Raw genomic sequence first — 57,671 nt, forward strand, 5'->3', positions numbered from 1 at the left:
ACTAATCTAGGGTTATTTGTAAATTTAATTTTCAAAAGTGATACAGTTTGAAACCTTTCAAAACATGTTAGTACCTTTTGTTTAGCGCTGAATACGTTAAGCTTAATATACACTCTACTTATGATATTGTTTTAAAATGAAAATTAAATACTTAGCATTAGCGCTCATTCCATTTGCTTTGGCAGCTTGCCAAAGCACAACTACCCAACAAATAAAGGATGTAGTAACTAACGTGGTATCACAACAAAATGCATCACAAATTTTGCCTAATTACACATGGAGTTATCAACCAGCTGGCACGAACCATCCTGTTAGCTTATCATTCGACAAACAAAATCAACGTCTAAGCATTGATACCGGCTGTAATATGCAAGGTACGACTTGGAGTATTGCAAACAATCAACTCATTACTGGTAATCTTGCTTCTACAATGAAAGCGTGTGAACCAGCATTAATGCAACAAGAACAAAATACTGGCAAAATTTTCAATCAAGCGAAAATTCCATTTACAATCACTTGGAATAACGAAGAACAACCTGTACTCAATATTGTGACTGCAACAGGTGAGAAAATTAGTCTCAAAGGTGAACTCACTGATGAAGCTAAATATCAATCTGCAGGTGAAATTATTTTCCTTGAAATTGCTCCAGAAACACGCTCTTGTGTTGGTGTAGGGCCTCAAACATGTTTACAAGTACGTGAAATAAAATACGACAATAGCGGCGTTAAAACCTATGTAAATAAAGAATGGCATAATTTCTATGACAGTATCAAAGGTTTTGAACACACAGCTAAGCAACGTAATATTCTTCGTGTTAAGCGTTTTGAAATTAAGAACCCAGCAGCCGATCAATCTAAGTACGCTTATGTACTAGACATGGTCGTTGAAAGCGAACAAGTCAAATAATTGCCCCCCAATATAAAGAAAGCCGATGCAAATGCATCGGCTTTCTTTATTCGCGTACTAAAATTTAGAATACGCCTTGAGCAAGCATTGCATCGGCAACTTTAACAAAACCAGCAATGTTTGCACCATCAACATAGTTAATTGTACCGTCTTCTTGAGTACCAAACTTAACACAGTTACGATGAATTTCTTTCATAATTGCATGTAAACGCTCGTCTACTTCCTCAAAAGTCCAACCTAAACGGATCGCATTTTGAGACATTTCTAGACCAGATGTTGCTACACCACCAGCATTTGATGCCTTACCTGGTGCATACAAAATTTTCGCTTCAATGAATTTTTCAACAGCATCTAGTGTAGAAGGCATGTTCGCGCCTTCTGCTACACAGATTGCACCGTTGGCAAGAAGCTGTTGAGCATCATCACCATTTAATTCATTTTGTGTTGCACATGGTAAAGCGATATCACACTTGATTCCCCAAGGACGTTGGCCATCAAGGTATTCAAAACCATGTTTTGCAGCAAACTCAGAAATACGACCACGTTTTACATTTTTAAGTTCCATAACTTCAAGCAATAGCTCATCTGTTAGGCCATCTTTAATGTAAACAGTACCATTTGAATCAGATAGTGATACAACTTTTGCACCAAGGAACATTGCTTTTTCAGCAGCGTATTGAGCAACGTTACCTGAACCCGAAATTGCAACAACTTTATCTTTAAAGCTATCACCACGAGTCTTCAACATTTCTTCAGCAAAATATACTGTTCCGAAACCTGTAGCTTCAGGACGCGCTAAAGAGCCACCAAATGACATACCCTTACCAGTGAATACACATGCAGTGTCATTGCTGAGTTTTTTCATCATCCCAGCCATATAACCTACTTCACGACCACCCACACCAATATCACCTGCAGGGATATCTGTATTTGAGCCAAGATGACGATAAAGCTCTACCATTAAAGCTTGGCAGAAACGCATAATTTCGCCTTCTGATTTGCCTTTAGGGTCGAAGTCAGAACCACCTTTACCACCACCCATAGGTAATGTCGTTAAAGCATTTTTAAACGTTTGTTCAAAACCTAAGAACTTTAAAATAGACAAGTTCACAGAAGGATGGAAACGCATTCCGCCCTTAAATGGTCCAATTGCTGAGTTGTATTGAATACGAAATGCACGGTTAACTTGAGTATTTCCTTGATCATCTAACCAAGAAACGCGAAATTGAATCGCACGCTCTGGTTCTACCAAGCGTTCGAGCAAACCATATTTTGCATATTGCGGGTTTTTTTCAATGAACGGCCAGATGCTCGTCATTACTTCTTCAACCGCTTGCAAAAATTCAGGTTGGTTTGGATCTCTTGCTTTTACGTAGTTTAAGAAATCATTCAAGCTTGTATATTTCAACGCTTTGTCCTCAGCAGAATGTGACAAAATATTGCCACGTATTACAATAATGTTTCGTTTTAGCGAAAATCATTAAATATGTTTTACAATTAATCTACAATAGTTTTCCCAATTAATTTTTAAATAACTATGTATTTCAACATGCTAAATAACAATAAAATTTGTTTAATGAGTCAATTTTCCGATTTCAGCATCGATTTATAAGATACAAAAAATCAACATAGCATAAATTTTATACAAAACCAAAGCAATCCCCTGCTGTTAGCATCTCACCTAAACTTTCTGTTTCATGTTAGACTTACGAGGTTTTAATGCGCTGTTATTTCAATTACTTGTCCTTCGTTCTGATCTGTTTTACATGAATTTAAATATTACCCTCACTCAACAAATTGATGCCGTCTTACCACAAACACAATGTGGTTTATGTGGTCATCGAGATGGCTGTTTACCTTATGCCCAAGCAATCGTTGATGGCGAAGAGGCCAATAAATGTATTCCTGGGGGGCAACCCGTTGCAGATCAACTTGCACAATTACTCAATCGGCCAAAATTGACCGCAGAACAAAGTGTTTGGCCTATACAATCAGATGGTCGACCACAACGTATGAAAGCTGTAATACGTGAAGACGAATGTATTGGCTGTACAAAGTGCATTAGTGCTTGCCCAGTAGATGCAATCATTGGCAGCGGCAAACTCATGCATAGTATTTTGACCGATCTTTGCACAGGCTGTGAGTTATGCATTCCACCCTGCCCAGTAGATTGCATTGATTTAGTTGAAGATCAATCACCACTCATCACAGAACAGCAGCGTACAATTGAGCAGGATGAGCTTCGTAGTCGCTATTATGCCCATATCCAACGCCAAGAGAGCAGACGTAATACACATAAAGGACCTACTGTACGCGCTGCAATTGAAAGCGAAGTATTTAGCCAGTTTACAACTGAGATAGGCATTGATCATGATCAAGTGGTTACACCGCCTCAAACAGCACCCGAGCAAGATGCTAAGCGCGTGATTGAATTAGCAAAAATACGAACACAAATGAAAAAACTAGATAAGCAGCTAACAGTACGTCCCGATCCTGCAAAGCAACAGCTTTTGGCACAACTCAAAGAAAAACTTGCAATGATTGAAGGAGCATAAATATGGCTGTTAAAAATATGACAAAAAAGCAGATTCAAATTTTTTTTGAACGTTTACGTGAGCAACGACCAAATCCACAAACAGAATTAAATTATTCGAGTCCATTTGAATTACTCATTGCCGTTATGCTCTCTGCGCAAGCAACTGATGTCAGTGTCAATAAAGCCACCGATCGCCTATTTCCTATTGCTAATACGCCTGAATCTATCTATGCACTTGGTGTGGAAAACCTTAAATATTATATTAAAACCATTGGCCTATATAATAGTAAGGCAGAAAATGTCATCAAAACTTGTCAGATCTTGATTTCTAAACATCAATCAAAAGTACCTGATAATCGGACAGATCTTGAAGCTTTACCTGGGGTTGGGCGTAAAACGGCTAACGTCATTCTAAATACCGCTTTCGGTCAGGCTGCCATGGCGGTAGACACGCATATTTTTCGCTTGGGTAATCGTACAGGCTTAGCTGTAGGTAAAAATGTACTTGAAGTTGAACAACGTCTAATTAAAGTCATCCCTAAAGAATTTATATTAGATGCTCATCATTGGTTAATTTTACACGGTCGTTATTGTTGTATTGCCCGTAAACCCAAATGTGCGGAGTGTGTTGTATCTGACCAATGTAACTGGCCAGAACGTTTCGAGTTTGGTGCCGCCAGACCAGTAACGCTTCTCAGCAAAACTCAAGCAAGCTAATCAAATCTATTTTTTCTGATTTTTTTTATCTTTTTGGCTCATTGCTTGTTGTTTTTCCAGTTTAAGTTGTTTCTGTGCTTTGCCTAGCAACTTAATACTGAGAAAACTTAAATACAGCACCACAGCTACGCCTACACACAGCGCGACGACAATTAGCATCTTAGACATAGATCGTTTCCATCTGTTAAAAACACAAAACATTTATATGAAAAGAGCCCTAAATTATAAGGGCTCTTTAATGATTGAAAATTTAAAAATCAATCACAGCAATATTATTTATGATCTAGAATCGCAAATAATTCAGCTTGCACAACATCGATCGGGCGTAAACCATCTAGTTTGTTGTACTGTGCAGACGCTTCAGATACACCAACTCGGCCTTGATAAAAACCAACTAGTTTAGCCGTATCGTTATGATAAGCCACTAAACGCTTGCGAATTGTTTCTTCTTGATCGTCTGGACGTTGTACAAGATCTTCGCCAGTTTCATCGTCTTTACCTTCCACTTTAGGTGGGTTATACACGATATGATATACACGACCAGAAGCTGGGTGTTGGCGGCGACCAGATAGACGTTTTACGATTTCTTCGTCAGGTACTGCAATCTCGATTACATTATTAATATGGATGCCTTCGCCTTCCAAAGCCTCAGCTTGAGGAATAGTGCGTGGGAAACCATCAAGAATAAAACCGTTGACACAATCCGCTTGTGCAATACGCTCTTTAACTAAGCCAATAATTAACTCATCAGAAACTAAACCACCTGATTCCATTACAGCTTTAGCCTTCAACCCCAATTCAGTACCTTCACGAATTGCAGCACGGAGCATATCACCGGTTGAAATTTGTGGGATATTGTAGCGCTTACAGATCAACTGGGCTTGCGTCCCCTTACCTGCTCCAGGTGGTCCAAGTAATATAATGCGCATAAAAAAACATCCTCTTCTATAACATAGTGTTTATGATACCTTTTATCCTAAGTTGGCAATAAGTACAACCTACTTTAAAGATACCTCATTATAAGAAAGCCACAAACAAATGAATGAGACCCGCAAAAAAGCCAGTAATCCCACCGAGCAAAATCAAAATCCATTCATCCTCACGAAATGCAGGACGAAGTAAGTTTTGAAACTCATCAGGTGTTAGCTCGCGAATTCGATCTTTAAACATTTGAAATATTTTCTGTGCACGGCTCGCATTAAACTCCGGGTCGCATACAGGCACCATCGTAATTTCAATTGATCGATCAATCAAGTCTGTCTTCAGTCTCGCATATTCACGAGGCCCCAATGAAAGCTGTAAAGAAGTGCGTACTAAAGGCATTTCCATAATCTGATTGACATGTCTTTTAATGATACGGCGAGTTTTATCCTTTTGTGGGCCATACATCATTTCACTCATGATGGTATTTATCGTAATTAAGTCTTCAGTAACAACACTTGCGAATACATCTGAAACTTCTTCTTGACGTTTCATAAATGCACCTTGGATGTTATATGTACCCAAGCAAGGTATGACAGGTTTAATCCATGGAAACTTATGGTCTTTGGTGAATTCGAACAATTTTGGATAACGAATATAATGTGGTTCTATTGGATTAAAAACCATCCAAATCGCAATCCAGTTTGTGAGGAAGCCCCATACCGCAGCCCAAAAAGGCACTGTCCAATGCCATGGCACTAAAAACCAAACGATCATTTGGAAAATACCAAAGCCCATTCCAATGATCGCACTTACATGCCAAATAAAATTAATTTCTTTTTGGCCAACTTTAAGAAACATGCGAACCATTAAACGACGATCACCTTCCATTTGGCTCACGACCATACTACGCATGTTAACGAGTGACTCAACGTTCATGGTCAGCTCAGTCACTAATTCACGTAACACTCGAGGCAATTGTTTATGCGCTTGAGCATATATTCGACGTTTAATTGAGTAGGGCAAATTTTCCCAAAGCACTGCATTTCGATCAATCATGACTTCATCAATAAGGTGTTCAAGCTCAAAGCCCACTTGCTCACCAATAATGCGTGCCATGTCTTCTGGATCCATTGCATCAAGAAATTCACGCAAAGAACCAAGTTTGGACAAGGTATTATCTGTAATAATCCCCGAAATACGACCCGCTTTTCGCGGTACAATCCCCTGCCAGCCAACTGGCAAAGACCCAAGATGAAATCCCCAAAAATTGATTGGGTAAAACACCATTTTTAATGCCATCCAAACATGTGCCCAAGTGACCACAGCAGTGACAGGAATAATACTTAGAACTGCGATATGGTCGGGTCGGTTTAAAAAGGCTTGCCACAAATCGCTGAGGTATTCAAACATGCATGACTCTCGTATTTAATTCTATTCGTGGTCGAATGAAGTAATAAACAGCTTTATTTACAAACCCAAACTAAAGGTATAGGCAAACTGAATCACAGGTTCTGATTCAAAAACAGTTGCATTCTCTTTAGTTAGTTTTTGCCCTGCACCTAATCCAACACTAACTGTACTGATTCGTTCTTTATTTAAAATTACATAAGAAAAATCAACACCCGCCCCCAATTGGGTTTCGGTCTTTTGTGCATAGGTTTTACTTTTGAGATGTCCCATATAGGCCCCCAAATAATAACCATTTTGTTCAGTGCCTGTAAGTACTAAAGGATATCTAAATCCCACTTGTGCGCCAAATGCATGATCATCGTTTAGAAAAGCACCAGTTTTAATATAAGCGATCCCATAAGGATTTACCCACTCCATATTTGCATGTGCTAGCCTCATTGTTAAACCCGCACCTGCATTCAGTGCTGACGCAGCTTCCCCAGTTTTAAGTTTTGCTTGAAAAAACTCGGACTGTGGTGCCGCATGAGATTGATTTATAAATATTCCTACAAGTATAAAGGGAAGGATTATTTTCATTCTACCATCCATGTTGATCGTTCTACTTCATTGAAGTTATATTTTCCCTGCCGAGGACTTTAACAGAATAAAAGCTCGTCTTTATATACAATATGCTAGAAATTTGATGTCTAAAATGTCAAAACTCCTTTTAATTTATCCTCCTATTTTATTTTTTATTCTTTCTTGTAAATCTAAGGTAAAATACACTGTTTTGCGACTTTCCACTGTCTAGACCTAGCCGAATCAATCTATGAAGCAACAGTTTCCTTTAAAAAATGTTCAACAAGAAAAACGTATTTTTCGTAGTCGCATATTCTTTGCTATTGGTTTAGTGCTGTTTTGTTTACTCCTCCTTATCGCTCGTTATGCTTATCTTCAAATTGTGCACTATGAAGAACTCAGTACAGCTTCAGATAAAAATCGTATTCGACTGCAGCCAATAGCACCGGCACGTGGGTATATTTACGATCGTAATGGTATTTTACTTGCAGATAACTTTCCTGTTTTTACAGCAACACTCAGCAAATCAGATATTCTTGAATCAGATAATATTGATGAAATGCTGACACGACTCACTCCTATATTGCATTTAACTGAAGATGATATTCAGCGTTTTAAAAGTCGTATTAAAACAGCAAAAAAAACAGAAAGAGTCACACTTAAACTCAATTTAAATGAAGTTGATATTGCCAAATTTAGTGAGGTTAAATTCCAATTTCCTGGGGTAAATATTGAAACACAAATGACGCGATATTATCCTCATGGTGAATTATTTGCCCATGTTATCGGATATGTTGGGCGTATTAATGACAAAGAATTAAAAAGTATTGATAAAGAAGCTTACGCAGGAACAAATTTAATCGGCAAAATTGGGGTAGAAAAATCATATGAAGATTTACTCCATGGCGTGCCAGGTTATGAATCCATAGAAGCCGATGCTCATGGTAATGTTTTACGGCACTTAGGTCGCAAAGAATCTACACGTGGTAATGATCTATATCTATCTCTAGATTATGGTTTACAACAGGTTGCTGCTGAGCAACTGGCAGATAAACGTGGAGCAATTGTAGCCATTGACCCTCGTACAGGAGAGCTTCTAGCGCTTGTCTCCAGCCCAAGTTTTAATCCTAATTTATTTGTAACCGGTATTGGCCATGAAGATTATAGTGCGCTACGTGACAACTTAGACCAACCGCTTTATAACCGTGCTTTACAAGGGTCATATCCTCCAGGTTCGACAATCAAACCAATGGCTGCTTTAGCCGGAATTCATTATGGTACTACGGATTGGAATGCCTCAATTTCTGACCCTGGCTATTTCCACTTACCTGGCGATTCACATAAATTCCGTGACTGGAAAAAAACCGGTCATGGCGTAGTTAATATGCATAAGGCCATTATGGTTTCTTGTGATACTTATTTCTATGTTCAAGCTTATCAATTGGGTATCGAACGTTTAAATACTTGGATGCGTCAATTTGGATTTGGTGAAAAGACTGGGGTTGACCTTCCGAATGAAAGTTCAGGGCTCTATCCGAACCCAGAATGGAAAATGCGTACCCGTAAAGCTAAATGGCTAAAAGGTGAAACAATTTCTGTAAGTATTGGCCAAGGGGCCTTTATTGCCACACCATTACAACTTGCTATGGCAACAGCAATCACGGCCAATCATGGTGCACATGTTACTCCCCATGTACTTCGTGCAACTCGCGGTGCCAAACCCCATGAAATTATTAATGCTCCTACTGGTCGTATACAGTTCAACGGTACAGAAGATGATTGGGTAAAAATGCGTAATGCGATGGTGGACGTTATTGAATCAGGGACTGGACGAGGCATTAAAACCCTTAACTACCTCATTGCGGGTAAAACGGGTACTGCCCAAGTAAAAAGTATTGCGCAAGGTAAACGTTATAATGAAGCATTGCTCACTAACCGCCAGCTAGATCACGGCCTATTTGTTGGTTTTGCCCCTGCAGAAAACCCTGAAATTGCGATTGCTGTGATTTGGGAAAATGGTCGTCATGGTGGTTCAGCCGCTCGCTTAGCTCGTCCAGTACTTGACTATTGGCTCATTCAACGTAAGAAAAAGCCACTGTTACCAGCCAACCATCAAATTACGGGTGGGTTGATGACTGCTGGAATAAAACCTGAAGACATTGAGGCCAATTTTGCCAGTGGCGCGGCAGCAACATCAACTGCCAAAAAACCTAAACCAACTGCAACACCCGTTCAACCTATAAGTGATGAGACAATCAGTGAGTAAGAATACCAATCAACTTAGAATCATAGGTGGTGAATGGAAACGCCGCCTACTTCCTTTTGCGAGCATTGATGGTTTACGCCCTACTCCTGATCGAGTCCGTGAAACTTTATTTAACTGGTTAATGTGGGATATACAACAAACCACTGTGCTTGACCTTTGTGCTGGCTCTGGAGCTTTGGGTTTTGAGGCACTCTCACGTGGTGCCGCACATGTGACGATGATTGAACCTCATCATGAACAATGCAATTTTTTAAGACAAAATATTAAGTTGCTTAATATCGAACACTGTAAAGTGCTACAAAGTACGGCTGAACAGGCACTCCCAAAACTACCAAATGAACAGTTTGACCTCGTCTTTTTAGATCCACCTTATAGCCTAGATTTATGGCAAACGCTTGCTGCTGCTGTAGATGCTAAACTCAAACAACAAGCTTTGATTTATGTTGAAGCAGATCGAGACTTATCACTATTACAGCTCCCTGCTCAGTGGAACTTGCTGAAACAAACCAAAGCAGGTGTGGTACGTGCAGGACTTTATCAAAAAATAGTCTAGCACTACCAAATATGCACCCAAAATACTCGAATTAACTGTCCCCGATCATAGGGAAAAGTTGAAAGATATTCATATCCAATTTTATTCAGTTTATTTACCCGATATTCAAGTCCATAACCAAATGAAATATAGAGGCTATTAAGTGACTCTAAATCTAGATTGCCTGATTTTAGCCTGGTATTCATTTGGTTCATATCATAAGCAGTATAACTAAATATATGAATACGATCGTTACGGTACACTGAATTGTTTAATACTGAATAATCTTTTTCGTGTGTGTCATAAACCACATCTAATATATCTTCTACAGGCTGTGCATTAAAATCAAAAGTAACTGAATCATCTACAGGATCAATATTTGCATGCGCAGCGCTATAGCCCAGAAGTATAAATAATAGAGTTAATAGTAAAATGTTTTTTCTACAATACACAAAGTTTCTCAATGTTAATCAAGATATAAGGATAGATTGGACTGAATGTATTTTTAAATCTATATTTTTTCAAGCTGTTATTTTAAATATTTAAAAGATGCCTTGAATGCTAATTGAAACTCAAATAAAAAGAAGCGCAATTGATGCGCTTCCTTATTGTATTTAACTTAAAACTTAAGCTAAACCTTTCTCTTTTAGCACTTGTAGCATAGTTGAACCGAGTTCTGCTGGGCTACGAGTGTATGCCATTCCAGCACGTTCAAATGCAGCAAATTTTTCTTCAGCAGTACCTTGACCACCAGAAATAATTGCACCAGCATGCCCCATGCGTTTACCTTTAGGTGCTGTTACGCCAGCAATATAACCCACGACAGGTTTAGTCACATCAGATTTAATAAATTCTGCTGCTTCTTCCTCTGCTGTACCACCAATTTCACCAATCATAATGATTGCATCAGTTTCTGGGTCTTCTTGGAATAACTTTAATGCATCAATTTGATTCATACCTGGAATTGGGTCACCCCCAATACCAATACAAGTAGACTGGCCTAAACCAAGCTTAGTGGTTTGAGCCACAGCTTCATAGGTTAAAGTACCTGAACGTGAGATAATACCAATACGCCCTGGTTGGTGAATATGACCTGGCATAATACCGATCTTACATTCATTTGGTGTAATCACACCTGGACAGTTTGGACCAACTAAACGTACATTGTTGCCATAAGTTTCAAGGTAGCGCTTAGCCTTAAGCATGTCAATTGTTGGTACACCTTCAGTAATCACAACAATCAAACCAACGCCCGAATCTACTGCTTCCACAATTGAATCTAAAACAAATGGAGCTGGAACATAAATCACAGAAGCATCAGCTTGTGTTTCACGCACTGCTTCTTTCATGGTGTTAAATACAGGCAAACCAATGTGAGTTTGACCACCTTTACCTGGTGTTACTCCACCAACGACTTTAGTGCCATAAGCTAGTGCTTGCTCAGAGTGAAAAGTACCATTTTTACCGGTAAAGCCTTGAACCAAAACTTTAGTGTTTTTATTAATTAATACGCTCATGTGATACTCCTTACGCTTTTACTGCAGCAACAATTTTCTCTGCAGCATCAGCTAAGCCATTTGCAGAGAGTAATTTAAGGCCCGATTCATCAAGTAACTTAGCCCCAAGTTCAGCATTGTTCCCTTCTAAACGAACAACAACTGGTACAGTGACATGTACTTCTTGAACCGCTGCAATAATAGCTTCAGCGATCATATCGCAACGAACGATCCCACCAAAAATATTGATGAGTACACCTTGTACCGAAGTATCGGCCAAAATGATTTTAAATGCTTCAATCACACGCTCTTTAGTCGCACCGCCCCCAACATCGAGGAAGTTTGCTGGTTGTCCACCATAGAGTTTAATAATATCCATGGTCGCCATCGCCAAGCCTGCGCCATTGACCATACAACCAATGTTACCCTCAAGCGCTACATAGTTAAGATCAAATTCAGAAGCTTTGAGTTCACGCTCATTTTCTTGAGATTTATCACGTAATGCCGCAACTTCAGGCAAACGATAAAGTGCATTTGAATCGATACCCACTTTGGCATCTACACAAAGGATATCGCCATTTTCACGAACTGAAAGTGGATTAATTTCAAAAAGAGCAAAGTCATTTTCAACAAATGCTTGATAAGCTGCTGACATGATTTTCACGAATTGGCTTACTTGCTTGTCTTTTAGACCTAGAGCAAAAGCAACTTCACGTGCTTGGAATGGTTGTAGACCCACTAACGGATCCACTTCAACCTTAATAATTTTTTCTGGTGTTTCTTCTGCTACTTTTTCAATTTCCACACCACCTTCAGTAGATGCCATGAAAGTAATACGACGGCTTGAACGATCTACAACTGCACCAAGGTACAACTCACGTTCAACAGGATAAACATCTTCAGCCACAATAATGCTATTTACAGGTTGACCTGCTGCATCAGTTTGATAAGTGACTAAACGAGTCTCAATAATGTTATTTGCAAATTCAATAACGTCTTCTTTAGATTTAGCAACTTTTACGCCACCAGCTTTACCACGACCACCAGCATGGACTTGAGCTTTCATGACTGCAAATTTGCCGCCTAATTGTTCAAAAGCTGCAACCGCTTCATCAGCATTTGTTGCAAGAATACCTTCTTGAACTGGCATCCCATACTTTTTTAACAGCGCTTTAGCTTGATATTCGTGTAAATTCATTTAATTACCTTCAACTACTTGTTACTTTGTTATGACCTACTCAATACTTAAACGTCCTTCGCAATAAGCATGAGCATTTATTTAATATGATGATTTATGTATGTGACAAAATCGTGGCCACATAAAACTTGAGCGGCCTAGACCGCTCAATACATTTCAATTACTTACGTTTACGTTGAATGGCGTGAATCGCACGGCCATCAACGGCGAGTGCAGCTTCATGTACCACTTCAGAATATGTTGGGTGACCAAATGTCATCAACTGCAGATCTTCAACTGAAGATACAAACTCAAGTGCAATCATACCTTGGTGTACGATATCAGACGCACCTGGTCCGATTACGTGCATGCCTAATAGACGATCAGTTTTTGCGTCAGCAACAAACTTCACAAAACCAGCAGCTTCACCAGCAGCTAAAGCACGACCGTTCACAGCGAATGGGAATTGACCCGTTTTCACTTCATGACCTTTTGCTTTTGCTTCTTCTTCGTTTAGACCTACCCAAGCAGCTTCAGGATGTGTATAAATGACAGAAATGATTGTGTCGTAGTTCACTTGTGCAGCATGACCGTGAATACGCTCAACAGCCATTACGCCTTCTTCCATTGCTTTATGTGCGAGCATTGGACCACGAACCAAGTCACCAATCGCATATACGCCATCAATTGAAGTAGCGCATTGATCGTTCACTTCAACGAAACCACGTTCAGTCAATTTAATACCAGAATCTTCTGCTAATAGACCTGCAGCATAAGGCTTACGACCCACACAAACGATTAGTTTATCAAACGCTTGTTGTTTGTCTTCACCAGCTTGGTTATAAGAAACGATAACTTCTGAACCTTGAACTTCAGCTTTTGCAACCTTAGCACCAATACGGATGTCTAAACCTTGCTTAGTCAAAATCTTTTGGTATTCTTTTGCCAAAGCTTTATCAGCCATTGGCAAGAAGCTGTCTGTTGCTTCAAAAATAACAACTTCTGAACCTAGACGACGCCAAACAGAACCAAGTTCTAAACCGATTACGCCAGCACCAATCACACCTAAACGTTTAGGTACTTCAGGGAACTCAAGCGCACCAGTTGAATCAACGATGTAGTTTTCGTCTACAGGTGCAACTGGAATGTTTACAGGAACAGAACCAGAAGCCAAGATTACATATTTAGGTTCAAGAACTTGAACTTCACCTTCAAAAGGAGTGAATTCAACTTTTTTACCTGCAAGTAATTTACCAGACCCTTGTAACCACTCGATGCCATTACCTTTAAGTAATTGAGCAACACCACCTGTCAATTGGTCAACAACTTTATCTTTACGTGCAAGTAATTTTTGCAAATCTAAAGATACGTTATCAACTGCAATACCATGATCCTCTAGACCATGTTGAGTGTCTTCATAACGATGAGAAGAATCAAGTAATGCTTTAGAAGGGATACAACCTACGTTTAAGCACGTACCACCTAAAGATGGTTTACCTTTGTGAATACGTTTTTCGATACAAGCAACTTTAAAACCAAGTTGCGCAGCACGAATAGCAGCTTCATAACCGCCTGGACCACCGCCAATAACAACAAGATCGAACTGTTGTGACATTTTTATCTCCATGCATTCAGATGAAGGATCACTTCACCTGAATGTAGAATCAATTGGAAAGTATTAAAGATCTAGAATCAGTTTAGCTGGCTCTTCTAACAATTCTTTGATTGTTACAAGGAAACCTACTGCTTCTTTACCATCGATCAAACGGTGATCATAAGAAAGAGCCAAATACATCATTGGCAAGATTTCAACTTGACCATTTACAGCCATAGGACGTTCTTGGATTTTGTGCATACCCAAGATAGCAGTTTGAGGCGGGTTCAAGATTGGTGTAGAAAGCAATGAACCGAAAGTACCACCATTAGTAATAGTGAATGTACCACCAGTCATTTCTTCAATAGAAAGTTTTCCTTCACGCGCTTTAGCCGCATAAGCACCAATACCGTTTTCTACTTCAGCGTAGTTCATACGATCAGTATCACGTAATACAGGAACAACTAGACCACGATCAGAAGATACAGCAACACCGATGTCATAGAAACCGTGATACACGATATCATCGCCATCAATAGACGCGTTTACAGCTGGGTAGCGTTTAAGCGCTTCTGTACATGCTTTAACGAAGAAAGACATGAAACCAAGACGTGCGCCATGGCGTTTTTCGAACATGTCTTTATATTGCTTACGCATTTCCATAACAGGCTTCATGTTAACTTCGTTAAACGTAGTCAACATTGCTGTGCTTTGTGAAGCAGAAAGTAGACGTTCAGCAACACGTTTACGTAAACGAGTCATTGGAACACGTTTTTCAATACGCTCACCTACAGCAACACTCAATGGAGTTGCAGCTGGTTTCGCTTGATGATTTGAAACGTCTTCTTTAGTGATACGGCCACCACGACCAGTACCAGCAACATCAGCAGCACTAATACCAGTTTCAGACAATGCTTTACGCACAGCTGGAGATTGATCTTGTACTGGTTGAGCACGTTCAACAACAGGTGCAGCACCTGCTTGAGCTTGTGCAGCAGATTGTTCTACTTGGGCTTGTGCAGGAGTAGCAGCGCTAACAGCACCTTCTTCAAATTGAGCAATTACTTCAGCAGACAATACAGTGTCACCTTCGTTTTTCACGATTGCAACAAGGCTACCATCAGCAGGAGCAACAACTTCTAAAACAACTTTATCGGTTTCAATATCACAAATGACTTCGTCACGAGCGACAGCTTCACCTACTTGTTTATGCCAAGTTGCGATTGTTCCATCAGCAACTGATTCTGGGAACACCGGTGCTTTGATTTCGGTTGCCATTACTTTGTTTCTCCTGATTGATCAGCTACGATCGCTAATGCGTCATTCACGAGCTGAGCTTGTTGTTTTGCATGCAAATATGCTGAGCCACATGCAGGTGCAGCTGATGCTTCACGTCCTGCATAACTAATGCGAATTTGTTTACCAGATTTGATGATGTCATCATATAAACGAGGAGCGATGAATAACCAAGCACCTTGGTTTTTCGGTTCTTCTTGCGCCCACACCAATTCTGACACATTTGGATAAGTTGCTAGAACTTCTGCCAAACGTTTTTCTGGGTAAGGATACAATTGTTCTACACGAACAATAGCAATATTGTTCAAACCTTGTTCACGACGTTTTTCAACTAAGTCGTAATACACTTTACCGCCACAAAGAACGAGACGAGTAACGTCTGATTTATTGATTTGATCAACTTCATCAAGCACAGTTTGGAATGTACCAGTTGCAAGTTCGTCTAAAGTAGATACTGCTAATTTATGACGTAACAATGACTTCGGTGAAGTTACAATCATCGGCTTACGTAAAGGACGAATTGCCTGACGACGTAATGCATGGAAGATTTGAGCAGGTGTAGTTGGTGTAATCACTTGCATGTTGTCTTCTGCACAAAGCTGTAAGAAACGCTCTAGACGTGCAGATGAATGCTCAGGACCTTGACCTTCAAAACCGTGTGGTAACAACATTGTTAAACCACAAACACGTTCCCACTTAGTCTCACCAGATGCAATAAACTGATCAATTACTACTTGCGCACAGTTTGCAAAGTCACCGAATTGAGCTTCCCAAATAACTAAGCTCTTTGGCAATGTAGTTGCATAACCATATTCAAAAGCCAATACTGCCATTTCAGACAACAATGAGTCATAGATTGCAACACGTGGTTGATTTTCTTTGACATGGCAAAGTGGAATATATACAGAACCATCAACTTGGTTGTGTAGTTTTGCATGACGGTGTGAGAAAGTACCACGACCAACGTCTTCACCAGTCAAACGAACTAAGTAACCATCATCTAATAAAGATGCATAAGCTAATGTTTCAGCTGCGCCCCAGTTAAGTGGCATTTCACCTGTTTGCATCTTCAAGCGATCATCAATCACTTTCGATACTTGGCGTTGCATCACAAAGCCTTCAGGCAACTTACGCATGCCTTCACCAAGCTCTTTCAAACGCTCAATTGGGAAAGTTGTGTCCCAATCATCTGTATAGTCGAGACCTAAGTAAGGGCTCCAATCGACATACATTTTTTTGTTTGGTTCAAGTACTAAAGCATTAGCAACATGATTACCCGCTTCAAGATCTGAGCGGTAGTCTTCAATCATTTGATCTGCTGTTGAGCGATCAAGTACTTTTTCTTGTACCAACTGATCAGCATACAAAGTACGTGTAGTTGGTTTTTTATTGATGATTTGATACATCATTGGTTGAGTTGCAGCTGGCTCATCCGCTTCGTTATGACCACGACGACGGTAGCAGAACAAATCAATCACGACATCTTTACGGAAAGTATGACGGAAGTCATGTGCTAATTGAGCAACATAAACTACAGCTTCAGGATCATCACCATTAACATGGAAGATTGGTGCCTGAATCATTTTTGCAATGTCAGTACAGTATTCTGTCGAACGTGCATCACGAGGATCTGAAGTTGTGAAGCCAACTTGGTTGTTCACAACAATATGTACTGTACCACCAACGGTATAACCGCGAGTTTGTGACATTTGGAAGGTTTCTTGGTTAACACCTTGACCAGCAAATGCCGCATCACCATGAACAATTACAGGTAATACATCATCACCGCCAATATCTTTACGACGTACTTGACGTGCACGTACAGAACCTTCAACCACTGGCCCAACAATCTCTAAGTGAGATGGGTTAAATGCAAGTGCTAAATGAACTTCCCCACCTGGAGTCATTACATTCGATGAGAAACCTTGGTGGTATTTAACATCACCAGAACCTTTCTTATGAAGTGCTTTCCCTTCAAACTCACCAAAGAGGTCAGCAGGGTTTTTACCCATAATGTTGACTAAAAGGTTGAGACGGCCACGGTGTGGCATACCAATCACAACTTCTTTACAGCCGACTTTACCTGCACGTTGAATGATTTCATTCACCATTGGAATAAAAGACTCACCGCCTTCTACACCAAAGCGCTTCGCACCAACATATTTATTGCCAAGATATTTTTCTAGGCCTTCAGCAGCAGTTAAGCGCTCTAAGAAATGTTTTTTCTGATCTGCATTAAAACCATAAACACCACGATCATTTTCAAGGCGTTGTTGAATCCAACGTTTTTCTTTGGTATCAACGATGTGCATATATTCCACACCAATTGATTCACAATACGTTGACTCCATAGCATTGATCATTTCAGAAAGTGTTGCTTCTGACTTACCAATTGCTAAGTTACCCGTGTTAAACACAGTGTCTAGATCAGATTTGGTTAAACCGTGTGTAGCAAGATCAAGATCAGGTACATCTTCACGCTTTGCCAAACCTAAAGGATCGAGTTTTGCTTTTTGATGACCGCGATTACGATACGCTGCAATCAATTGCAAAACTGCAATTTGACGACGCTCATGCTCAGTGCTGACTTCGCTTTGCACCACTGGTTGAACGCGATTTGAATTACGACCTAATAATAAAAATTGTTCACGGATATTACCGTGTGGCTGGTCACCTTTAGGAAATTTATCAAAATATTGACGCCAATCCTCGCCCACCGAGGTTGGTGAAGACAGGTATTGCTCGTAAAGCTCTTCTATATACGCTGCACTATCAGCGGAAAGTTCAGTGTCAAGACGCAATGCGTCAGCAACTTCTTGCATTTGTGGACCCATTTCCTTTTGCAAAAATATTACAGGTTGCTTGTTAAGCAATCCCATGATTGACAATGCCAAATTGATAATATGACATTCACCCTTTTGGTAAAAAACACCAAGGGCGATAGTGCACATCTAAATATTAGACGTGCGCAATGAATCATAACGCCTCCATTGGCATCATCACTCACTTTATACTCGACAGTGTCGAGCAATTTTTTTTGCAAATTGGCTTAGAAAAAACAATAAAATGATTATTTTTTCTAAAACAGCTCACGTAATTGTTTATCCATTTGATCAAATAGTGTTGTATCAAACGACAAAAAAACGCATTAAATCTATTGCCCTTTTCACCTCATGCAGACTTGTTAAATGCTAACATGAACTCAACAGCCTATTGATTTTATTGACACATACCACCTATAAATTTACTAAATATAGACATTGCATTGCCAAGTTACATATGAAGGTCCAATCCAAAATTTCAACCCCTGTAACAATAGTTTATGTTTTTTTGCATAAAAAAAAGGCGCACATTACATGAATGTGCGCCTTTTGCTGTCAAATTAACCTACTTGGTCAAGTAACATGCTACGAATGTGTCCAATCGCCTTCGTTGGGTTTAAGCCCTTAGGACATACTGATACACAGTTCATAATACCTTTACAACGGAACAACGAGAATGGATCGTCCATACGATTCAAACGGTCTTGAGTTGCTGTATCACGAGAGTCAATGATAAAACGATAAGCATTCAATAATGCTGAAGGACCCAAGAATTTATCTGGGTTCCACCAGAACGATGGGCATGAAGTTGAACAACATGCACAAAGAATACACTCATATAAACCATTTAAGTGTTCACGCTCTTCTGGAGATTGTAAACGCTCTTTCGCTGGTGCTGGTTGGTTGTTAATTAAGAAAGGTTGAATCTTGTCATACTGATCGTAGAACTGATTCATATCAACAACCAAATCCTTAATTACTGGTAAACCAGGTAAAGGACGAATCACGATTTTCTCAGGCAAGTCGTTTAAGTTCATTAAACATGCCAAACCGTTTTTACCGTTGATGTTTACACCATCAGAACCACAGATCCCTTCACGGCAAGAACGACGGAAAGTTAATGATTCATCTTGAACTTTAAGCGCAAGCAAAGCATCAAGCAACATACGGTGCTTATCAGTGAGCTCTAGCTTAAAAGTTTGCATGTACGGTGCTTTATCCTTGTCAGGATCATAGCGGTAGATTTCGAATGTACGAGTACCTCTACTCATCTTATTTCTCCCGATTAGAATGTACGTGGTGCAGGTGGAATTGGATCAACAGTCAATGGGTTGAAACGTACTGGCTTATACTCTAGACGGTTGTCTACTGAATACCACAATGTATGTTTCATCCATTCATCATCACGACGACCATAAGAGTATGTCGGATGATCAGCTGGCAATTCATAATCCACAACTGTATGTGCACCACGGCACTCTTTACGTGCAGCAGCAGAAATCAAGGTCGCTTTAGCAACTTCATACAAGTTTTCAACTTCTAATGCTTCAACACGAGCTGTGTTAAATACTTTAGATTTGTCTTTCAAATGAATGTTACGTACACGTGGCTCGATTGCAAGAATTTGCTTAACACCTTCGTCCAATAATGCTTGTGTACGGAATACACCTGCGTGATCTTGAACGATATCACGAATTGCATCTGCAACTTCTTGAGCATTTTCACCTGATGAAGACTCATCTAAATGGCGAATACGTTTCAAAGTAGCTTCAAGTACATTCGTAGGAAGTGGTTGATATTCATCACCATGGTGTTTAGTAACATAATCAATGATATGTTCACCAGCAGCTTTACCAAATACAACCAAGTCAAGCAATGAGTTTGTACCTAAACGGTTTGCGCCATGTACAGATACACATGAACACTCACCAATTGCATAGAAACCTTTAACAGGTTGTGTATAGTTCTCTGTACCAGGTACAGGAAGTACGACTTGACCATGCATATTTGTTGGAATACCACCCATTTGATAATGGATCGTTGGTACAACAGGAATAGCTTCTTTTGTAATATCTACGTTGGCAAATTTCTTACCAATTTCAAATACTGAAGGTAGACGTTTCATAATTGTGTCTGCACCCAAGTGTGTCATATCTAACAAGATATGATCGCCTTTAGGGCCACAACCACGACCTTCTTTAATTTCTTGGTCCATTGAACGTGATACGAAGTCACGAGGTGCCAAATCTTTCAAAGTTGGTGCATAACGTTCCATGAACGGTTCACCATCTTTATTACGCAAGATCGCGCCTTCACCACGACAACCTTCTGTCAACAATACACCAGCACCAGCTACACCAGTAGGGTGGAACTGCCAGAATTCCATATCTTGTAATGGAATACCAGCACGTGCAGCCATACCAAGACCATCACCAGTATTGATATAAGCATTTGTTGATGCGCGGTACACACGACCAGCACCACCAGTAGCAAACAATGTCGCTTTCGCTTGGAATACAGCAATATTACCTGTTTCTTGGTCAATTGCGGTTACACCAAGTACTTCACCTTGCTCATTACGAATTAGGTCAAGTGCAATCCATTCAACGTAAAATTGAGTACCCATTTTTACGTTGCTTTGGTAAAGCGTATGTAAAAGCGCATGGCCTGTACGGTCAGCCGCAGCACATGCACGTGGAACAGGCTTATCACCATAGTTTGCAGAGTGACCACCGAAAGGACGTTGGTAAATTGTACCATCAGCATTACGGTCAAATGGCATACCAAGATGTTCTAACTCATAAACAACTTTTGGTGCTTCACGACACATAAATTCGATTGCGTCTTGGTCACCTAACCAATCCGAACCTTTTACTGTGTCATAAAAGTGAAAATGCCAGTTATCTTCTTGCATATTACCCAAAGACGCACCGATACCACCTTGAGCAGCAACTGTGTGTGAACGTGTTGGGAATACTTTAGTGAGTACTGCAACTTTCAAACCCGCTTGAGCAAGCTGGTAAGAAGCACGCATACCTGAACCACCACCACCAACGATGACAGCATCGAAAGTGAGGTTTTGAATATTTGAATAATCTTCTTTAGGGGTTATCGCGCCCATGATCTCTTCCTATCAGTTCGCCCAAAAAATCTGGATAGCCCAGATGGCATACGCAAACACTGCAATAATGACAGCCGAAGTCAACACCAAACGTAAACCCGATGCTGAAGGACCCATTTGACGAGTTGTTACGTAGTCAGTAAATACCTGCCACATACCAATCCATGCGTGTGCGATAAGTGATAAGACTGCCAACAATGAAAGAACTTTCATTGGTAAAGTCATCATAAAGCCAGACCATTGTTCATAGTTAAAACCACCATTACAGATGATCCAACCTAAGACAACAACGGTATATACTGAAAGTACAACAGCACTTACGCGCTGAATATACCAATCACGAGAACCTGATCCTGTTAATCCTGTAGCACTTTTCATTAGAACATAATCCATACAAAGGCTGCGACAATACCAATCACAGACAAGATTAATGAAATTGTAGCTGCAACACGACCACTTTGAAGTTCTTCAGCAACTCCAAGATCTGCTAACAAGTGCTTGATACCATTAATGAAATGATAGATCAAGCCGGCTACAAAAACCCAAACGACAAAGCGTACAATGAGATTTCCAAATACGACAGTTTTAACGTACTCAAATCCTTCTGGTGAAGATAACGACTTATCTAAAATCCATAGTAATACTGGAACCAATAAGAATACGATTACACCTGAGAGGCGGTGTAGAATTGATGCAATAGCCACGGGTGAGCGTAAGTTTACCGCTAACACTTGACCCATGGACAAATTGACAGGTCTGTTGCTTTTCACAGCGGGCATCCTGTAAGTAAAAACTCCGGCTGGAGTTTGTTAGAATTAATTCGAAGGAAAGCTGGCATCGTCAGGCAAGCAAATGCCTAATCTTTTAAAACGACACTGAATTATAAAGCGTCAGTAGTTAAATTTCAAACCATCTCGTTGCCAAGCCTTGCAAAATATTGACAAATAAGAATCATTTACAAAACTGATTTTATTCATCTACTTCTATATTTTGCGCAATTGTACTGCAAATCAATTATAAATAATGCGCATTCATTTCAATTTTATTGATTTCATTTTTTGAGCTAAGTTGCTTTTCTTCATTCAACATTAGACTAAAGCATAAACATCAAACACCCAACCAACACATGTTCCTGTACGTTTTATCCACATCAATTAGAAATAAAACAAAAAAATATAAGACACATTTTGTTTAATTTTAAAACCCTACTCTTTTATATCTTGCTTCATTTTTTAAAGTATACAAATAATGATTTGTACCAGTTAAAACCATTTAAACAAAAAAAATTGTGGTCTAGTTCACACCAGTTTTGTGCTAATTTTAGCCAAAGAATTTTAAAAGTGAAAAAAATTATTTCAATATTTATCAAGCTACATGCAACAGATAAAAGCAGGTGTTTTCGCCTGAAACACCCAGTGTTTTATCGTTTCAATTTTTTTGGTTTTTAAAATGGATTAAAAATCGCACACCTTTTCTAAGAAAAAAAATTTTTTATTCGTCATGTCACTAATAATTTTCTGCACCAACTTTGTAATTTGACTTATTATATCGTGTCGTCGCTATTGTAAGATGCTTAAGCCAGCATGAAATGCATGCTGAAATATATGTGATTAACAGATATTTATCCCTAAGTATAATTGACAAACTTGCAGCGACTACTTAGCTTATAGCAAATTTTAGATCCGTCTGATTCAACAACAAAATTGAACATTTTGAATTAGATACAATATCCACCAGGACAGGAGATATGTTGAATGTCTGAAGCAACTGGCAAAAAAGCCGTACTCGAGCTTGATGGCAAAAAAATTGAATTACCAATTTACAGCGGCACATTGGGCCCAGATGTAGTTGACGTTAAAGACGTATTGGCCTCAGGCCATTTCACTTTTGATCCTGGCTTTATGGCTACTGCTTCATGTGAGTCAAAGATCACTTTTATCGATGGTGACAAAGGTATTCTTTTACACCGTGGATATCCAATTGACCAACTTGCAACTCAAGCATCATATCTTGAAACTTGCTATCTATTGTTAAATGGTGAACTTCCGACTGCTGCTCAAAAAGCAGATTTTGAAGTTAAAGTTAGCCAACACACTATGGTTCACGATCAAGTAAGTCGTTTCTATAACGGTTTCCGTCGTGATGCTCACCCGATGGCTATAATGGTTGGTGTTGTAGGTGCATTATCTGCGTTCTATCACAACAATCTTGACATCGAAGATGTTAACCATCGTGAAATCACAGCTATTCGTTTAGTTGCTAAAATTCCTACGCTTGCAGCGTGGAGCTACAAATACACTGTTGGCCAACCATTCGTTTACCCACGTAATGATTTGAGCTATGCAGAAAACTTCCTTTACATGATGTTTGCTACTCCTGCTGACCGTGATTACAAGGTAAACCCTGTACTTGCTAAAGCAATGGATCGTATCTTCACTTTACATGCTGACCATGAGCAAAACGCGTCTACTTCTACTGTACGTCTTGCTGGTTCTACAGGCGCTAACCCATATGCATGTATCGCTGCTGGTATTTCTGCACTTTGGGGTCCTGCTCACGGTGGTGCAAACGAAGCTGTACTTAAAATGCTTGATGAAATTGGTAGCGTTGATAACGTTGCTGAATTCATGGAAAAAGTTAAACGTAAAGAAGTTAAACTCATGGGCTTCGGTCACCGTGTTTACAAAAACTTCGATCCACGCGCTAAAGTAATGAAACAAACTTGTGACGAAGTTTTAGCTGCACTTGGCATCAATGATCCACAATTGCAACTTGCAATGGAACTTGAGCGTATTGCATTAAGCGACCCGTACTTCGTTGAACGTAAACTTTATCCAAACGTAGATTTCTATTCAGGTATCATCCTAAAAGCGATTGGTATCCCAACAGAAATGTTTACTGTAATCTTTGCGCTTGCGCGTACAGTTGGTTGGATCAGCCACTGGTTAGAAATGCACAGCGGTCCATATAAGATCGGTCGTCCTCGTCAACTTTATACTGGCGAAACACAACGCGACATCAAACGCTAAGTTTCATTTAGTGTTTAAAAGCCACCCTACGGGTGGCTTTTTTATTTGTACAAACTCAAACATTTTTAACATTTGCACATTACCGACAATTCCACATTTCTTTAATAATAACGATAATAAGATTTCAAAGTATTATTACCCTATTTCCCCCATTCATAGTTAAAACTACACTCAAACATAATACCTATTAATAATTCAAGTTTTTCTTCACTTCACTATTAGAGTATTAAACTATATTAAAAAATGAACAACGATTTATCAATACTCACCATCTATTTGCAAATGATGATCCTTGGCATATGCTATATACACGTATAGTTTTATTAATTCATATAATGATATGCTTAAACAATGTATGGTTTTCTATTTGCTTCGCTTTCTTATTCCTTTATTAAGACTAGATACTTTCAGTTGTCGTAAATTAACTGTAGATGAAATTAAACTCTGTAAAACTATATTTTCAGATCTCATTGACTATGATTTAGTACAGGTCATGAATCAACGTTTTCTACCTTGGCAACCTGCTGGTATTATTATGGCACCATGCGGTGCAATACATTTACACCCAATTGATTATCGCGATGACTTTTCCAAACAATCACAATTAGAGCAAGCTATCTTCATTCATGAGATGGCTCATATTTATCAATACCAACAAAATACAAATGTATTATGGCAAGGGATGTTATTACAAACCGCTTATTATTTAAGTTTCAAATACTACAACCCATATCTCTATCAGCTTAAACTAAATAAACAATATAATCGCTATAATATTGAGCAACAGGGAAACATTGCCAGTGATATCTTTCTAGGTAAGATTAAAAATATTATAAAAAAATAGACAAAAGACTTTTCGGTAATCTACTGATAAAAAAACAATACTATCTAAAAAAATTACATAAAAAATAAATATTTATTTTTATTTTTTTTGTACTTTATTTACCAAACGGTAAATACGTTTTTTTACTAACCATCAAATAGCATTATAAAAGTGAATAATCTTCATTCAGTGCTAGCTTCTTAATAAATTTTAGTTAAAATACTGAGTGTTTCTCATTTTTGCATTGCAAAAAAGATATATTTTATAATCAGTTAATGATTATTAACCCCCATGATTTGGCTGTATTATTTTAGCAAGTACTTCTGCCTCATAACTAAAGCTATAAAATCAAGCAGTTGTACACTTAATCCACAAGGTATAGGATTTTACTTAAATGAAAAGTTTTAAAATTGCCCTTGCACAGTTCTCCCCGTCCATTGGCAATATTGACTCAAATGTTCAAAAGATGATTAATCTGGCGAATGATGCTAAAAAACAAAATGCAGATCTGGTTATATTTCCAGAGCTCTCAATGATTGGATATCCTTCCGAAGATTTATTATTGCGTCCAAGTTTAAGCAAACGTACTGCTCAAGCATTTAAACAATTAAGTCAAGTCAAAGATATCGTCATGGTTTTTGGTTTCGTTAATATTAATGACCAAGGCCAACGCTATAATTCTGCAGCCGTCATGAAAGATGGTGAAATTCTAGGTATATACAACAAGCAAAATCTACCTAACTATGGCCTATTTGATGAAAAACGTTATTTTGATTCTGGCACTCAATATCTCGTTTTTGAATATTTAGAACATAAGTTTGGTGTACTTATTTGTGAAGACCTCTGGACAGCTCCAACTGTTCATCAATTGGCTTTACTTAATGTTGATACTATTTTGGTATTAAACGCTTCTCCGTATGAAGTAGGTAAACCATTACACCGTATTCAAACAATCCAAAATCTAAGCCAACAACTCAAACTCAATGTTGTTTATTGTAACCAAGTTGGTGGACAAGATGACATCGTCTTTGACGGTACAAGTTTTGTGGTTACTGCTCAGGGTGAAGTAAGCTACCGTGCAGCTAGCTTTAAAGAATGTTTACAAGTCGTTGACTTCGATCATGAACAAAAAACGTATCGTAGTATTGAAGCAACGCCTACACTTGATACCATGGCAGAAATTTATCAAAGCTTAGTCATGGCAACTCGTGATTATGTACAAAACTCAGGTTTTCCTGGGGTACTTATTGGTTTGTCTGGTGGTATTGATTCAGCCCTTACACTCGCAATTGCCGTAGATGCGTTAGGTGCTGATAAAGTACAAGCATTAATGATGCCTTATACTTACACTGCACAAATAAGTGTTGAAGATGCCAGTGAACAAGCAAAAACACTAGGTGTTGCTTTCGGTATTGCTGAAATCAATCCAATTGTAAATAGCTTCATGCAAACGCTCTACCCATTCTTTGGAAATAGCTCTGCAGATACCACTGAAGAAAATTTACAAGCACGCTCTCGTGGTACTCTACTCATGGGACTTTCAAATAAATTTGGCAACCTTGTACTTTCAACTGGCAATAAATCTGAACTTGCCGTTGGCTACTGTACTTTATATGGCGATATGGTTGGTGGATTTGCAGTTCTTAAAGATATTTATAAGAGTATTGTTTTCGAACTTGCTAAATATCGTAATAGTATTAGTGAAACACCGGTTATTCCTGAACGCGTTATTACACGTCCACCATCTGCAGAATTACGTCCTGATCAAAAAGACCAAGACTCATTACCTGCCTATGATGTTTTAGACGCGATTCTATATGCTTATATTGAAGAAGATTTAAGTCAAGATGACATTATTGCTAAGGGCTACGATAAAGCCACTGTAGAGCGTGTTATTCAACTTGTAGATCGAAATGAATATAAACGTCGTCAAGGTGCAATTGGGCCACGTATCACCTCTCGTGCCTTTGGCCGTGAACGTCGTTACCCAATTGTTAATGGTTGGAAGCCTGGAATCTAATCCAAGCCTATCTGAACACATCTAGCCCAAGCAAAAGCTTGGGCTTTTTATTTGGCCAACAATAATATTTTCAAAAAAAAAGATCACGTTTGAGAACGTGATCTAGAAAATGGTGGCTATGACGGGACTTGAACCTGTGACCCCCGCATTATGAGTGCGGTGCTCTAACCAACTGAGCTACATAGCCAAAAACTGTGAGCGCATTATCTAAAGATATCGATATATCGTCAAGCACTGTTTTTAACTAATGCTTATTGTTTATACAAAAATACTTTGTTTGATCGTTTTTTAATTCATTTGACTGTTTTATCGAAAAAATTATCCTACAACCTACATATTTATCAATATTATTCGCACTTTTTCTTAGAGATAAAAAAAGACCACGTTTTGGAACGTGGTCTATAAAAATGGTGGCTATGACGGGACTTGAACCTGTGACCCCCGCATTATGAGTGCGGTGCTCTAACCAACTGAGCTACATAGCCATAAACTTGTGCGCGCATTATCTAGTGTAAATTAAGATAGGTCAAGCACTTATTTAAAAAAAATTTGAAGAAGTGAGCCGATAAGCCGGGTTCTGTCGAGAACGATCATTCCTCTAGGCGCACAATTACTCATACGCTCAAGCAACCTACCCGAATCCAGTACGGGCCGTACCTCAGGATTCCTATTTGGTCTTGCTTCAGGTGGGGTTTACCTTGCCATGAACTGTTACCAGACATGCGGTGCGCTCTTACCGCACCCTTTCACCCTTACCACTCTATCGAAACAGAATGGCGGTCTACTCTCTGCTGCACTTGCCGTCGGCTCACGCCGCCCAGACGTTATCTGGCACCTTGCCCTTTGAAGCCCGGACTTTCCTCCCCCGTTTCGGTCACGAAGACTTAGACGGCGGCGATCGTTTGGCTCACTTCAGGGCTGGCATAGTAACAAAATTTTTTATGAATTACTTGTGTTTTTTTGAGCAATTAACTTTTTATATTTCTCCAGTAGTTGATCTTTGTTCTCCACATGATTTGGATCAAGCGGAATACAATCTACAGGACAAAATAATTGACACTGTGGTTCATCAAAATGCCCCACACACTCAGTACACAAGTCTGGATGAATCTCATAGATCAGTTCACCCATATAAATGGCCTCATTGGGGCACACAGGCTCACAAACATCACAATTGATGCATTCATCCGTAATATATAAAGACACCTTACCAACCTTTTCGATGTTTATTTTCAAAAGCTTCAACCACAATTGGCGGTACAAAGCGAGTCACATCTCCCTTTAACCGAGCAATCTCACGCACTAAAGTTGAAGAGATGAAAGAATACTGTTCCGATGGCGTTAAAAATACGGCCTCAAACTTTGGATCGAGCTGACGATTCATGTTGGCAAGTTGAAATTCATATTCAAAATCAGAAATTGCCCTTAAACCGCGTAATACGGCTGTTGCCTGTTGCTCTTGAAAGAAATCAACCAATAAACCATCAAAACCCACAAGCTCTACATTAGGCAAATGTTTTAAAGACTGTTGAGCTAATTCAACTCGCTCTTCTAAAGTAAAAATTGGATTTTTATGGTGACCTATCGCAATAGCAATCACAACTTCATCGAACATCCTTGCTGCACGACTTACCAAATCAACATGACCATTGGTAATAGGATCAAAAGTCCCAGGATAAATAACGCGAGTTTTACCCATCTAAAAAGCACTCTGACTAATTTTAGGCCCCATTCTAACAAAAAGTTATTTATAGGCGAATCTTTAGCTGCATTTTTAAATGCACTTCACCTCTGCTTCGCTTTAAGGCAAAATAGAGTCAATCTTGGAAATGTAGTCTTATGTCAAAAAATATTGTCGTAAAAAAGAATAATTCTGGCACAATCGCGCAAAATAAACGCGCACGTCATGATTATTTTATTGAGGAAAAGTTTGAAGCTGGGCTTTCATTGCAAGGCTGGGAAGTTAAATCCCTTCGTGCAGGTCGTATGACCATTACTGAAAGCTATATCGTCTTTAAAAACAATGAAGCATTTTTGTTTGGTGCACAGATTCAACCCCTACTTTCAGCATCAACACATGTTGTACCTGAAGCAACACGTACACGAAAACTATTACTATCACGGCGAGAAATTGAAAAGTTAATGGGTGCCGTGAACCAAAAAGGTTATTCCTGTGTACCCCTTGCTTGTTATTGGAAAGGCCATTTAGTCAAAATTGAAATTGCCTTAGTTAAAGGTAAACAGTTACATGATAAGCGTGCAACTGAGAAAGATCGTGACTGGCAACGCGATAAGGCACGGATCTTTCATAAATAAGTTTGATCTTCTACTAATGAAAACCTCGAAATATTGTTCGAGGTTTTTCTTTTAAAAGAGTCACATCATCATTGCCAAACTTATTAGCGTATGGTTATTACGTTTTTAGAAGTGGATGGCCGTTACCACAGTAATGATTGGAAAACACTGCTCTATTCCGCGACAGCTGGTATGGGAATCACCCTTGGGCCAGAAAGTGTCTTGGCAAATGAAATTAAAGCAGGCCGCTTAGTACCTGTGCTCACGCATTATGATATTCCAGCCAGACCGATGCATGTGGTCTACCCTGCTTCACGTAGGCCCACAACTAAACTACGCAGTTTTGTGGATGCACTCATCGCTGAGTTTGGTGAAAGTTAATGAACATCAAAAAAAGGATCACCAGCATAATCTAGTGATCCCTTTTAGCACAGACGATTAATTTAAAATCGTTTCAGCGATTACCCATAAAAGCAAAAGTCGCCATACGCCCCGTTTTAGGCTCACGGCGATACGAGTAATACTCTTGCGCTTGCTTATAAGTACATTGCTCCCCACCCAAAATCAATTCAACCCCTTGTTGTTGCAAGATATAACGGGCAATCGCATAAAGGTCAGCATAATATTTATTCGGCTGTTTCCCTGCGAGAAATGCGCAAGCAACTGCTGGATATTTCTCACAAAATGCTTGACGCACTTCAGCACCAACTTCAAAACACGGTTGACTAATAGCTGCTCCTAACCATGCCCAAGTCGCCTGACTTTTCATTTGCTTACACGTTTGCTCAATTACACCATTCGCCAAACCACGCCATCCGGCATGTAAATTGGCAATTTCTGTACCGTCATGATTACCCAGTACAACAGATAAACAATCTGCTGTCATAATCATCAATGCTTGCCCTGCTTGACGTGTAATTAAAGCATCACCATCAAGTGCAGCCAAATCATGATACGGGTCTACCTCATAACATGTAGTACTGTGGATCTGATTGAGCCAATGCAATTGCTGCACACCATATACAGAGAACTCATCAAGTAAAATCATGCGATGCTGCTGTACGCGCTTTGGGTCATCCCCCACATGCAAAGCCAAGTTAAAACCCTGCAAATGTTCCGAATCTGCAGGTAAAGCGGCTTGATGCTGTATCTGTGTTTGCCCCACATAAATACCCTGTGGTAAGCCCGAAACAAATTGCATATGACTCATCCTTTTGCTTTGTATTCGATGTACTTAGTACGCTTGATTCTCTTTACGTAATATTTCAACCAATTCCGCAAAATCATCTGCCCATGGTGCTTCAAAAGTCATTTCTTCTTTGGTACGAGGGTGAATCAGACCAAGTTTTGAAGCATGCAATGCTTGACGCTTAAACTGACGTAAAAACAGTGTAAATATTTCAGATGCGCCCGCTGGTACACGTACACGACTGACATATACTGGATCACCCAATAAAGGAAAACCAATGTAGTTAAAATGCACACGAATTTGATGTGTACGACCAGTTTCAAGCTGCGCTTGAATACGAGTAAAGTTTTGAAAACGCTCTTTTACGTTATAGTGGGTAATTGCATCACGACCACCCGGAAGTACAGCCATTTTGACCCGATCAACTGGATGACGTTTAATTGGTTCATCAATTGTTCCGCCTGCAATCACATTGCCATAAACCACAAGATCATAAAGGCGGTAAACTGACTTCTTAGCCAGCTGCTTAGAAAGCGAAAATTGTGCTTCCAAAGTTTTTGCAACAACCAATAAGCCACTGGTATCTTTATCAATACGATGTACTAAACCTGCACGAGATAATTCTGCCGATTTAGGATAGTGATATAAAATGGCATTCACCAAAGTACCATTGGGATTGCCTGCACCTGGGTGTACAACCATACCAACGGGTTTATTAATAACCATAATGTCATCATCTTCATAGATGATATCTAAAGGAATATTTTCAGGTTGTGCGGACAACTGTGCTTCTAACTCAACCTCAAGCGTTAATTGTTCATTGCCTTCACAACGATATTTAGGCTTAACTACGTTACCATTTACCAACAAATGGCCATCCTTCATCCACTGTTTTAATTTCTCACGGGAAAACTCATTCCAAACAGTAGCAGCCACTTGATCAATACGTTGACCAAGATAAGATTCATCTAATTGAAATTGCAACGATAAACGTGTTGCAGTTGGCGTTGAATTATGGTTATCTGCATCCTCAGAATCTTCAAGTAAATTGAAATCGTTTTCTGAGAAATTAGAATTAGAAGATTGTGCTGAAGTCATTTGCTCATTGGGATAAAAGTGGTTTAATAGCGCAATTGTAGCCTATTGCCCCCATCAAAAGAGGATTTTTTATGTCTCTACCTCGTTATAAAATTACAATACTCGCTATTTCAGTCAGTTTGGCTACGACATTGGTGGGCTGTAGTAGCAATCCAAGCAAAAAAGAAGTGGTTGATACTGGTCCTAAGTCGAGTGAACAAGTTTATTTTGATAAAGCGCAAAAAGCTTTAGATCGTAAACAGTATGGTGAAGCGATCAAATCATTAGAAGCTATTGATACCTACTTCCCAACGGGTCAATATGCGCAACAGGCTCAATTGGAACTGATTTATAGTAAATTCCAACAAAAAGACTATGAAGGCACGCTTGCTGTAGCGGATCGTTTTATTCAAATGAACCCACAGCATCCTGGTGCTGAATATGCTTACTACGTTCGTGGTGTTGCGAATATGGAGCAAAATTATGATGGTCTAATCCGTTATACATCTTTGCGCCAGTCACATCGTGATGTGAGTTACCTCAAAGTCGCTTATCAAAACTTTGTAGACTTTATTCGTCGCTATCCAAGTAGCCAATATGCTGTTGATGCAGCACAGCGGATGAAGTTTATTGGTCAAGAATTGGCTGAGAGTGAAATGAACGCCGCACGCTTTAATATTAAGCGTCAAGCTTGGTTAGCTGCACTTGAACGCTCACAATGGGTTGTTGAACACTATCCACAAACACCTCAAGTGCCTGAAGCATTAGCAACAATTGTTTATGCTTATAACAAACTTGGTGATAAAGAAAGTGCTCAGCAATATACAGAAGTGCTTAAACTGAATTACCCAAATTTGGTCAAGGCCAATGGGGATGTAAATCTTCGAGCAGCTCGTCGAGAAGGCAGCTGGGTTAACCGTGCAACACTGGGTCTATTTGGCCGTGATGCAGCAACCTCTGCTGAAGATAATACAGAAAAAACAGCAACACCTAAACAAAGTACAGAGACACCAACGCAGCGCAGTTGGCTGAATCGTTTAAGTTTCGGTACATTAGATAAAACACCTGAATAAACGCGTATAGCGCTATTTTCATACAAGTCCAATCTGGTATGAAGACTAAAAGACGAGTATCTGCTCGTCTTTTTTATGCATTGATTTTTTTATTGGGCTGAGTAAGTTACACTGCTGCTTGGCATTTTTTTATTTCTTAACAAGATCTGGCTTCAAGTTTATGGCAATTCCACAACATACCATTGATCAAATTCTAGATCGGACTGATATTGTTGAACTTATTGGTCAACGCGTTAAGCTTAAAAAAACAGGCCGTACCTACTCGGGTTGCTGCCCCTTTCACCAAGAAAAGACCCCCTCTTTCCATGTCTATCGAGATAAGCAGTATTATCACTGCTTTGGTTGCCAAGCCAATGGTAATGCTATTCGTTTCTTAATGGATATTGACCAACGTAATTTCATCGAGGTCATGAAAGAGCTTTCCAGTCAAACTGGAATTGAACTCCCCCAAGAGCAGCATGATAACAAACGTCTTTCTTATACCCGTGAAAAACCAGCACCAAAGCCTACAACCACAAATGTAGCAACAGTTGAAACAACGCCAGAAACACCCTCTCTTGCTCCTGCTGTTAAATCTGATCTTGATTTTGGTATCGATCCATTTGAGCAGTTTCAACCACAATATGCAGATCCAGAACACGATGCCTTTTTTGAACTTCCTAATGAAGAACAACTCGATACAGATGGTAATCTGTATGACTTACTAGAAAATATTGCGAACTTCTATCAACAACAATTACCCCTAAGTAAATCTGCTCAACGTTATTTTAAAAAGCGTGGATTAAGCAATGAAACCATTCAGTATTGGCGTTTAGGCTACGCACCAGATGATTGGCAACACTTACAACATGCCTTTCCTCAAGATATTCAAGGGCTAAAACTACTGGGTTTAATTCGAACAAGTGATAATGGTCGTGATTTTGATCTATTACGTGACCGAGTAATTTTTCCAATTCGAGACAGTAAAGGCCGTGTCGTAGGTTTTGGTGGTCGTGCGCTCAATGATGAAATCAAACCCAAGTACATTAACTCCCCTGACTCAGAGGTATTCCATAAGAATCGTTTGCTCTATGGCTTATATGAAGGTCGTAAACAAAAAGCACATGACTGGCTTATGGTAGAAGGCTATATGGATGTCATTGCATTACAACAAGCTGGTGTTTATGGTGCTGTTGCAACCTTAGGTACAGCAAGTAATGAAGAACATCTTAATATTTTATTTAAACAGAATAATCAACTCACGATTGCTTTTGATGGCGATGCAGCAGGACAAAAAGCAGCACGACGTACACTCGAAATTGCCTTACCCCTTTTAAGTGATGGGCGTGAACTGAAATTTTTTGTCTTACCAGACCAACATGACCCAGACTCATTGATGCGCCAAGAAGGTTTTGAAACATTTAATCGTCTCTGGCAGCAATCTCCTCTTTTGTCTGACTTTATTTTTGCGCTTCTCAGTCAACAACATCAAGTGACGACACCTGAAGGAAAAAGTCAGGTTATGGCTGAGCTGAATCAACTGACTGAACTGCTACCTAAACATGGTTCATACCGCTATTTACTCAAACAGTTCTTTAAAGAAAAATTGGGCTTCAATAAAAAATGGCAGCCTCAAATCAGCCATGATGCCTCATTATCTTTTAATATTCGCACCAAAGATGAAGATTTTGCGATCGCAATTTTAATTCATTATCCTTATTTATATCGCCACTTTGAAACACTACGTGCGATTATTCAACCAGACCAATTGCTTGCACAAATATTAACTACAATAGATCGCGTATTTGATCAACTTCCTGATGATCAGGAACAAGCCAGTTATTTTATTTTAGGTGCATGTAGTGCTTACCATCATGAACTTAATGAAATTCTGCAGCGCACTCATCTACATATGTTGATACAAGCCCCAGAAATGGCCGACCAACAGGCAAAGGAATACGCCCTAGCATTACAAGAAAAATATTTACGCCTAAAACTTAAGTCACCCTCGTCACTTCGAGAATCACGACATCTACGGCAACAACTAAATGAACTGACTAAGCAAATCAGCTTAAAACTTATACAATAAATTCAATTCACACAATTATTTGTGACGTTTAGGTTTTCGGCGTTTGTCTAAAATGTCTGGCAAACTTTCACGAAGCCATTCCATGTGGCTAGGATCTTCGTGCTGTGCTGCCTCTCGCAATAAGATTGAAGTTGGATGCAGAAGTTTTTGTGTTAAACGATGAGCAAAAGCGGTTAACACTTGCTCAGCATCTGCACTACTTTGTAATTCAGCGATGGTTTGCGCTAACTCTTGCTGTTGGAGTTTTTCTGCTTCTTCACGATAAGCACGAATTACATCAGCAGCAGCATCTACTTTTTGTTGAATCACCAGTTTAGAAACCAGTTGATTCACCATAACCTCTGCTTCTACTGCAGCCTGACGACGTTGTGCAAGATTTTCATCAATTACACTTTGTAAATCGTCAACCCCATAAAGATATACCCCATCTAAACTCTCGATTTTAGAGTCAATGTCTCGGGGTACAGCCAAATCAACCATAAGCATTTGCTCATAGCGGCGTTTTTTCAGTGCAGCCTTCACATCAGCATATGCAATGACTTGATGTAAGCTCCCAGTACAGCTTGAAATCACATCTGCACGATGTAAATTTTGTGCCAACTGATCAAAAGGAATAATTTCAACACTGACACGATGAGCAATTTCTTGTGCAAGCTTCTCTGCACGCTCACGCCCACGGTTACAGATTAAAATTTTTGCCACGCCCATTTCAGCTAAATGTTTGGCAACTAAACTGTTCATCTCTCCTGCTGCAACAACCATTACTGTCAAAGTTGAAGCATCAGAAAAGACCTGTAAAGCCAATTGTGCAACAGCATAACCCATTGATACCGCATGGCTTCCTACAGCAGTCTCAGAACGTACTCGTTTTGCTGCATAGAAAGCATACTCAAATATTTGGTTAAGTTGCTGTGATACAACTCCTACATCTTTAGCATAAGATAAGGCTGTTTTAACTTGACCCAAAATTTGCGGTTCACCTAACATAAGTGAATCTAATCCGCTAGAGACACGCATTAAATGGCTTACAGCTTCAGTATTCTCGTAACAATACACATGATTTGATAATTGTTTTACATCAATCTGATTTGACTGAGCCAGCCAATTTAATAAAATATCAGCGTTCTCTGCCATCGCATAGATTTCTGTGCGGTTACAGGTAGATACCACCACCATATCATGTAAGTCATGGTGATGTGATTGCTGTGAAAGCAATTGATTTAAGCGTTCCGGGTTAAACGCAACTCGCTCGCGTAACTCAACAGAAGCTGTTTGGTGATTGACCCCTAATGCAAAGAAAGACATATCAGATCATCATTTCACAAAAATTATGCTATTGTGCATCATTGGTGTCATAAATAAATATTACTTGGATCAAATTAAATTGCGTTATTTCAGCAGCCGATTCAACAACATGGCAATAAAACGTTATTCTACCACACTCTTGCTGGTCGGAGGCATGACCTCGGCTGTTCATTCACGAGCCACCGAGCAAATTTATCATATTCAATCAAATAATGATGCAATATTACAAAGTATGGTGGCAGAATTTGCACTTGCAAATGGAGATATTCCCACTGCATTACATAATTATACGGTTTTAGCTATTCGGAGCAACTCAACGAGTATTAAACAACGCGCACTCAATATTGCAATTGAACAAGAAAATCTACAATCTGCACTCGATATTGCACGACATTGGGTTGTTCAAGAACCTAAAGATGTTCCCGCCAAATTCTATCTTGCGCATATTGCACTCAAGGCCCATGAATACGAGCTGGCAGCACAAACGCTCAATAGCATTTTAACTATTGACCCAAATGCAGATTTAGAAAAAATTCTTGCTGGAATTATGCCCGACTCTGAACAAGACCGAAATAATCTGCTCAATACCCTAAAAGCGAGCCAGAAAAAAGATAATCCATCTATTTTGGTTTTGATCGCTGGTCTTGAAGCACAAAACGGTCATCTTGAGCTTGCATTACAGAGTGTGAATAAAGCATTAGCGAAACGGCCTAAAGTCACAAGTTTTATTTTATTTAAAGCCAATCTATTGATGGCTCTTGGTGACCAAGAAGCAACAGAACAATGGTTTGCTAAAAGCAGTCGAAAAAATAGCCGCAATATTGAAATTCGTTTGGCTGAGGTTCGTTTCTTAATTAAATGTGAGAAACCAGAAGAAGCACTGGAAAAACTACAAAAAATAATTTTAATCTGGCCTGATTCAGATGAGGCATTATTTATTGCAGGTTTGACCGCTATTGATCTAAAAGATTATGAGTTGGCAGAAAAATATCTCATTGAACTCCGTGACTCCGATCAATACCAAAACGAAGCTTATTATTATTTAGCCATTAATGCTGAACGCAAACAGCAGATTGAAGCGGCTAAAGCCTATTACCGCTTAGTAGATGGTAATTTATATACTGTTTCACGCCGTAATTTGATTTCTATTTATGCTCAACAAGAACGACTTAACGATGCTTTAAGATTTTTAACTCAAGAACGTGTTAACTATCCGCAACACGCAAGTTTCTTATATTTGGCTCAAGCCGAGATTCTCAAAAAAATGGGCCATAAACAGGCTGCGCTCAGTTTACTCAGTGAAGCTGTTGAGAACTTACCAGACGATCCAGAGATACTATATGCAAAAATTTTGTTGCTCGATCCATTTGAAGACCGCAACCAACTTGATAAAGCTTTAAAACAATTGTTGGTGCTTGAGCCGAATAGTCCGACTTACCTCAATGCTTATGCCTATACACTTGCCCTACAAAATAGGCGCTTAGATGAAGCCCGTGCTTATGCTGAGCGCGCACTCAACAACGCCCCTGAACAAGCATCTATTTTAGATACCTTAGGCTACATTACATTTTTACAAAATGACTTTGATACGGCCTCAACAGTACTAGGCCAAGCATATAAACTTAATCCAAGTTTAAACATTGGTATACGCTATGCAAAATCGTTATATATGCAAGGTTCATTGAATCAATTTAATGTTGTCTTACAACAGCTCAATGAAAACTATAAAAATGATCCACAATTGGCACAGCTTGATTTACTAGTGTTACCCCACAAACAAAAAAAGAGTTAGATTGAATGACGTTTCAAATACAAGTGAAATATCTTGCAGCAGCATGCTTGACCCTTGGCTTATTGAGTGGCTGTCAAAGCATAAGCACAACAACAGTTTCTCCGCCAGTTGCGGTTGGCCAGATACCAAGTAAACAATTTAGCTTAGAAGGTAAAATCGGGATTAAAGCGCCAAAACAAAGTGGTAGTGCTTTTTACAGTTGGCAACAAGATCAAGATCAATTCAGTATTCAACTCAATGGTATTTTAGGTATTGGTAAAACCATTATTGAGGGTAAACCTGGCCAAGTAACTTTAGACAGCAGTAAGACCGGTTTAATCAGTGCTGGTTCACCAGAAGAATTACTAGAACGAGCAACTGGTTGGTATGCACCTATTACCTATATTGTTGATTGGGTCAGAGCTCAACCCGCCACCACAAATGCTGAACTTGAACGTGATGAACATCAACGTCTCATTAAAATCAACGAGGCCGATTGGAATGTAGATTTAAGTTATGCAGACCAAGATAGCTTACCAAACAAATTAATTATGCGACAAAGCTTAAGTGATGGTGAGGAAATCAAAATCACCCTACTCATTCAAAAACGCTAATACATTGATTTAATTTAGTATATTTAGAAGCAATTCCATATGATCCGCGTTCCAGCACCAGCTAAGCTCAATCTTTTTTTACATATTACAGGCCGTCGTCAAGATGGCTACCATCTTTTACAAAGTATTTTTCAACTGATTGATCTCTGTGATTGGCTACAATTTACACCGCGCGATGACCAACTTATAACGCTAAATGGTTTAGATTTAATCAACCAACAAGATAACCTCATTTATAAAGCAGCACTCAAAATTCAGCCCTTTGCAAAAAACATCTGTGGACTAGATATTCACATTGAAAAAAATATTCCCATGGGTGCAGGTCTTGGTGGTGGCTCATCGGATGCAGCAACAACACTGATCGTGCTCAACCAACTCTGGCAATGCTGCTTAAATTTAGAGCAATTAGCCACACTAGGGCTAGAACTTGGTGCAGATGTTCCCTTTTTCATACATGGGCATAATGCATGGGCTGAAAGTCTAGGTGAGCAACTTACATACATCAACTTAGCTCAGAAAAAATACATTGTGTTAAAACCTGATTGTTTTATCAGCACTCAAATGCTTTTTTCACAAAAAACATTGACAAGAAACACGAAGCCCACTACATTTTGCGCCTATCAGTTAACGCCTTCTACTTTCGGCAATAACTTTGAGCCAGTGGCAAGAAGTTTATACCCAGAAGTTGAAGAAGCAATGCAATATCTCGACCAGTTCGGTGTAGCAAAGCTTACAGGTACAGGTGCTTGTGTATTTACTGAAGTCAATACTGAAATGAATATTGACGAGATAATGAAAAACGCTCCTTGTACTGCGTACTTGGTAAATAGTTTGTCAGAGTCTCCAATGTTACATTTTGAATTGATTAGGAATTAGGGGCGTCGCCAAGTGGTAAGGCAGCGGGTTTTGATCTCGCCATCCGTTGGTTCGAATCCAGCCGCCCCTGCCAATTTCTCACCTGAAAAAATGATGTATGTAATAGGGGCGTCGCCAAGTGGTAAGGCAGCGGGTTTTGATCTCGCCATCCGTTGGTTCGAATCCAGCCGCCCCTGCCATTACAAACATCAATAAGGTTTAGGGGCGTCGCCAAGTGGTAAGGCAGCGGGTTTTGATCTCGCCATCCGTTGGTTCGAATCCAGCCGCCCCTGCCAATTCAAAAAAGACAGTTCAGGTTCCATGATTTTGCAAAGCAATTTGGCTTGACAAAATAATGTAAAACCAGTAAAGTTCTGCCGCATTAGGGGCGTCGCCAAGTGGTAAGGCAGCGGGTTTTGATCTCGCCATCCGTTGGTTCGAATCCAGCCGCCCCTGCCATATCTTTCATATATACCAACCGCCAAGGGTGCTTCATGCCCAATCTTGTCGTTTTTAGTGGAACTGCTCATCCACAATTCGCCCAAAAAGTCGTAAGTCATTTGCACATTCCTTTAGGTGCTGCATCTGTAGGTCATTTCTCTGACGGTGAAATTGCTGTCGAAATTACTGAAAACGTACGTGGTAAAGACGTATTTGTTGTTCAGCCTACTTGTGCTCCAACCAATGATAACCTAATGGAAATCTTGGTTATGGCAGATGCGCTTCGTCGTGCGAGTGCCGGCCGTATCACGGCTGTAATTCCTTACTTTGGTTATGCTCGTCAAGATCGTCGTCCACGTTCTACTCGTGTACCGATTACAGCTAAAGTTGTTGCTGACATGTTAACAACAGTCGGTATCGACCGTGTTGTCATGATTGACTTACATGCTGACCAAATTCAAGGTTTCTTCGATATCCCTGTTGACAACATTTATGGTACGCCAGCGTTATTGGCTGACCTACGTCAACAACAACATGACAACCTTATGGTTGTATCACCAGATGTTGGTGGTGTTGTTCGTGCACGTGCTGTTGCAAAACAAATGGGTGATATTGATCTTGCGATTATTGACAAACGTCGTCAAAAAGCCAATGAATCACAAGTTATGCACTTAATCGGTGATGTAAAAGGCCGTGATTGTGTCATCGTTGATGATATGGTTGATACTGCTGGTACACTCTGTAAAGCAGCAGATGCCTTAAAGCAATTTGGCGCTCGTCGTGTTGTTGCTTATGCAACTCACCCAGTTTTGTCTGGTAAAGCACTCGATAATTTACGTAATTCTGTAATTGATGAATTGGTTGTTACTGACACCATTCCTCTTTCAGCAGAAGCACAAGATCATCCAAAAATTCGTCAAGTTTCTGTTGCAAGTATGGTTGCAGAAACGATTCGTCGTATTAATAACGAAGAATCAATTAGCGCAATGTTTGATAGTTATCTATAATAGCGCGAAATTATTTAAGCCCTGGCCTAAAGTCAGGGCTTTATCACACTAAACTGGTCGAAGGTTTAGTCTATTTAAACTCAATGAGGATTTGCTCATGGCAAACTTTACATTAAATGCGCAAGCACGTGCTGAAGATCTACAAGGGAAAGGTTCGAGCCGCCGCCTACGTCTTCAAGCGCAAGTTCCTGCTATCATCTATGGTGGTGATGCTGAACCTGTAGCTGTAACTTTAGAACTTCGTGAGCTTGTTAAAGCTTTAGAAAGCAATGCTTTCTTTGAAGAAGTAATCGAAATCAAAATTGGTGATAAAGTAGAAAACGTTAAAATCCAAGCGATGCAACGTCACCCTGCTAAAAACACACCAATGCACGCTGACTTCAAACGTGCTTAAGTGTTAAGAAAGGCGTCAAATTCGTGTCGAATATTTCGCTGATCGTCGGTTTGGGCAACCCTGGAAAGGAGTATGCCCAAACTCGCCACAATGCTGGATTTTGGTTTGTTGAGCAAATCGCAGATCGTTATAACATCCCCCTCAAAATCGATACAAAATTCCATGGCCTCAGTGGGCGTGGCAATATTGAAGGCCACGATGTGCGCCTCCTCCTTCCAAGCACTTTCATGAACCGTTCAGGTCAAAGTGTTGTTCCTTTTGCCAAGTTTTATCAAATTGCTCCAGAATCAATTTTAATTGCCCATGACGAGTTGGATATGAATCCAGGCGTTATTCGCTTAAAATCTGGTGGTGGTCATGGTGGACATAATGGCTTAAAGGATATCGTGCCGCATATCGGTGCAAACTTCCAACGTTTAAGAATTGGTATTGGTCATCCTGGCAGTAAAGAGTTAGTTTCTGGCCATGTATTGAGTAAAGCACCAAGTAGTGAACAAAACTTAATGGATGATGCTATTCATCATGCATTATCTCGTTTATCTCTGCTCGTCGATGGTGAAATTCAACAAGCCATGAACCAAATTAACGCTTATAAGCCCTAAGATTTCCAAGCAACTGTTTAGTCTCACGCTTAACATCTTGTTATTATATTAAGTTAGGCGCAAACTGCAGCGGTTCGGACACTAATCATTTCGGATAAGACAATAACACTCGGCATTTGACTCAAACTCAAGTCTAATCAGGAGACGCAAACCGTGCTATCTCGTTTATTAAAATGCAAAATCCATCGCGCAGTCGTTAGTCATGCAGAATTACACTATGAAGGTTCATGTGCAATTGATGGTACGCTTATGGACCTTGCAGGCATTCGTGAATATGAAGAGATTCATGTATGGAATGTGACTAATGGCAAACGTTTTACAACTTATGCGATTCGTGGTGAAAATGATTCCGGCATTATTTCTGTAAATGGTGGTGCTGCACACCAAGCAGACGTTGGTGATCTTGTAATTATTGCGACTTTTGGTGATTTCACCGAATTTGAAGCAGAACACCATAAACCACGTCTCGTTTATGCGAATCCAGATAATACTGTAAATCACACGGCAAACTGTATTCCAGTTCAAGTCGCCTAATTGATTTGCATACTTAAAAGTCCGATGCTATATCGGACTTTTTTATTTGAATAGCATTTTAAGTTCAATATATATGCTTAAAATGTAATCGCTTTTCATTTGCAAGCCCTCGCCTTACTTTAATATCGATGTATACTACATATACATCGCTTCAGGGCGGGGTGTAATTCCCCACCGGTGGTAAGTTAAACATTTTCAATTGAAAGATCATGCTTTAATCAGCCCACGAGCTAATCAACAATACACTAATTGTTGTTTGGCAGATTTGGTGAAAAACCAAAGCCGACGGTATAGTCCGGATGAAAGAAGACGACATCGCCAGTATCCCTTTTCGGGGAAGCTGCTGCGAGCCTGTTTCCATCATGTCCTGAAATGTTCCCACGTACCTATAAATTACGAGAGCGTTTCAATGTCTAGTTTAATCCAATCTGAAATTTTCTTTGCAGCCCTTAGTCCTGCAGAACAACGTATACAACAAGCCCTTCAAGATTTACGCCAAGGTAAACCCATCGTCGTAATGGATGACTTTGATCGTGAAAATGAGGCAGATTTAATTGTTGCTGCTGAAACACTCAATGTTGAAACCATGGCACGTATGATTCGTGATGGTTCAGGTATTGTTTGCCTTTGTCTTACAGAGGAAACGGCTGACCACTTAGAATTACCAGCAATGGTTCGTGACAACTCTAGCCAATTCCGTACTGCATTTACCGTGACCATCGAAGCAGCAGAAGGTGTAACCACTGGTGTTTCTGCACAAGACCGCGTCACCACAATTCAAGCTGCCATCCGAGATGGTGCCGTTGCGAGTGATCTCAATCGTCCAGGACACGTTTTTCCATTACGTGCACGTGAAGGTGGCGTCCTCACCCGTCGTGGCCACACAGAATCTTCCGTTGACCTAGCACGTATGGCTGGTTTAAAACCTGCTGGTGTACTCTGTGAACTCACAAATCAAGATGGTTCTATGTCAGCAGGCATTCAAGTATTGTCTTATGCACAAACCCATCAACTAACAGTCATTAACGTTGAAGAAATTGTGCAATATCGCTTAACACACAATATCTAAGTCTTTTCAATAGCAAATTTTAAGCCTAGGTTATCTACAGCCTAGGCTTATTTTTTTCGAATCACTTGAGTTGCGTTGGCCACTTTTGCTTGGAAAAACTGTTATTCACAATATAAGCAATCAGCACCAAAATGATCGCACCAGTTAATACTGGAAAAAAGAGGAAATGCCACGAATAATCAAATTGATTTGCTGTTAATAAAATCACCAAAGGATTTGCGCCTGCTGGTGGATGTACACAAGCAAAATACTGCATCAAAGCAATAGCCACCCCTACAGCCAAAGCAATGGCCCAAATACTATTACCAAACAACTTTAAAATAATTAAACCAACCGCAGCTGCAAGTACATGCCCCAAAATAACATTACGTGGTTGTGCTAAAGGCGATTGTGAAACAGCATAAAGTAAAACACAACTTGCTCCAAAAGGCGCCATAATCATTGGTTGCTGTGACCACTGACTCAACAATAATAAACATAAAATACTCAAACTCGCACCACATAAAGCACGTAAAATTTCAGTATTACTGGGTCTAACTTTAGGCTTAATAAAATGAAGAATCGACACGTCCATCCCCTATGCTTGATTCTATCAGGATAATAATTTAAAATTGAAAAATAGTACAGATCTGTACTAATTGCAACAAGGATTTTTCCCACATGTCTAAATCAGCAAAAAAAATATTATGTACAGCCGAACAACTGTTTAATCAGCATAGCTTTGTCGCTGTAGGTGTAGATTTAATTCGTGATCAATCTGGATGCTCTAAAACAACGCTTTACACTTACTACCAAAATAAACAACATTTAATCTTAGCTGTTCTCAAACAGCGCCATGAAAACTTCCAACATGGTCTTACCACAAGTGTTGGCCAACTCACCGCTCAGGCTGCCTTAGATGCAATTTTTGCTTGGCACATTGATTGGTTTCAAAGTGAACAATTCAAAGGCTGTCTTTTTGTACGTGCGGTTGCAGAATCTGATCGAAATGAGCAGGAAATCAAAGCGATTGCCCAAGAACACAAGCGCTGGCTCAGACAATTCATTTTGCAATATTGTCAAAACTGGGTGCATGCAAATGAAATCGCCTTACTCTATTTTCATCAACTGGAAGGATTATCAAGTCGCTTTATGGTTGAAGGTTTTGATGCCGATGTGGCGACACAATGTAAAAAACAACTTGATCTCATTGTTAATTTATTAGAGCAAAATAAATAAGAAAAATATAATTTCACAGCATAGTTTTACTTGATTTCTAATAACAATCTGGCTGGCTAAAAAGCCAGCTAGTCATAAATTTAATTGCTAAACAATGTGCTGTAGATTCCATATATTGCAACTAACAATAAGATTCCCCCACAAGCCCCTAACAACTTTGTATACCATCGTGATTTTGCTAAACGGTTAAATGCCAAATACACAGCTGTAAGTGTAGAGAAGTCAAGAATAATCCAAGTGAGTGTAAGAATGATCAAGCTTAAATTAATGTCATGACTTACATGAATGAATTGAGGGAAAAAAGCTGCAAAAAAAATGATGTCCTTTGGATTGGCAATTGCAACTAAAAAGCCTTGTCTGAACCCACCTTGTAAGGCAGTTGATACTTTCATTTCTGCGGTTGTATCTGTACGTCGTGCTTCTATTAATATCTGCACTGCTAAATAGGCAATATAAGCACAGCCTAATATTTTAACAACAGTAAACCAAAGTGGGTCTATTTTTAAAAAGCCTTTGAGTATCAAAATAGAAGCTGCAATTAAAAGCAATGAAGCAAAATTGGTCCCAACAATGGTCTGTAAAGCCTTTCGATACCCACCTGTTAATCCAGCACTTGCAACCAATAACATCACCGACCCAGGAGTTGCAATCATGACCACTACAGCTAAGATATACAGTAATAATTCACTAAAATTCATTTACACCCTACACGTTTACTACTGTTGTTGCCGTTACTCCAGATCTCTAGCCTTAGAGCAACTCCTCTTCATCCCATTGCTGTAAATTATGTTTAATCGAATCTGCTCTTAACCATGCAAAATCATAACTTGCTGTAGCCAATGCTAGAATACGTTGTTCAAACAATTGCCAAGTTGCTTTCACCTGTTTAGCCTGAATGCCAAGCCCACTTTCTTCAGCTAGATTTTTATTTTTTTCACATATTTTTAAAGCTTGATAGAGCAAACGCCCCTGACTTGCTGTTGACAAGACACGAATGCGTTTACTTTTTATAAAAAGCTGTACTTGCTTCATATCAGCCAAAGCCAACATCGGAACCAAAATCTGATCCAACTGTGCATCTAAACGCGCCCAAACAGCCATACGTTCAGCTTCACCGTAGCCATTCCACTGAATAACTTCATGACTAAATCTTCGGCACCCACGGCACACACTGTCCCCAAATACGGTTGAACAACGTCCAGCACAAGGTGTTAAAGTTGGTATACGTCGCTGATTACTCACAAATCCTCCATCTTAATCCCATATTCACTTTAAGAGATTCTCGCTTCTAAAATGAATTCGCGTTAGAATATGCGCCAAATTTTAGCTATCTTAATATATTTGGAGTACTCCATGAACGCTACTGTAGAACAGCTTGCACCTGTAGAACAGCAAGCGAGCACTACTTGGGTTGTTGCCGCGCTTTATCAATTTAAAGAAGTCAAAAATGCTGCTGAATTACAACAGCAACTTTTAGCGCTGGTGAAAACCATTAATCTGTGCGGTACTCTAATTGTTGCGGATGAAGGAATCAATGGTACAGTGGCTGGAGATCGAGCAGCGGTTGATACTATTCACCAATTTTTATTGGATCAAGGCTTTACAGCTATGGAGTACAAAGAGTCTCTAAGCCATGATAAACCTTTTCGTAAAATGAAAATTAAACTAAAAAAAGAAATTGTGACATTAGGTGTTGAGGTTAAACCGCGTGATTTAGTTGGACATTATCTTGATCCTAAACAGTGGAATGAACTCATTGCACGTGATGATGTTGTTTTAATTGATACACGCAATGACTATGAATACAAAGCGGGAACATTTAAAGGGGCAATTGACCCAAAAACAGAAAGTTTCCGTGAGTTTCCAGAGTATGTAAAACAAAATCTAGAGCAACACAAAGACAAAAAAGTGGCAATGTTCTGTACTGGTGGCATTCGCTGTGAAAAATCAACTTCACTGTTGTTACAAGAAGGTTTTACAGAGGTTTATCACCTTAAAGGTGGTATCTTAAAATACCTAGAAGAAACCCCAGTTGAAGAGAGTCTTTGGGAAGGTGAATGCTTCGTTTTTGATGGTCGTACAGCCGTTACGCATGGTGTAGAAGAAGGCGTAAATAGTAAATGTCATGCATGTGGCTGGCCACTCACCCCAGAAGAAGTTGCACTTCCAAGCTATGAACATGGTGTATCTTGTGTTTATTGTATTGACAAGACAACTGACAAACAAAAAGGTGGCTTCCGTATGCGTCAATCTCAAATTGCAGCAGCAAAACGTAAACGCCTCTAAGTTTAACCTCTTGGTTTAAGTCTATTAAATAAAAACCGCAGTTCATTTTGAACTGCGGTTTTCTTTGATTAACACATCGTTATTAGGTGTTGATCTTATTCTGGACTGTGATACATCAAATAAATATCATTTAAATTCTCAGGAATTTCTTCAGCAATTTCATCCATCAACTGACCATTACGACGGAAAGACTCCATTTGTGGATCTTCTTCATCAATGCCACTAAAAACCATCATAGGTAAAGTCAAATCAACCAACTGCTCTTCAAATTCAGGTGCAAACCATGCATCCTCATTCAAGAACATTGCATCAACAAAACCAACACTCCAGTCCCCTAAGCTCGAATCAACAGAAGCTTCCTCAATTTCAAAAGGAAAATCGATTCCTTCCTCATTAGCCAAATTCTGACGCAACTCTGCAAGCCAAAGTTTTACTTGCTCAATCACTAATTTAGGAACTTTGTTCTGATTATTATCAAAAAGTTCATCTAACCAACGATCAAATTGCGGTCCAACAGCAATGGCAGACAAAAAACCATGAGTAGCAGCAAAATCTAGACCATACTCATTTTGGTCACCATCGAGATAATCACTTAGTACGTCTAAATCTAAGACACTCATTTCAATTCCAGCGTAGTTTTCAATAGGTAATTAGCATAACATTTTCATTTCAAACTGTAATCACCACAAAGATGACTATTTGCGCTCTCTGTACAGTAAAGTACAGTCAACGCCATTACTTTTATCAGATTGCTCTAAAATACTTCATGATTTATTCATCTTCTTCGTCATCATCAAAATCGTAATCATAATCTTTTAATTCACGATCTAGCCGACGTTGCGCGAGTAACTCATCAATGAGTCTACGTTTTTCCAATGATTCTTTAGCACTAAGCTTCCCAGTTGACTCATCAAAGCCAACTTCATCATCGCCAAAATTATCATCTAATTCAAAATCGGTTGAAGACACAAGTACTACCTCGGTTAAAAAAATTAAATGGGCCTAGCCGCTATTTATATTTGTTAAATATACTTGTCAAGGATTATTTTGAAATTTGACAAATAACCGCAATATTCTTCTTTATTTGACTTTTTTCTGTATGGGTTCTATGTCATGATGCGACACTTAATCAATTTGCTTCAAATCAATGAATAATTTTGCCGTTGGGCTTGAAATATCTCAACATAGCCCCAATTAATCGAACAACAAGTGTTAAATCAAAAGATTCATAACATGTTAGCGTACTAAATTATCATGATTAATTTTAACTAAATTGTGCTATCATGCACGGTTTTCGACTGCCACAGATTCAACAAAGAGTAAGCAAAAGATGAGCGATATGCATTCCCCTACTTCACAGGTAGCGGCTCTGATTAGCCGAGGCAAAGAACAAGGTTACTTAACCTACGCTGAGGTTAACGATCATCTTCCAGACTCCATCACTGAAAGCGAACAGATTGAAGACATTATTCAAATGCTTCAAGACGTGGGTATTCCTGTACATGAGCGTGCGCCTGAATCTGACGACACCATGTTCGAAGGTAATACCGAAGGTACTGATGAAGTTGCAGAGGAAGAAGCTGCTGCCGTATTGGCTTCCGTTGAAAATGAACCTGGTCGTACTACAGACCCTGTACGTATGTATATGCGTGAAATGGGTACGGTTGAACTCCTTACACGCGAAGGCGAAATTAGTATTGCAAAACGTATCGAAGAAGGTATTCGAGATGTTTTACACTCTATCGCCTACTGGCCAAATGCCGTTGAAGTGGTATTGACAGAATACAAAGAATACCAAAATGGTGAACGCCGTTTAGCCGACATTCTTTCAGGCTATCTTGATCCAGAAACAAATGATGAAATTCCTGAAGTCCTTGTTGATGAAGAAGAAATCGACGAAGATGATGATCGCAGCAATTCGAACAAACCGACCAAAGACGTTAAATTAGATGACGACGAGGAAGAGGAAGAAGAAAGCGATTCTGAAGATGAAGCAGAGTCAGGCCCAGATCCAGAAATTGCACGTGTGCGTTTTGAAGAACTTGAAGCAGCTTGGAATCAAGCTAAACAAGTGATTGCTAAAAATGGTCGTAACAGTGCTGAAGCCAATGAGGCAATGCAATCTTTAGCAACAATCTTCATGATGTTTAAGTTTACACCACGCCTTTTTGATGCTATTTCAGACATGATTCGTGGAACTCATGAACAAATTCGTACTTCTGAACGTGAAGTTATGCGTTATGCAGTTCGTCGCGGCCGCATGGATCGTACACAGTTCCGTACATCTTTCCCGTCACAGGAATCTAATCCTGCATGGTTAGATCAACAAATTGCTAAAGCTTCTCCAGAAGTAAAAGTACATTTAGAAAAAGTACGTCCAGATATCTTGGCATTCCAACAAAAGATTGCCGATATTGAAGCGGATTTAAGTCTTAATGTAAAAGAAATTAAAGACATTTCTAAACGTATGGCGATTGGTGAAGCCAAAGCACGCCGTGCGAAAAAAGAAATGATCGAAGCCAACTTACGTTTGGTTATTTCAATTGCGAAAAAATATACAAACCGTGGTTTGCAATTCCTCGACTTAATTCAAGAAGGTAACATCGGCTTAATGAAAGCTGTTGATAAATTTGAATATCGTCGTGGATATAAGTTCTCAACTTATGCAACTTGGTGGATTCGTCAGGCCATTACACGTTCCATTGCTGACCAAGCACGTACCATTCGTATTCCTGTACACATGATTGAAACGATTAATAAAATTAATCGTGTATCTCGTCAGTTACTACAAGAAATGGGCCGTGAACCAACACCTGAGGAATTAGGTGAACGTTTAGAAATGGACGAAGTTAAAGTTCGTAAGGTGCTGAAAATCGCCAAAGAACCAATTTCAATGGAAACACCTATTGGTGATGATGAAGATTCGCACTTGGGTGACTTCATTGAAGATAGCAACATCACCTCTCCTGTTGATGCTGCAACTTCTGAAGGCTTAAAAGAAGCAACACGTGAAGTTTTAGAAAACTTGACTGAACGAGAAGCTAAAGTACTTAAAATGCGTTTTGGTATTGATATGCCAACTGACCATACTTTAGAGGAAGTGGGCAAGCAATTTGATGTAACACGTGAACGTATTCGTCAGATTGAAGCAAAAGCATTACGTAAATTGCGCCACCCTTCACGTTCAGAACATCTACGCTCATTCCTTGAGAATGACTGATAGTTGAATTGCGATGAATCAAATGATGAAACAACTTGTTTTTGTTTGATTCATCCCCATATTAGTACCAAGTTTATAAAACGCCTGCTCAAGCAGGCGTTTTTCATACATCATGAGAGTAAAACTATGATCGATCGTACTCCATCTCGCGAATTGCGTGAAGACCTCTGGGTATTTCCTATGGACTACCCGATTAAACTCATTGGCGATGCTGGCCCAGACTTACGTGTAGCTGTGGTCGATATTCTCATCAAACATTTTCCCGACTTTGATGAAGCCACGCTCACTGTACAGCCTTCAAGAACTGGTAAATACCATTCTCTAACAGCTCAATTGTGCTTTTATGAGTTAGAACAGGTACATGCCCTTTATGCTGATTTGGCTGCGTGCCCATTGATTAAAACAGCACTGTAATTCTTCAAGCTGTGCAACACATCATATCTACACCCCTGAATACATATTCAGGGGTGTATTATTTTCCAATTGCTACTCTATTCAATTATTGTTGATCTATAATCAAACACAGTACTACTTTGGAATGACCCAAACACATGAATGACTTTGCAAAGCCAATTTTAAACATCAAACAATATCGTGATCTTGCTGATTATGCAGAGCTTTTTCATCAAATGAAAAGCTATACAGAGCAACGTGATCAAAACAGTCCAGATGAAATATGGTTATTGCAACATTCTGCAGTATTAACTCAAGGTCAAGCGGGGAAGCCTGAACATATTCTGATTCCAAGCGACTTACCTGTAGTACAAAGTGACCGTGGTGGACAAGTAACATGGCATGGGCCTGGTCAGCTCGTTATTTATTTTTTATTAGATTTAAACCGATTGCATTGGAATGTACGTACTTTAGTCAGTTTTGCAGAGAAACTGATGATCGACTTACTGCAAAAGTACCATATCGAAGCCTATGCAAAAGCCGATGCACCTGGGGTCTATGTCAATGAAAATAAAATTGGCTCACTAGGCTTTAAAATTCGCCGAGGCCGTAGCTATCATGGACTTGCTCTCAATATAGATTGTGATTTAAGTGGTTTTCATACCATCAATCCTTGTGGCTATGCAGGATTGGAAATGGTACGAATTTGTGATCTTATGCAAGATTACCCTAGTCAATCACAACTATGCCAAGATGTTGTAGAATACTTCAAACAACAAAATTTATTTAGTCAAGTGATTTTAACAGACCTTTAAGACACTATCTTTTTTCCCAAGACCCGACTAGAGTAATTACTCTAAAATATAAGTACGATTAACAAAGGACAGTAGCGTGATTTTTTCTAAACCAATAAAACCAGCTCTTGAAACTGCCTATGTCAAACTCATGATGGATGTTATAGGTCGTGGCTTGGTGATGGCCAGCCAAGTAGATCAAGAGGTTCAGCATGAAATTTCCCAATTTCCAGCCGGCTTCTGCTTATCTATGAACGTATTTCCCAAAGGACCTTCTTTTGTGCTGGAAGTCACTGCGGAAAAGCAATTAAGCTTGGTGAAACAACTGGATAAAAAACCAGATCTTACTGTGACCTTTAAGCATATGCACCATGCTTTTCTTGTATTTTCATTCCAAGAGAGCACAGCAAGATCTTTTGCAAATGATCGTATGATTGCAGATGGAGATGTGAGCCATGCCATTCGCTTAGTCCGTTGCCTCAACAAAATGGAAGCACTCATTTTACCTAAGCTCGTTGCTGAGCTTGCAGTAAAGGAATATCCGACCCAATTAAGTTTCAAAGAAAAAATTAATAGTGCAGCGAACATTTATCTTAAAGTTGCCCAATCATATTTCAAAGGAAGTGTATAAAATGACCAAGTCTTATTATGAATTTTTTTGCCCAGTTAAAGTTATTGCCGGTCATGCAGCACTAGAACACATTCCTTTTGAACTCGCAATCTTAGGTGCGAAGCGCCCAATGATTATTACCGATAAAGGCGTACGGAGTAATCAACTTTTAGCTCCGCTTGAGACTGCATTTACTGCAAGTGATGCTGAAATTGCCTATATCTTTGATGACGTTCCTCCAGACTCTAGTCTAGAAACGGTTACTGCTGCGGCTACTGCCTATCGTGAACATCAATGTGATGCCATTATTGCTGTGGGTGGTGGTTCTGTAATTGATACCTCTAAAGCAACCAATATTTTGGTTTCTGAAGGTGGAGATGACTTACTCAAATACTCTGGTGCACACAATCTCACACGCCCTTTAAAGCCATTTTTTGTTATCCCTACAACATCGGGAACGGGTTCTGAAGCCACTATGATTGCTGTTGTTTCAGACCATCAACGCAACGTAAAACTTCCATTTGCATCACAATATTTAATGCCGCATGCCGCGATTTTAGATCCACGCATGACACAAACATTGCCCCCTCATTTAACGGCAATGACTGCAATGGATGCCCTTACCCATGCTGTCGAATCCTATACTTGTTTGGCAGCAAACCCTATGAGTGATGCCTATGCAACGGCAGCACTTAAAAAGATTGCGCAAAATTTGTTTGTCGTGCTCGAATCACCTAAAGATGCTCAAGCACGCTTAGAATTGGCTCAAGCTTCTACCATGGCAGGTATTGCATTCTCAAACTCAATGGTTGGTTTAGTACATTCGCTTGGTCATGCACTTGGTGCTGTAGCACATCTTCCACATGGTTTATGTATGAACCTCTTTTTACCGTATGTATTGCAATATAACAAAGAGGTTAATCACGGAAAAATTGCAGAGCTACTCTTACCATTAGCCGGTGCTGACATCTATGCACAAACACCAGCAGATGAGCGAGCAGATAAAGCCATTGATATGATTTTAACCATGCGTGATCGAGTTTATGATTTAACCAAATTACCGCGAACTTTACGTGAAACAAGTCGCGTACAACTTGAGCAACTTGATGAAATTGCAGAAAAAGCACTCAATGATGGCTCTATTATCTTCAATCCGAAAGAAGCAACCTTACTCGATCTAAAAATGATATTAGAAAAAGCTTGGTAATTTCAGAAAAATCAGCCAATATACCCCCAGTTTAAGCCTGATGTTTTTTCGAACATCGGGCTTTTACATTGTAACTTCAGAAAGGCGTGGATTTTTTAATTGGCATAATTTCTGCAGAAAATCCAACAAAGGCACTAGCAGATAAAATCTAATGAGATTAGTCTAGCGCGCTTTGTTAAATCTTAGGGGGGATCGTTCGTCTCAAACGATCCTTAATCGATAAGACTGATCCTTGATCAACGACTATGAGGATTCCGCCGTTGACAAATATTCCTGGGACTTCACCTACTGCTAAACTACAAAAAAATCTCGTGCTTTGGCACATTATCATTATTGGTTTAGCATATATTCAACCAATGACCGTATTTGATACTTTTGGTTTAGTATCCCAATATAGTCAGGGTCATGTACCCACCTCATATATTTTTGCACTCGCTGCAATTTTGCTCACCTCCATCAGTTATGGACATATGATTAAGCGTTATCCTTCTGCCGGTTCTGCTTATACCTATGCACAAAAATCTATTCATCCTAATGTTGGATTTATGGTGGGCTGGTCTTCTTGGCTTGATTATTTACTTTCACCATTGGTGAATATCATTTTGGCTGATATTTACTTGCGTGCATTATTTCCTGAAGTCAATAACTGGTTTTGGGTGGTCGGCTTAACCTTGATTATGACCGTGGTCAATTTATTTGGTGCGCGATTTGTTGCACGATTTAACAGTACCATTGTATTTGTGCAGGTCGGTGTCATTCTTTATTTCACCTATAAAGTCTATTTACTGCTGACGCAAGGCATCAATGCAGATGGTTCACTCGATCAATCACAATACCAGCTCTGGAGTATTGCTCCGTTCTGGAATGAAATGACTTCTGTAGGTGCGCTCATTACTGGTGCAACAATTTTATGTTTTTCATTTACTGGATTTGATGCACTCTCATCCTTGGCTGAAGAAACTAAAGATGCTGAAAAAACCCTGCCTCGCGCTATCTTTGCAACCGCATTGATTGCAGGCATTATTTTTATCATTAGCACCTACTTTATGCAGATTTACTTCCCAAGTGATCCAACAACGTACTTTAGCAAGATTGATGAAACTCAACCTGAGATTTTATTGGCTATTGGTGGGATTACTTTCCAAACTGTGATCTTATACTTTGCAATTATTACGGTAATGGCCTCAGGGATTTCTGCACACGCTGGTGTATCACGCTTAATGTATGTAATGGGTCGTGATGGCGTAATCAACAAAAAGATCTTTGGTCATATCAGTCCAAAACTCTATACCCCAACCTACAATATTTTACTTGTAGGCATTGTTGCACTCTGTGCCGGTTTCCTTGATTTTGAACATATTGCAAACTTAATTAGCTTTGGGGCATTAACTGCTTTTAGTTTTGTAAACTTCTCTGTAATCTCACGTTATGCATTGCGTGATGGTCGTAACAAAACACCAGCGGATATTATTAAGTACATTGTTATTCCGACGCTTGGTTTTGCCAGTGTATTCTTAATGTGGCTAGAAATCGACCAACTCGCATTAAAGATTGGTTTAATCTGGGCTGCAATTGGTGTTGGCTACTTAGCTTATAAAACTCGTGGCTTCCGCTACCCTGCACCGCAGCATAATGAACACGAATAAATACCCTTTCCTCTAAATTTAAATAGGCTGTTAAATTAACAGCCTATTTTTATTGTTTATTGATAATACTTAGAGTATTTATAACAAAATACCATCTAAATACGCATTTAATTATTTTGCATTAAATTTATCTGTAATCTCTTTCACACGGCGTGCATACGCTTTAGCTGTTTCCAAATCTCCACTTGGTATTTCTTCAATCGATGCGTCTGCAGGAGATTGCACCAATAAACCAGCTGAACCACCTAAATTGTTTACATCAGTACGTTGAGCAGCTTTAGTATTGGCGGGTAACAAGCCCAAGCTTACCCAAATTCCACCGTGTTGCGCTGCTAAAGTTTGGAAATTAATTAATGTAATCTGTTTATCACCATTTAAACTTGCGCTATTGGTAAAGCCTGCAAAAATCTTGTTCTGCCAAGCACGACTTAACCATACTTTTGAACTTTGGTCTGCAAATTTTTTAAATTGCCATGGCATGCTACCCATATAAGTTGGAGCACCAAAAACAATCGCATCAGCATCCTCAAGTTGTTGCCAAGCCTGCTCGTCTATATCCCCTTGTTGGTCAACTTCAATTAATTGTGCTTGAATTTCTTGTGCAAAAGTTTCTGCAACGACACGTGTATGGCCATAACCTGAATAATATACCACTGCAATTTTAGACATTGTCATCTCACCATTTGATTGAATAATTACTATAGTATATTTTTGAAACTAACTGTCAATTAGTTACCAAAAAGTAACTCTCTATGTTATGCTCGAAATTGTGTAAATTTATGGTGTTCATAACTATGGAAAAGCCCTTATCTTTCAATATATACCACCCTAAATGTCCCTCTCGTTTATTTTTTAGTAATCTTGCCGATAAGTGGGTATTATTTATTGTGGATTCACTGCAAAATCAGCCTACTCATTTTAATGCATTAAAAAAAATTATAGAGGGGATCTCCCCCAAAGTACTTTCACAAAAACTCAAAATGTTAGAGCGTGATGGTTTTATACAGCGACAAGTCCTCGATACACGTCCAGTTAAGATCATGTATTCATTAAGCCCTCTCGGTCATGAACTCGCAAAAACTGCCTTAGCTTTCAAGCTGTGGGCAGAAAGCCACGCACAACAAGTTCTTGATGCACAAAAAAAATATGATGCCGCAATAAAAGAAAAATTGAACACATAAAAAAAGCAACGACTTAGCGTTGCTTAACTTAAATAATAAAATTGTAGCTATGAACATCGCTCACTAAATGAGTGCCTGAAAACCTTGTTGACGCCAAGCTTCATACACAATCACAGCTGTAGCATTGGATAAATTCAAGCTGCGTGAATTTTCAGCCATAGGTAAACGTATCCAATTTTCTACAGGAAACATCATACGTACATGTTCAGGTAAACCACGCGTTTCTGGCCCCAACAAAAAAGCCACAGGACGATTGAGTTCACTTTGATGTGGTAATGCACTACCTTTAGTAGTCATAGGGTAAATCATATCAGTATGAATGCCTTGTTTTGCTAATGCTGCAAGACAATCTTCAATGCTTTCCCATATTTGCATACGTGCCCATTCATGGTAATCCAATCCAGCACGCTTAAGTTTCTTGTCATCTAATTCAAACCCAAGTGGTTTAACTAAATGAAGCTGAGCACCAGTATTGGCACACAAGCGAATGATATTTCCAGTATTACTTGGAATCTCGGGTTCATACAAAACAACGTGAATCACTGTATTTCTCTATGTTAATTTTAGACAATTGCTTGGGATTGCCAATTCAATTTTTCATGTAATGACACCACTTCACCAATAATAGTCAGTGTTGGTGCCTGAATATGATGTTCAGTTACTTTATCTGCAATATCGGCTAATGTTCCAATCACAACCTTTTGTTCAGCAGTTGTACCTTTGGAAATTAATGCAACAGGCATATTCTCACGTTGACCATGCTCAATGAGCCGTTGGCAAATCTTTTCAAGTCCAACTAGTCCCATGTATAACACCAAAGTTTGATGCTCATAAACCAGTTCAGACCAAGGAAGTTCAGGTGAACCTGCTTTTAGATGTCCTGTCAAGAAACGCACACTTTGTGCATAATCACGATGAGTCAGTGGTATTCCAGCATATGCAGCACAACCTGACGCAGCCGTAATACCTGGCACAACTTGGAAACGAATATTCGCAGCAAAGAGCTCTTCAATCTCTTCCCCACCACGTCCAAAGATAAAGGGGTCTCCACCTTTTAAACGACAGACACGTTTCCCCTGTTCAGCATATTTGACCAATAATGCATTAATCCCTTCTTGATCTACTGTATGCTGCGCGCGTGCTTTACCAACATAGACTTTTTCTGCATCTCGACGACACAGATCAAGAATTTGCTGTGAAACCAAACGATCATAAATGACCACATCGGCCTGTTGCATTAAACGCAGTGCTTTTAAAGTCAGTAATTCAGGATCACCAGGACCAGCACCAACCAAATACACTTCACCTTTGGGTATTTGCCATGTATTTAAAGCCTGTTGTATATATGCTTCAGCCTGTGGCAGTTGTTGCTGTAAAACAAGGTCTTTTAAAGGACTCGCGTATAGATCTTCCCAAAACACACGGCGCTGATCTGGATTCGGAATTTTTTCTTTAACACGATTTCGCCATACACCAGAAAATTCGGCTAAACGACCAAACTGATGCGGAATTAAACTTTCAAGCTGAGTTCTTAACTGTCGACTCAATACTGGTGAAGTACCATTACTCGCAATAGAAATCACAAGCGGAGAGC

58 protein-coding genes, 6 tRNA genes, 1 other RNA gene and 1 riboswitch (2 of these 66 only partly in view) are annotated in these 57,671 nt (G+C 39.5%); of the genes, 34 read left to right on the forward strand and 31 right to left on the reverse strand.

Annotation, left to right across the window (positions count from 1 at the left end; all coding sequences use genetic code 11):
• On the forward strand, window position 1 holds a 1-nt sliver of the coding sequence (locus RFH42_RS01335; protein ID WP_308973715.1) for a DODA-type extradiol aromatic ring-opening family dioxygenase. 773 nt of this gene lie to the left of the window's left edge; just 1 of its 774 coding nucleotides falls inside the window; its start codon lies beyond the left edge, outside the window; only part of the stop codon is in view: it crosses the left edge, with 1 base visible at window position 1.
• A 135-nt stretch (window positions 2–136) separates the two neighbouring features.
• Window positions 137–907 (forward strand): META and DUF4377 domain-containing protein, encoded by a 771-nt coding sequence (locus RFH42_RS01340; protein WP_308973716.1) that lies wholly within the window; start codon window positions 137–139, stop codon window positions 905–907.
• Between the two features lie 64 nt (window positions 908–971).
• Here the strand turns inward: RFH42_RS01340 and gdhA are convergent, their stop codons facing one another.
• Window positions 972–2,366 carry an NADP-specific glutamate dehydrogenase gene (gene gdhA, locus RFH42_RS01345; RefSeq protein ID WP_308973843.1) on the reverse strand — a complete coding sequence of 465 codons (1,395 nt, stop codon included), beginning with the start codon at window positions 2,364–2,366 and terminating at the stop codon, window positions 972–974.
• Window positions 2,367–2,673: 307 nt separating this feature from the next.
• Here gdhA and RFH42_RS01350 point away from each other — a divergent pair, with 307 nt between their 5' ends.
• Window positions 2,674–3,462 (forward strand): RnfABCDGE type electron transport complex subunit B, encoded by a 789-nt coding sequence (locus RFH42_RS01350; protein WP_308973844.1) that lies wholly within the window; start codon window positions 2,674–2,676, stop codon window positions 3,460–3,462.
• 2 nt (window positions 3,463–3,464) lie between these two features.
• Window positions 3,465–4,160, forward strand: coding sequence for an endonuclease III (gene nth, locus RFH42_RS01355; RefSeq protein ID WP_308973717.1), 696 nt, complete (start codon window positions 3,465–3,467; stop codon window positions 4,158–4,160).
• Window positions 4,161–4,166: 6 nt separating this feature from the next.
• On the opposite strand, the gene RFH42_RS01360 is transcribed toward nth, so the two are convergent.
• From RFH42_RS01360 to RFH42_RS01375, 4 genes are all read right to left on the reverse strand, one after another.
• Window positions 4,167–4,328, reverse strand: a complete 162-nt coding sequence (locus RFH42_RS01360; protein ID WP_308973718.1) for a hypothetical protein — start codon at window positions 4,326–4,328, stop codon at window positions 4,167–4,169.
• A gap of 104 nt (window positions 4,329–4,432) precedes the next feature.
• Window positions 4,433–5,089 (reverse strand): adenylate kinase, encoded by a 657-nt coding sequence (adk, locus tag RFH42_RS01365; protein ID WP_308973719.1) that lies wholly within the window; start codon window positions 5,087–5,089, stop codon window positions 4,433–4,435.
• An 88-nt stretch (window positions 5,090–5,177) separates the two neighbouring features.
• Window positions 5,178–6,494 (reverse strand): hypothetical protein, encoded by a 1,317-nt coding sequence (locus RFH42_RS01370; RefSeq protein WP_308973720.1) that lies wholly within the window; start codon window positions 6,492–6,494, stop codon window positions 5,178–5,180.
• Between the two features lie 57 nt (window positions 6,495–6,551).
• Window positions 6,552–7,070, reverse strand: coding sequence for a hypothetical protein (locus RFH42_RS01375; protein ID WP_308973721.1), 519 nt, complete (start codon window positions 7,068–7,070; stop codon window positions 6,552–6,554).
• Between the two features lie 232 nt (window positions 7,071–7,302).
• On the opposite strand from RFH42_RS01375, the gene mrdA reads away from it, so the two are divergent.
• Both mrdA and rsmD read left to right on the forward strand, forming a co-directional pair.
• On the forward strand, window positions 7,303–9,318 hold the full coding sequence (mrdA, locus tag RFH42_RS01380) for a penicillin-binding protein 2 (protein ID WP_308973722.1): 2,016 nt from the start codon (window positions 7,303–7,305) through the stop codon (window positions 9,316–9,318).
• Window positions 9,299–9,871, forward strand: a complete 573-nt coding sequence (rsmD, locus tag RFH42_RS01385) for a 16S rRNA (guanine(966)-N(2))-methyltransferase RsmD (protein ID WP_308973723.1) — start codon at window positions 9,299–9,301, stop codon at window positions 9,869–9,871. Before mrdA ends, rsmD begins: the two co-directional genes overlap by 20 nt.
• 2 nt (window positions 9,872–9,873) lie before the next feature.
• Here the strand turns inward: rsmD and RFH42_RS01390 are convergent, their stop codons facing one another.
• The 10 genes from RFH42_RS01390 to sdhC form a co-directional block, all read right to left on the reverse strand.
• Window positions 9,874–10,302 (reverse strand): hypothetical protein, encoded by a 429-nt coding sequence (locus RFH42_RS01390; protein WP_308973724.1) that lies wholly within the window; start codon window positions 10,300–10,302, stop codon window positions 9,874–9,876.
• 174 nt (window positions 10,303–10,476) lie between these two features.
• Window positions 10,477–11,367 (reverse strand): succinate--CoA ligase subunit alpha, encoded by an 891-nt coding sequence (gene sucD / locus RFH42_RS01395; RefSeq protein WP_308973725.1) that lies wholly within the window; start codon window positions 11,365–11,367, stop codon window positions 10,477–10,479.
• Window positions 11,368–11,377: 10 nt separating this feature from the next.
• Window positions 11,378–12,544 carry an ADP-forming succinate--CoA ligase subunit beta gene (sucC, locus tag RFH42_RS01400; protein WP_308973726.1) on the reverse strand — a complete coding sequence of 389 codons (1,167 nt, stop codon included), beginning with the start codon at window positions 12,542–12,544 and terminating at the stop codon, window positions 11,378–11,380.
• Window positions 12,545–12,704: 160 nt separating this feature from the next.
• Window positions 12,705–14,138, reverse strand: coding sequence for a dihydrolipoyl dehydrogenase (gene lpdA, locus RFH42_RS01405; RefSeq protein ID WP_308973727.1), 1,434 nt, complete (start codon window positions 14,136–14,138; stop codon window positions 12,705–12,707).
• Between the two features lie 63 nt (window positions 14,139–14,201).
• Window positions 14,202–15,395, reverse strand: a complete 1,194-nt coding sequence (gene odhB, locus RFH42_RS01410; RefSeq protein WP_308973728.1) for a 2-oxoglutarate dehydrogenase complex dihydrolipoyllysine-residue succinyltransferase — start codon at window positions 15,393–15,395, stop codon at window positions 14,202–14,204.
• Window positions 15,395–18,235 carry a 2-oxoglutarate dehydrogenase E1 component gene (locus tag RFH42_RS01415; RefSeq protein WP_308973845.1) on the reverse strand — a complete coding sequence of 947 codons (2,841 nt, stop codon included), beginning with the start codon at window positions 18,233–18,235 and terminating at the stop codon, window positions 15,395–15,397. Before RFH42_RS01415 ends, odhB begins: the two co-directional genes overlap by 1 nt.
• 560 nt (window positions 18,236–18,795) lie before the next feature.
• Window positions 18,796–19,506 carry a succinate dehydrogenase iron-sulfur subunit gene (locus RFH42_RS01420; RefSeq protein WP_308973729.1) on the reverse strand — a complete coding sequence of 237 codons (711 nt, stop codon included), beginning with the start codon at window positions 19,504–19,506 and terminating at the stop codon, window positions 18,796–18,798.
• 14 nt (window positions 19,507–19,520) lie between these two features.
• Complete coding sequence (sdhA, locus tag RFH42_RS01425; RefSeq protein WP_308973730.1) at window positions 19,521–21,356, reverse strand: succinate dehydrogenase flavoprotein subunit; 1,836 nt, start codon at window positions 21,354–21,356, stop codon at window positions 19,521–19,523.
• Between the two features lie 12 nt (window positions 21,357–21,368).
• The gene (gene sdhD, locus RFH42_RS01430) at window positions 21,369–21,734 is read right to left on the reverse strand and encodes a succinate dehydrogenase, hydrophobic membrane anchor protein (RefSeq protein ID WP_016655265.1); all 366 of its coding nucleotides are present in this window, start codon (window positions 21,732–21,734) and stop codon (window positions 21,369–21,371) included.
• On the reverse strand, window positions 21,734–22,135 hold the full coding sequence (gene sdhC / locus RFH42_RS01435; protein ID WP_308973731.1) for a succinate dehydrogenase, cytochrome b556 subunit: 402 nt from the start codon (window positions 22,133–22,135) through the stop codon (window positions 21,734–21,736). The genes sdhD and sdhC overlap by 1 nt, the downstream gene beginning before the upstream one ends.
• Window positions 22,136–23,110: 975 nt before the next feature.
• Here sdhC and gltA point away from each other — a divergent pair.
• From gltA to RFH42_RS01450, 3 genes are all read left to right on the forward strand, one after another.
• On the forward strand, window positions 23,111–24,385 hold the full coding sequence (gltA, locus tag RFH42_RS01440; protein WP_308973732.1) for a citrate synthase: 1,275 nt from the start codon (window positions 23,111–23,113) through the stop codon (window positions 24,383–24,385).
• Window positions 24,386–24,740: 355 nt separating this feature from the next.
• The gene (locus RFH42_RS01445; RefSeq protein WP_308973846.1) at window positions 24,741–25,229 is read left to right on the forward strand and encodes a hypothetical protein; all 489 of its coding nucleotides are present in this window, start codon (window positions 24,741–24,743) and stop codon (window positions 25,227–25,229) included.
• Window positions 25,230–25,602: 373 nt separating this feature from the next.
• Window positions 25,603–27,228: an NAD+ synthase gene (locus tag RFH42_RS01450; protein WP_308973733.1), complete on the forward strand. Its 1,626-nt coding sequence runs from the start codon at window positions 25,603–25,605 to the stop codon at window positions 27,226–27,228.
• Between the two features lie 110 nt (window positions 27,229–27,338).
• Here RFH42_RS01450 and RFH42_RS01455 read toward each other — a convergent pair.
• The 5 genes from RFH42_RS01455 to coaD all read right to left on the reverse strand — a co-directional run bounded on the left by RFH42_RS01455 (window position 27,339) and on the right by coaD (window position 28,927).
• Window positions 27,339–27,415, reverse strand: a tRNA-Met gene (locus tag RFH42_RS01455).
• A 221-nt stretch (window positions 27,416–27,636) separates the two neighbouring features.
• Window positions 27,637–27,713 (reverse strand) — tRNA-Met (locus RFH42_RS01460).
• Window positions 27,714–27,778: 65 nt separating this feature from the next.
• Window positions 27,779–28,142, reverse strand: an RNA gene (rnpB, locus tag RFH42_RS01465) — RNase P RNA component class A.
• Window positions 28,143–28,167: 25 nt separating this feature from the next.
• A complete protein-coding gene (locus RFH42_RS01470; RefSeq protein WP_308973734.1) occupies window positions 28,168–28,434 on the reverse strand; it encodes a YfhL family 4Fe-4S dicluster ferredoxin in 267 nt (88 codons plus the stop codon).
• Between the two features lies 1 nt (window position 28,435).
• Window positions 28,436–28,927 carry a pantetheine-phosphate adenylyltransferase gene (coaD, locus tag RFH42_RS01475; protein WP_308973735.1) on the reverse strand — a complete coding sequence of 164 codons (492 nt, stop codon included), beginning with the start codon at window positions 28,925–28,927 and terminating at the stop codon, window positions 28,436–28,438.
• 140 nt (window positions 28,928–29,067) lie between these two features.
• Between coaD and smpB the strand changes: the two genes are divergently transcribed.
• Window positions 29,068–29,544, forward strand: a complete 477-nt coding sequence (gene smpB, locus RFH42_RS01480; RefSeq protein WP_308973737.1) for an SsrA-binding protein SmpB — start codon at window positions 29,068–29,070, stop codon at window positions 29,542–29,544.
• A 90-nt stretch (window positions 29,545–29,634) separates the two neighbouring features.
• Window positions 29,635–29,904: a LysR substrate-binding domain-containing protein gene (locus RFH42_RS01485; protein WP_308973738.1), complete on the forward strand. Its 270-nt coding sequence runs from the start codon at window positions 29,635–29,637 to the stop codon at window positions 29,902–29,904.
• A gap of 73 nt (window positions 29,905–29,977) precedes the next feature.
• Here RFH42_RS01485 and pgeF read toward each other — a convergent pair whose 3' ends face one another.
• Window positions 29,978–30,724 carry a peptidoglycan editing factor PgeF gene (pgeF, locus tag RFH42_RS01490; RefSeq protein WP_308973739.1) on the reverse strand — a complete coding sequence of 249 codons (747 nt, stop codon included), beginning with the start codon at window positions 30,722–30,724 and terminating at the stop codon, window positions 29,978–29,980.
• Window positions 30,725–30,757: 33 nt separating this feature from the next.
• Window positions 30,758–31,810, reverse strand: coding sequence for a 23S rRNA pseudouridine(1911/1915/1917) synthase RluD (gene rluD / locus RFH42_RS01495; protein WP_308973740.1), 1,053 nt, complete (start codon window positions 31,808–31,810; stop codon window positions 30,758–30,760).
• A 71-nt stretch (window positions 31,811–31,881) separates the two neighbouring features.
• Between rluD and RFH42_RS01500 the strand changes: the two genes are divergently transcribed.
• Window positions 31,882–32,862, forward strand: a complete 981-nt coding sequence (locus RFH42_RS01500) for an outer membrane protein assembly factor BamD (protein WP_308973741.1) — start codon at window positions 31,882–31,884, stop codon at window positions 32,860–32,862.
• A gap of 160 nt (window positions 32,863–33,022) precedes the next feature.
• A complete protein-coding gene (locus RFH42_RS01505) occupies window positions 33,023–34,930 on the forward strand; it encodes a DNA primase (RefSeq protein ID WP_308973742.1) in 1,908 nt (635 codons plus the stop codon).
• 15 nt (window positions 34,931–34,945) lie between these two features.
• On the opposite strand, the gene hemA is transcribed toward RFH42_RS01505, so the two are convergent.
• The gene (gene hemA / locus RFH42_RS01510) at window positions 34,946–36,235 is read right to left on the reverse strand and encodes a glutamyl-tRNA reductase (RefSeq protein ID WP_308973743.1); all 1,290 of its coding nucleotides are present in this window, start codon (window positions 36,233–36,235) and stop codon (window positions 34,946–34,948) included.
• Window positions 36,236–36,344: 109 nt separating this feature from the next.
• On the opposite strand from hemA, the gene RFH42_RS01515 reads away from it, so the two are divergent.
• The 12 genes from RFH42_RS01515 (at window position 36,345) to ribB (ending at window position 43,522) form a co-directional block, all read left to right on the forward strand.
• Window positions 36,345–38,027, forward strand: a complete 1,683-nt coding sequence (locus RFH42_RS01515; protein ID WP_308973847.1) for a tetratricopeptide repeat protein — start codon at window positions 36,345–36,347, stop codon at window positions 38,025–38,027.
• Window positions 38,028–38,032: 5 nt separating this feature from the next.
• Window positions 38,033–38,620 (forward strand): lipoprotein insertase outer membrane protein LolB, encoded by a 588-nt coding sequence (gene lolB, locus RFH42_RS01520; RefSeq protein ID WP_308973744.1) that lies wholly within the window; start codon window positions 38,033–38,035, stop codon window positions 38,618–38,620.
• A 39-nt stretch (window positions 38,621–38,659) separates the two neighbouring features.
• Entirely contained in the window at window positions 38,660–39,496 is an 837-nt protein-coding gene (ispE, locus tag RFH42_RS01525) for a 4-(cytidine 5'-diphospho)-2-C-methyl-D-erythritol kinase (protein WP_308973745.1), read from the forward strand.
• A tRNA-Gln gene (locus RFH42_RS01530) sits at window positions 39,495–39,569 on the forward strand. The genes ispE and RFH42_RS01530 overlap by 2 nt, the downstream gene beginning before the upstream one ends.
• A gap of 31 nt (window positions 39,570–39,600) precedes the next feature.
• Window positions 39,601–39,675, forward strand: a tRNA-Gln gene (locus RFH42_RS01535).
• 21 nt (window positions 39,676–39,696) lie between these two features.
• A tRNA-Gln gene (locus tag RFH42_RS01540) sits at window positions 39,697–39,771 on the forward strand.
• An 88-nt stretch (window positions 39,772–39,859) separates the two neighbouring features.
• Window positions 39,860–39,934 (forward strand) — tRNA-Gln (locus tag RFH42_RS01545).
• A gap of 35 nt (window positions 39,935–39,969) precedes the next feature.
• A complete protein-coding gene (locus RFH42_RS01550) occupies window positions 39,970–40,923 on the forward strand; it encodes a ribose-phosphate pyrophosphokinase (protein ID WP_308973746.1) in 954 nt (317 codons plus the stop codon).
• A gap of 97 nt (window positions 40,924–41,020) precedes the next feature.
• Window positions 41,021–41,317, forward strand: coding sequence for a 50S ribosomal protein L25 (rplY, locus tag RFH42_RS01555; RefSeq protein ID WP_308973747.1), 297 nt, complete (start codon window positions 41,021–41,023; stop codon window positions 41,315–41,317).
• Between the two features lie 23 nt (window positions 41,318–41,340).
• Window positions 41,341–41,919 (forward strand): aminoacyl-tRNA hydrolase, encoded by a 579-nt coding sequence (gene pth / locus RFH42_RS01560; RefSeq protein WP_308973748.1) that lies wholly within the window; start codon window positions 41,341–41,343, stop codon window positions 41,917–41,919.
• A 153-nt stretch (window positions 41,920–42,072) separates the two neighbouring features.
• Window positions 42,073–42,453: an aspartate 1-decarboxylase gene (panD, locus tag RFH42_RS01565; protein WP_308973750.1), complete on the forward strand. Its 381-nt coding sequence runs from the start codon at window positions 42,073–42,075 to the stop codon at window positions 42,451–42,453.
• A gap of 144 nt (window positions 42,454–42,597) precedes the next feature.
• A riboswitch (FMN riboswitch) is annotated at window positions 42,598–42,768 on the forward strand.
• A 94-nt stretch (window positions 42,769–42,862) separates the two neighbouring features.
• Window positions 42,863–43,522, forward strand: coding sequence for a 3,4-dihydroxy-2-butanone-4-phosphate synthase (gene ribB, locus RFH42_RS01570; protein ID WP_308973751.1), 660 nt, complete (start codon window positions 42,863–42,865; stop codon window positions 43,520–43,522).
• A gap of 61 nt (window positions 43,523–43,583) precedes the next feature.
• Here ribB and RFH42_RS01575 read toward each other — a convergent pair whose 3' ends face one another.
• Window positions 43,584–44,090, reverse strand: coding sequence for an HPP family protein (locus tag RFH42_RS01575; protein ID WP_308973752.1), 507 nt, complete (start codon window positions 44,088–44,090; stop codon window positions 43,584–43,586).
• Between the two features lie 92 nt (window positions 44,091–44,182).
• On the opposite strand from RFH42_RS01575, the gene RFH42_RS01580 reads away from it, so the two are divergent.
• Window positions 44,183–44,740 carry a TetR/AcrR family transcriptional regulator gene (locus tag RFH42_RS01580; protein WP_308973754.1) on the forward strand — a complete coding sequence of 186 codons (558 nt, stop codon included), beginning with the start codon at window positions 44,183–44,185 and terminating at the stop codon, window positions 44,738–44,740.
• A gap of 80 nt (window positions 44,741–44,820) precedes the next feature.
• Here RFH42_RS01580 and RFH42_RS01585 read toward each other — a convergent pair whose 3' ends face one another.
• Window positions 44,821–45,438 carry a LysE family translocator gene (locus RFH42_RS01585; RefSeq protein ID WP_308973755.1) on the reverse strand — a complete coding sequence of 206 codons (618 nt, stop codon included), beginning with the start codon at window positions 45,436–45,438 and terminating at the stop codon, window positions 44,821–44,823.
• 52 nt (window positions 45,439–45,490) lie between these two features.
• Window positions 45,491–45,982, reverse strand: coding sequence for a DUF1289 domain-containing protein (locus RFH42_RS01590; protein WP_308973756.1), 492 nt, complete (start codon window positions 45,980–45,982; stop codon window positions 45,491–45,493).
• A gap of 111 nt (window positions 45,983–46,093) precedes the next feature.
• On the opposite strand from RFH42_RS01590, the gene trhO reads away from it, so the two are divergent.
• A complete protein-coding gene (gene trhO / locus RFH42_RS01595; RefSeq protein ID WP_308973758.1) occupies window positions 46,094–47,026 on the forward strand; it encodes an oxygen-dependent tRNA uridine(34) hydroxylase TrhO in 933 nt (310 codons plus the stop codon).
• 95 nt (window positions 47,027–47,121) lie between these two features.
• On the opposite strand, the gene RFH42_RS01600 is transcribed toward trhO, so the two are convergent.
• Together RFH42_RS01600 and RFH42_RS01605 are read right to left on the reverse strand one after the other, a co-directional pair.
• Window positions 47,122–47,646 carry a YecA/YgfB family protein gene (locus RFH42_RS01600; protein WP_308973759.1) on the reverse strand — a complete coding sequence of 175 codons (525 nt, stop codon included), beginning with the start codon at window positions 47,644–47,646 and terminating at the stop codon, window positions 47,122–47,124.
• Window positions 47,647–47,797: 151 nt separating this feature from the next.
• Entirely contained in the window at window positions 47,798–47,995 is a 198-nt protein-coding gene (locus tag RFH42_RS01605) for a PA3496 family putative envelope integrity protein (protein ID WP_308973760.1), read from the reverse strand.
• Window positions 47,996–48,299: 304 nt separating this feature from the next.
• Here RFH42_RS01605 and rpoD point away from each other — a divergent pair, with 304 nt between their 5' ends.
• The 6 genes from rpoD (at window position 48,300) to RFH42_RS01635 (ending at window position 54,896) form a co-directional block, all read left to right on the forward strand.
• A complete protein-coding gene (gene rpoD, locus RFH42_RS01610; RefSeq protein ID WP_308973761.1) occupies window positions 48,300–50,246 on the forward strand; it encodes an RNA polymerase sigma factor RpoD in 1,947 nt (648 codons plus the stop codon).
• Window positions 50,247–50,372: 126 nt separating this feature from the next.
• Window positions 50,373–50,660, forward strand: a complete 288-nt coding sequence (locus RFH42_RS01615) for a YbeD family protein (RefSeq protein ID WP_308973762.1) — start codon at window positions 50,373–50,375, stop codon at window positions 50,658–50,660.
• 137 nt (window positions 50,661–50,797) lie between these two features.
• Window positions 50,798–51,454, forward strand: coding sequence for a lipoyl(octanoyl) transferase LipB (lipB, locus tag RFH42_RS01620; protein WP_308973764.1), 657 nt, complete (start codon window positions 50,798–50,800; stop codon window positions 51,452–51,454).
• A 130-nt stretch (window positions 51,455–51,584) separates the two neighbouring features.
• Window positions 51,585–52,064, forward strand: a complete 480-nt coding sequence (locus RFH42_RS01625) for a hypothetical protein (protein WP_374990723.1) — start codon at window positions 51,585–51,587, stop codon at window positions 52,062–52,064.
• A gap of 1 nt (window position 52,065) precedes the next feature.
• Complete coding sequence (locus RFH42_RS01630) at window positions 52,066–53,250, forward strand: iron-containing alcohol dehydrogenase (RefSeq protein ID WP_308973766.1); 1,185 nt, start codon at window positions 52,066–52,068, stop codon at window positions 53,248–53,250.
• Window positions 53,251–53,510: 260 nt separating this feature from the next.
• Window positions 53,511–54,896, forward strand: coding sequence for an APC family permease (locus RFH42_RS01635; protein WP_308973767.1), 1,386 nt, complete (start codon window positions 53,511–53,513; stop codon window positions 54,894–54,896).
• A 111-nt stretch (window positions 54,897–55,007) separates the two neighbouring features.
• On the opposite strand, the gene RFH42_RS01640 is transcribed toward RFH42_RS01635, so the two are convergent.
• Window positions 55,008–55,571 (reverse strand): flavodoxin family protein, encoded by a 564-nt coding sequence (locus RFH42_RS01640; protein WP_308973768.1) that lies wholly within the window; start codon window positions 55,569–55,571, stop codon window positions 55,008–55,010.
• A gap of 119 nt (window positions 55,572–55,690) precedes the next feature.
• On the opposite strand from RFH42_RS01640, the gene RFH42_RS01645 reads away from it, so the two are divergent.
• Entirely contained in the window at window positions 55,691–56,077 is a 387-nt protein-coding gene (locus tag RFH42_RS01645; RefSeq protein WP_308973769.1) for a winged helix-turn-helix transcriptional regulator, read from the forward strand.
• A gap of 63 nt (window positions 56,078–56,140) precedes the next feature.
• Here the strand turns inward: RFH42_RS01645 and RFH42_RS01650 are convergent, their stop codons facing one another.
• Window positions 56,141–56,620: a tRNA (cytidine(34)-2'-O)-methyltransferase gene (locus RFH42_RS01650; protein WP_308973770.1), complete on the reverse strand. Its 480-nt coding sequence runs from the start codon at window positions 56,618–56,620 to the stop codon at window positions 56,141–56,143.
• A 20-nt stretch (window positions 56,621–56,640) separates the two neighbouring features.
• On the reverse strand, window positions 56,641–57,671 hold the 3' portion of the coding sequence (cysG, locus tag RFH42_RS01655; RefSeq protein ID WP_308973771.1) for a siroheme synthase CysG. 358 nt of this gene lie beyond the right edge of the window; the window shows 1,031 of its 1,389 coding nt (coding positions 359–1,389); the start codon falls outside the window, past its right edge — the gene reads right to left on this strand; the stop codon is at window positions 56,641–56,643.

It is taken from the genome of Acinetobacter rudis (genome assembly GCF_031157835.1).
In the GTDB taxonomy this organism is placed as follows: domain Bacteria; phylum Pseudomonadota; class Gammaproteobacteria; order Pseudomonadales; family Moraxellaceae; genus Acinetobacter; species Acinetobacter rudis_A.

Excerpts from the sequence above, each read along its gene's own strand:
- odhB (WP_308973728.1), bottom strand. The coding sequence starts at position 15,395 with ATGGCAACCGAAATCAAAGCACCGGTGTTCCCAGAATCAGTTGCTGAT.
- RFH42_RS01445 (WP_308973846.1), top strand. The coding sequence starts at position 24,741 with ATGGTTTTCTATTTGCTTCGCTTTCTTATTCCTTTATTAAGACTAGAT.
- pgeF (WP_308973739.1), bottom strand. The coding sequence starts at position 30,724 with ATGCAATTTGTTTCGGGCTTACCACAGGGTATTTATGTGGGGCAAACA.
- RFH42_RS01420 (WP_308973729.1), bottom strand. The coding sequence starts at position 19,506 with ATGAGTAGAGGTACTCGTACATTCGAAATCTACCGCTATGATCCTGAC.
- sucC (WP_308973726.1), bottom strand. The coding sequence starts at position 12,544 with ATGAATTTACACGAATATCAAGCTAAAGCGCTGTTAAAAAAGTATGGG.
- smpB (WP_308973737.1), top strand. The coding sequence starts at position 29,068 with ATGTCAAAAAATATTGTCGTAAAAAAGAATAATTCTGGCACAATCGCG.
- RFH42_RS01550 (WP_308973746.1), top strand. The coding sequence starts at position 39,970 with ATGCCCAATCTTGTCGTTTTTAGTGGAACTGCTCATCCACAATTCGCC.
- ispE (WP_308973745.1), top strand. The coding sequence starts at position 38,660 with ATGATCCGCGTTCCAGCACCAGCTAAGCTCAATCTTTTTTTACATATT.
- RFH42_RS01615 (WP_308973762.1), top strand. The coding sequence starts at position 50,373 with ATGATCGATCGTACTCCATCTCGCGAATTGCGTGAAGACCTCTGGGTA.
- RFH42_RS01415 (WP_308973845.1), bottom strand. The coding sequence starts at position 18,235 with ATGCAAGAAGTTGCTGACGCATTGCGTCTTGACACTGAACTTTCCGCT.
- RFH42_RS01340 (WP_308973716.1), top strand. The coding sequence starts at position 137 with ATGAAAATTAAATACTTAGCATTAGCGCTCATTCCATTTGCTTTGGCA.
- ribB (WP_308973751.1), top strand. The coding sequence starts at position 42,863 with ATGTCTAGTTTAATCCAATCTGAAATTTTCTTTGCAGCCCTTAGTCCT.
- nth (WP_308973717.1), top strand. The coding sequence starts at position 3,465 with ATGGCTGTTAAAAATATGACAAAAAAGCAGATTCAAATTTTTTTTGAA.
- RFH42_RS01500 (WP_308973741.1), top strand. The coding sequence starts at position 31,882 with ATGTCTCTACCTCGTTATAAAATTACAATACTCGCTATTTCAGTCAGT.
- lolB (WP_308973744.1), top strand. The coding sequence starts at position 38,033 with ATGACGTTTCAAATACAAGTGAAATATCTTGCAGCAGCATGCTTGACC.
- RFH42_RS01630 (WP_308973766.1), top strand. The coding sequence starts at position 52,066 with ATGACCAAGTCTTATTATGAATTTTTTTGCCCAGTTAAAGTTATTGCC.
- lipB (WP_308973764.1), top strand. The coding sequence starts at position 50,798 with ATGAATGACTTTGCAAAGCCAATTTTAAACATCAAACAATATCGTGAT.
- sdhD (WP_016655265.1), bottom strand. The coding sequence starts at position 21,734 with ATGAAAAGTGCTACAGGATTAACAGGATCAGGTTCTCGTGATTGGTAT.
- RFH42_RS01645 (WP_308973769.1), top strand. The coding sequence starts at position 55,691 with ATGGAAAAGCCCTTATCTTTCAATATATACCACCCTAAATGTCCCTCT.
- mrdA (WP_308973722.1), top strand. The coding sequence starts at position 7,303 with ATGAAGCAACAGTTTCCTTTAAAAAATGTTCAACAAGAAAAACGTATT.
- RFH42_RS01350 (WP_308973844.1), top strand. The coding sequence starts at position 2,674 with ATGAATTTAAATATTACCCTCACTCAACAAATTGATGCCGTCTTACCA.
- RFH42_RS01505 (WP_308973742.1), top strand. The coding sequence starts at position 33,023 with ATGGCAATTCCACAACATACCATTGATCAAATTCTAGATCGGACTGAT.
- sdhA (WP_308973730.1), bottom strand. The coding sequence starts at position 21,356 with ATGGGCGCGATAACCCCTAAAGAAGATTATTCAAATATTCAAAACCTC.
- sucD (WP_308973725.1), bottom strand. The coding sequence starts at position 11,367 with ATGAGCGTATTAATTAATAAAAACACTAAAGTTTTGGTTCAAGGCTTT.
- RFH42_RS01370 (WP_308973720.1), bottom strand. The coding sequence starts at position 6,494 with ATGTTTGAATACCTCAGCGATTTGTGGCAAGCCTTTTTAAACCGACCC.
- hemA (WP_308973743.1), bottom strand. The coding sequence starts at position 36,235 with ATGTCTTTCTTTGCATTAGGGGTCAATCACCAAACAGCTTCTGTTGAG.
- rsmD (WP_308973723.1), top strand. The coding sequence starts at position 9,299 with ATGAGACAATCAGTGAGTAAGAATACCAATCAACTTAGAATCATAGGT.
- rluD (WP_308973740.1), bottom strand. The coding sequence starts at position 31,810 with ATGACTTCAGCACAATCTTCTAATTCTAATTTCTCAGAAAACGATTTC.
- RFH42_RS01375 (WP_308973721.1), bottom strand. The coding sequence starts at position 7,070 with ATGAAAATAATCCTTCCCTTTATACTTGTAGGAATATTTATAAATCAA.
- rplY (WP_308973747.1), top strand. The coding sequence starts at position 41,021 with ATGGCAAACTTTACATTAAATGCGCAAGCACGTGCTGAAGATCTACAA.
- RFH42_RS01580 (WP_308973754.1), top strand. The coding sequence starts at position 44,183 with ATGTCTAAATCAGCAAAAAAAATATTATGTACAGCCGAACAACTGTTT.
- trhO (WP_308973758.1), top strand. The coding sequence starts at position 46,094 with ATGAACGCTACTGTAGAACAGCTTGCACCTGTAGAACAGCAAGCGAGC.
- RFH42_RS01585 (WP_308973755.1), bottom strand. The coding sequence starts at position 45,438 with ATGAATTTTAGTGAATTATTACTGTATATCTTAGCTGTAGTGGTCATG.
- coaD (WP_308973735.1), bottom strand. The coding sequence starts at position 28,927 with ATGGGTAAAACTCGCGTTATTTATCCTGGGACTTTTGATCCTATTACC.
- lpdA (WP_308973727.1), bottom strand. The coding sequence starts at position 14,138 with ATGTCACAACAGTTCGATCTTGTTGTTATTGGCGGTGGTCCAGGCGGT.
- RFH42_RS01485 (WP_308973738.1), top strand. The coding sequence starts at position 29,635 with ATGGTTATTACGTTTTTAGAAGTGGATGGCCGTTACCACAGTAATGAT.
- RFH42_RS01640 (WP_308973768.1), bottom strand. The coding sequence starts at position 55,571 with ATGACAATGTCTAAAATTGCAGTGGTATATTATTCAGGTTATGGCCAT.
- gltA (WP_308973732.1), top strand. The coding sequence starts at position 23,111 with ATGTCTGAAGCAACTGGCAAAAAAGCCGTACTCGAGCTTGATGGCAAA.
- adk (WP_308973719.1), bottom strand. The coding sequence starts at position 5,089 with ATGCGCATTATATTACTTGGACCACCTGGAGCAGGTAAGGGGACGCAA.
- sdhC (WP_308973731.1), bottom strand. The coding sequence starts at position 22,135 with ATGCCCGCTGTGAAAAGCAACAGACCTGTCAATTTGTCCATGGGTCAA.
- RFH42_RS01625 (WP_374990723.1), top strand. The coding sequence starts at position 51,585 with ATGATGGATGTTATAGGTCGTGGCTTGGTGATGGCCAGCCAAGTAGAT.
- RFH42_RS01450 (WP_308973733.1), top strand. The coding sequence starts at position 25,603 with ATGAAAAGTTTTAAAATTGCCCTTGCACAGTTCTCCCCGTCCATTGGC.
- RFH42_RS01515 (WP_308973847.1), top strand. The coding sequence starts at position 36,345 with ATGGCAATAAAACGTTATTCTACCACACTCTTGCTGGTCGGAGGCATG.
- RFH42_RS01600 (WP_308973759.1), bottom strand. The coding sequence starts at position 47,646 with ATGAGTGTCTTAGATTTAGACGTACTAAGTGATTATCTCGATGGTGAC.
- RFH42_RS01360 (WP_308973718.1), bottom strand. The coding sequence starts at position 4,328 with ATGTCTAAGATGCTAATTGTCGTCGCGCTGTGTGTAGGCGTAGCTGTG.